This window comes from Silicimonas algicola, assembly GCF_003148765.1.
In the GTDB taxonomy this organism is placed as follows: domain Bacteria; phylum Pseudomonadota; class Alphaproteobacteria; order Rhodobacterales; family Rhodobacteraceae; genus Silicimonas; species Silicimonas algicola.
In genome coordinates this window covers 56,655-111,713 of sequence record NZ_QGGV01000002.1, presented here as the reverse complement: position 1 = coordinate 111,713, position 55,059 = coordinate 56,655, and the positions used below count along the sequence as shown (strand labels likewise).

The following is a 55,059-nucleotide window of genomic DNA, read 5'->3' as shown; positions in this document are numbered from 1 at the left end:
TGTTCGACCTTCGTGCACCTGGGCGTCGAGAAGCTGCGGATCACGGGCGGCGAGCCTCTGGTGCGGCGCGACATCATGACCTTCTTCCGCTCGATGACGCGGCACCTCGAGTCTGGCGCGCTGAAGGAGCTGACGCTGACGACGAATGGCAGCCAGCTCTCTCGCTTCGCCACCGACCTCTTCGACGCTGGCGTCCGCCGCATCAACGTCTCTCTCGACACGCTGGACGAGGACAAGTTCGCCCGCGTCACCCGCTGGGGCCGCCTGCCGCAGGTGCTGAAGGGCATCGATGCCGCGCAAGCCGCCGGCCTTCGGGTCAAGATCAACGCCGTCGCACTCAAGGGCTTCAACGAGGACGAGCTGTTCACGCTGGCCGAATGGTGCGCCTCGCGCGACATGGACCTGACCTGGATCGAGGTGATGCCCATGGGCGACCTTGGCGGCGAGGACCGCGTGGGGCAGTACTGGTCGCTGAAGGACGTGCGAAGTGCCCTGGCCGAACGCTATACGCTCACCGACCTCGCGCACCGCACGGGTGGCCCGGCCCGCTATGTCCGCCTCGAGGAGACGGGACAGCAGGTCGGCTTCATCACGCCCCTGACCCATAACTTCTGCGAGTCCTGCAACCGGGTTCGGCTGACCTGCACCGGCGAGCTTTACATGTGCCTCGGGCAGGAGGACATGGCCGACCTGCGCACGCCGCTGCGCGCCTCCGAGTCCGATGCGCCCCTCGAAGACGCGATCCGCGCCGCCATCGGGCGCAAGCCCAAGGGCCACGACTTCGACTATTCGCGCCAGAAGCCCGACGGCCAGGTCTCGCGCCACATGAGCCACACAGGCGGCTGAACCCGCCCAAGTTTCGCCTCAGACCTTCCCCCCTCGCGGCGCAATCGCCTGATCTTGTCCGCATCGTTCATGGCAACCCAGAGGGTGCGACGATGCGGAAATTCCTTGCGATACTGGCGCTGACAAGCCTAGCCGCCTGCGCGACGGCGACCGAGAAGGTCAATTCTGACGTCAGCGCTGCTGGCCTCAAGCGGTCGACGGCGACTTACTTCTCGACCGCGCCACGAAACGTGCAGGTCGGATCGCTGCGGCAGAGCATGTTGGGGACATCTTACAAGGCCAAGGTCTCGGGCCGGATGTACGACTGCAAATACTTCAGAACCTCGGTCACCTGCCAGCACGCGCGCTGACAGGTAGGCCCCGCGCCAGGATCTCTGCACTCACACTCGACGACCCTGCCTCAGAATCGCCACAATCCGGGCGCTTGATGGCGGAAGTAAGTTGTTGTTAACCGAGTATGAGTGTGTGACATGACCAAGCGTCAACGGCCTCTCGCCGCCCGGACGACCCCGTCCAAAATCCTCCGCGATCCCCAGGACCTTCAGCGCAGCATCGACGTCATGCGCGATTACCGCCGTCAGCGGTACACGACGCGCGTCATCGTCTCGCGTTCGCTTTCGGCCGTGGAGGCAGTGTGATGATCGAGTTTGTCAGCCTGTGCATCGCCCTGGGCTTCGGCGCTTTCACCGTCGGGGTCTGGGCCCTTCTCGACGTGTCCGAGACACTGGACGATGTCCTGTCGGTGGACGGAGAGAGCGCCGACCGCTCGCGCCGCTGAGGCCTCAAGCCCGGGGACGCGAATAGGTCAGCGTCGCCCGCGCGACGAGACCTGACACGCCCTCTGACGTTATCGCCACGTCCCCCACGGCGAGGCCGCGGCCAAGCTTCAGAAGGGTGACATCTGCCACCAGCGCCTTGCCCGCCGCGGGCTTGCGCATGAAATCGATGGACGCACCCGTCGTCACCGCCAACGCCTCGGGCCCGACATGGGCGATGATGGCGAGGTAGACGGCGCAATCGGCCAGCGAGAACATCGTCGGCCCCGAGATCGTGCCGCCCGGCCGCAGGTGGCGATGGTCCGGTTCCATCCGGATCGTCGCCGTCCCGGGCCCGATCGCGGCGACGGTGTAGTCGTCCGACACTTGCGGGAACTCGGCGCGCAGAAACGCCTCGACGCCGGCCACGTCCATCACGGGCGACAGCGCTGCCATCAGAGACCGTAGAGCCCGGAGAACTTCGCCTCGAGATAGTCGAGAAGCGGGCCTTCGTCCGGCTCTCCCCCCACCGCGCGCGCGATGACCTCGCGCGGACGGTAAAGCCCGCCGTGCCGGTGGATGCGCTCGCGCAGCCAATCCGTCGCGGGCGAGGTGTCGCCCTCGGCCAATGCCGCGTCGAGGTCAGGCACGTCACGGCGCAGCGCCGCGTTGAGGCACCCGGCATAGACGTTGCCGAGCGTATATGTCGGGAAATATCCGAACAGCCCCGCCGACCAGTGGACGTCCTGGAGGACGCCATTCGACGGCCGGTCGACGGCCACGCCGAAGTCCTTCTTGAACCGGGCGTTCCAGGCCTCCTGCAGATCCGCCACGGCGAGCCGCCCGTCGATCAGGTCGCGCTCGAGGTCGAAGCGCAGAAGGACGTGGAGGTTGTAGTGAACCTCGTCCGCCTCGGTGCGGATATACCCCGAAGAAACCCGGTTGACGGCAGCATAGAAGGCGTCGGCGTCCGTCACGCCGAAGTCCCCGAAGACCTCACGCATCCGCCCGTAAAGCCAGCCCGTGAAAGGCCGTCCCCGGCCAAGCTGGTTCTCGTAGATCCGGCTCTGGCTCTCGTGGACGCCCATGGACACCCCTTGGCCGATCGGCGTCAGAAGGTAGGCCCGGTCGATGCCCTGCTCGTAGCAGGCGTGCCCGGTCTCGTGGACGGTCGAGTAGAAGCAGTTGAACGGTTCGTGCGGGACCGTCCGGGTAGTGATCCGCACATCGAGACCCGAGCCCGACGAGAACGGATGCACCGCCTTGTCGATACGGCCGTGGTGGGTGTCGTAGCCGAAGGCGCGCGCAAGCTCGGCCGACAGGGCGAGTTGTCCCGCTTCGGAGAAGTCGCCCGACAGCGCGGGCGGCTGGCGTTCGGCGCCGAGGACGCGCTCGCGCAGGGCGACGAGGCGCGGGCGCAGCGCGCCGAACATCGATTCCAGCTCCACCGACGTCGCCCCGGGCTCGTAGTCGTCGAGAAGCGCGTCGTAGAGCGGGCCATTCCCGGCCAGCGCCTCGGCCCTCTCGCGGGTCAGCCGCAGCACCTCGTCGAGCATCGGCGCGAAGCCGGCGAAATCGTCCGCCGCGCGCGCCTTGGCCCAGGCCCGGTGCGCCCGCGACGTGGTCCCCGCCAGGGCCGCCGTCAGCGCCTCGGGCACGCGCGAAGTCTTCTCGAACCCGTGCCGGATCAGCTCGACCTGCCGCGCCTCGACCATGTCGGAGGGACTGGCCGCTGCCAGCCACTCTCCGATGCGCGGGTCGGTCTTGCGCCGGTGGAGAACGCCCGCCAGCGCGGCCATCTCCTCGGCCCGCTGCTCGCCCGCGCCTTCGGGCATCACCGTTTCCTGGTCCCAGCCGAGCCGGCCCATGACCTGGCCAAGCGCCTCGGTCTCGCGCTGGAAGGCGAAAAGCTCTGCGCAGGCGGTGTCGGTCATCGGCTGTCCCTTATCGAACGCACCATGGGATATTGCGCGAGGAACCGCGCGCGAAGAATCAGGACGAAGGCCAGCACCGCGCCAAGCTGGTGCAGGATCGCCAGCCACAGCGGCGCGATCCAGATCACCGTCATGATCCCGAGGATCATCTGGAGAACCAGCATCGCAAGAACGGCGGCAAAGGCGCCTCTCGTGTCGGAATGAGGCGACCGCCGCCCCTTGAGAAAGGCGACGATCCCGAAGGCGACCAGAAGATAGCCCGCCATCCGGTGGATGAACTGCACGAGACCCGGGTTCTCGAAGAAGTTGCGCCACGCGGGCTCGATATCGAAGGCGGCAGGCGGAAAGAACTGCCCTGCCATGTCCGGCCAGTCGTTGAAGGTCCGGCCGGCGTCGATCCCCGCCACAAGCGCTCCGATCAGGATCTGGAGGAAAGCGAAGTGCATCAGCCCGGTGCCGAGCGAAAACAGCTTCGGCTCGCGCGACCGCCGCGTCTGGATCAGCCCGCCCTCGGTTCGGCCGAGGAGAAGGATGAACCACGCCAGCACGCCGAGGATGACGAAGGCGAGGCCAAGGTGCGTGGCGAGGCGATAGGACGCCACGTCCAGCCGCTCGCCGCCAAGGCCGGAGGACACCATCCACCATCCGATGGCGCCCTGAAGGCCACCCAATGCACCGGGGATGACCAGGCGGCCCGTCCAGCCCGGCGGGATGCGCTTCGTCGCCCAGAAGAAGACAAAGCCAAGCGCCCAGACCAGTCCGACGGCGCGACCAAGCTGCCGGTGACCCCATTCCCACCAGTAGATCGTCTTGAACTCCTGCAACGTCATGCCGGTGTTCTGGACCTGGTATTCCGGAATTTCCTTGTACTTATCGAACTCCGAGGCCCAGTCGGCCTCATTCATCGGGGGAAGCGCCCCCGTGACGGGCCTCCACTCGGTGATCGACAACCCGCTGTCCGTCAGGCGGGTCAGCCCGCCCACCGCGATCATCGCGACGACCATCAGGAACAGCACCGCAAGCCAGGCCCGCACCGCGCCGCGCGCGCCCTTCCGCGAGGCGTCGATGACGCCGCCCGCGGGCGCCGCACGAGGGGCCGCGCCCTCGCCCACGTCCTCGAAGATGCTGCGCTTGGTGGTCATTCCGGGTCTCCCGCTTGCAGGCGGCAACTTAGGAGCGAGGCCGACCGCCGTCCAGACGCTCGCCGCGTTCCTTCCAGCGGACCATCTGACGCAGGACGCCGTGGAGCACCTGCACGTCCGCCCGCGTGAGCGGCATCCGGCTCCAGAGGTTGCGCAACGTCACCTTCATGCTGTCGGCCTTGGCCTCGGGGAAGAAGAACCCCGCCTCGACGAGACGGTCCTCGTAGTGCTCGGCCAGTTTCTCGACCTCGATCTGCGTCGCGGGCTCCGTCCCGGCATAATCGGTCACGGCCGCCTCGGCGTTCCCTGTCGCCCGCCGCCACTCGTACCCCAGAAGAAGGACGCACTGGGCGAGGTTCAGCGAGGGGAACTCCGGGTTCACCGGCACGCTGACGATGGCGTTCGCGCGGGCGACGTCCTCGTTTTCCAGACCCGTCCGCTCGGGCCCGAACAGCACCGCCACCCTCTGCCCCGCCGCGATCCGGTCCGCCGCATCGCGCATCGCCGCCTCGGGCGTCAGCACCAGCTTCGTCAGGTCGCGCGACCGCGCCGTGGTGGCATAGACGTAGGCTGCGTCGCCTACGGCCTCGGCTGTCGTGTCGAACAGCCGCGCCTTGTCCAGAAGCCGCCCCGCCCCGCTGGCCATCGCGTCGGCCTTCGGGTTCGGCCAACCGTCCCTCGGCGCCACGATGCGCATCCGGTCGAGACCGAAGTTCCACATCGCGCGCGCCGCCGCGCCGATGTTCTCTCCCATCTGGGGCCGCACGAGAACGACGTCGGGCTGGGTCATGCTAGGCTTCCTCTGCACCGGGCGGGTCATACGATTCGAGATGCCGAAGGACAAGGGAGGCGCGTCATGGCCTGGGACGAAGGGCTGGCGGATACGTTCCGCGAGGATCTGGCCGAGGTCGCCGACCGCCTCGAGGAACGCCGCATGTTCGGCGGCCTCTGCTTCATGCTGGACGGCCACATGCTGTGCGGCGTCCACAAGGGCGGCGCGATGGTCCGCGTCGGCAAGGACCGCCACGCGCAGGCGCTGGCGATGGACGGCGTGAGCGAGCTTGCCTTCACCGGGCGTCCCATGGGCGGCCTCGTCGACGTCTCGGCCTCCACGATGGCCGACGACGAGGCGCGCGCGGCTCTCCTGGCGCTGGCGATGGAGAACGTCCGCAGCCTTCCCCCGCGCTGAACCCCGCGCTATAGCCGGAACCAGACCACGAGGACGCGCATGGCCGACACCGACCGACCGCAGCTTTACCTGCTGACCCCGCCCGAGTTCGAGCTCTCGGCCTTTCCCGCGCGTCTTGCCGCCGTCCTCGACGCGCACGAGGCGGCCTGCGTGCGCCTGACGATGGCCACACGCGACGAGGACCGTCTGTCGCGCGCCGCCGATGCGGTGCGCGAGGTGGCTCACGCCCGCGACGTGGCCTGCGTGATCGAGGCCCACGTCGGCCTCGTCGAACGCCTCGGCCTCGACGGTGTCCACCTCACAGACGCCGCGCGTTCGGTCCGCAAGATCCGCGAGACGCTCGGGAAGGACGCCATCGTAGGGGCCTTTTGCGGCGCCTCGCGGCATGACGGCATCACGGCCGGAGAAGCAGGCGCGGACTATGTCGCTTTCGGACCGGTCGGCCAGTCGTCGCTAGGCGACGGAACGCTTGCGGATCGCGATCTCTTCGAGTGGTGGTCGCAGATGATCGAAGTGCCCGTGGTAGCCGAGGGCAACCTTGACGTGGGTCTCGTGACCGCCCTCGCTCCCGTCACCGATTTCTTGGCCGTGGGCGAGGAAATCTGGCGCGCCGAGGACCCGGCACGGGCGCTTGCGGACCTGCTGGCGCCCCTGGGCTAGCGGTTTCGCGCGTATGCTGCGTCTCTAGCTCAGAGCAGCGCCGTGCGCCTCCCTCACCCGCGCCTCGGTCGCCGCCGCCAGCGCCTTGCGTCCGGGATAGTCCGCCACCCGCACCGCGTCGTGCCAGTCGATCTCGACCCGGCCCTGGCGGCGCGCCGCCAGGATCTTCACAAGGTGCGGCCCGAAATCCATATCGCCCCACCAGCCGTAGAAGTCGGCGCTCTCGCCGTACGGCGGACGATAGACGACCGTGACCGGCTGCACCCACAGGTCATCCGGCGTATTGCCCGAATATAGCGCCGCGAAGAGCGTCGGCTTGAACGGCAGCACCTGCGTGCCGTCCGTCGAAGTGCCCTCGGGAAAGAACAGCAGACGGTGCCCCGCGCCCAGCCGCCGCTCGAACATGGTCTTCTGCACATGCGCCTCGCGCGGATCGCGGCGGACGAAGACGGTGCCCGTCGCGCGCGCCAGCCAGCCGATCCCCGGCCAGTCGGCGACCTCGGCCTTGGATACGAAATAGATCGGCCCGCCCGCGTTCAGCGTGAAGATGTCGAGCCAGGAGGTATGGTTCGCCACGATAGCGCCCGGATGCGGCATGGGCCGTCCCCGCGACACGCGGCCGAGGCCCAGTATGCGCAGCGCGCTGCGACAGACCCCCACGGTGATCCAGGGCGTCCAGGGTCGCGCCTCGCCGTGAAGCGGCCGCTCGACCAGCCGGACCACCAGCAAGGCGGCGAGCCCTCCGAAAACGACGAGCCCCAGCGGCAACCCCCGCAGCACCGCGCGCATCACACCTCCTGCTCCGATCCGCTGCGAGGCGGCGCGCGTGCCCTGGCGCCACGTCGTCACGCAGGCCCTCCGCCATAACGGGTCCGCGCCGCCTCGCTCAACCGCGCGGTATCCATCACGAGACAGACGTCGGTGGTGTTGAAGGGGCGGTCGATGAAAGCGCCGTCGCCGACGAAGCCGCCGAGCTTCAGGTAGGATTTGATGAGAGGCGGCACGGCCTTCATCGCGCGGACGCGGTCGATCCGGTCCGGCGGGATCAGGTCCATCGGCTGGCGGTGCGCCTCGACGGCCCGCACGCGCAGGTCGGGCGGCGCGAGGTGCGCGTGGTAGAGGTGCGACAGGGGTTCGGCCAGCGCGTCGATGTCGGTGCCATGAAGGCTGGCCACGCCGAAGAGGATCTCGAACCCGCCCGCTCGGACATAGTCGGCAAGACCGGCCAAGAGGAGCGGCAGAGCCATGCCGCCACGATACTCGCGCCTGATGCAGGACCGTCCCAGTTCAAGAAGCCTCCGCCCCGTGCGCCGAAGCGGCTCCAGATCGTATTCGTCCTCGGAGTAGAACCGCGGGCTCCGCCCGTCCGGCAGAAGGCGATAGACCCCCACGACGTGATCCAGCCCTTCCGCGTCCCGAGTTTCGTCCACGAGGACGAGGTGGTCGAAGACGGGATCGAAGAGATCCCTCTCGAATCTGCCCTCGTGATCGACGAGCGGTCCGTCGCCGCCCAGCTCCTCGATGAAGACGTCATAGCGCAGCCGCTCGGCGGCGCGCCGATCGACCTCGGTCACGGCCAGGCGCAGGGTCAGGTGATGGGTGTCCGCATTCATGCCTTTTGGTCCAGACCCGGAGTTCTAGGGACGCAGTCCTGGCTTGGCAACAAAACCGCTAACGAAACCATGTGACATTTGATACCCGTTATGGTTGTGTCAGGGACGAAGGCCGCTCACTCCCGGTCGAACACCGGAACCAGTTCAACGAGGTTACCATCGATGACCAGCTTCCCCTCGTCCGGAAAATTCACCGTGATCCGTCCTCCGATGTTGGACTGCACCTGCCCCACGCCCCATTCGGGCTTTGCGGGGTGGCGCACGAACATGCCGGGGGTCAGATGCGAGGTTGCGTGAGTCATGGCGTTCGCAGCTCATCGGAAGTCAGGGGGGAGACCGGTATGTACGGCGAAATGGACCTGGATGGACTGATAGGGTCGCGCATCTGCCACGACCTGATCTCGCCGCTCGGCGCAATCGGAAACGGCGTCGAGCTTCTCTCGATGGCAGGGCTGCCCGACATCCCCGAACTGACGCTGATCTCGGAATCCGTCGACAACGCCAACGCTCGCATCCGCTTCTTCCGGATCGCCTTCGGCGCGGCGCAGGAAGGATCGCGGATCGGCCATTCCGAACTCCGTTCGGTCCTTGCGGACCTGTACCGCGGCAATCGGCTGATCGTCGAATGGCGCGTCCAGCAGGATGTCGACAGGGCCGAAGCCAAGCTTGCCTTCCTGGCGCTCCAGTGCCTCGAAAGCGCGCTGCCCTGGGGAGGGCGCGTGAAGGTGACGCTGACCGACGACCGCTGGAACCTGTTCAGCACCGCCGACCGCCTGAAGGTCGATGTGCCCCTATGGGAGATGCTGACGAACCCGCGTTCGGTGGCGCCGGTGCAGCCCTCGAACGTCCATTTCGCGCTCATCCATCCCGCGGCCTCGAAGCTGGGGCGGCGGGTTGCGACAAGCATCGGGGACACCTCGGTCTCGATCAGCTTCTGACGGCGCCGGAGCCGGTCACCAGATACTTGAAGCTGGTGAGCTGCTCGGCGCCGACGGGGCCGCGCGCGTGCAGCTTGCCGGTGGCGATGCCGATCTCGGCGCCCATGCCGAACTCGCCGCCATCGGCGAACTGGGTCGAGGCGTTGCGCATCAGGATCGCGCTGTCGAGCTCGCGGAAGAACTTGTCGGCCGCCACATCGTCCTCGGTGATGATGGCGTCGGTGTGGTTGGACCCGTAGCGGCGGATATGCGCGATCGCCTCGTCCAGCCCGTCGACCAGCTTCGCCGCGCAGATCATGTCGAGGAATTCCTTACCGAAATCCTCCTCGACCGCCGGCACGACGCCTTTCAGCTTCGCCAGTTCCCCTGCACCGCGCACCTCGACCCCGGCAGCGACCAGTGCGTCGGTCAGGATCGGCCCGTGCTGCGTGTAGAAGCGCCAGTCGATCAGCAGGCATTCGAGCGCGCCGCAGATGCCGGTGCGCCGGGTCTTGGCGTTCAGAACCACCTCGACCGCCATCGCCGGATCGGCCGTGGCGCCAACATAGGTGTGGCAGATGCCCTCGAGATGCGCGAAGACCGGCACCCGCGCCTCGCGCTGGACAAGACCCACCAGCCCCTTGCCGCCGCGCGGCACGATCACGTCGATATGCTCGACCATTCCCAGCATCTCAGAAACGGCGGCCCGGTCGCGGGTCGGCACTCGCTGGATCGCCGCCTCGGGCAGGTGAGCCTGCCGCAATCCCTCGACGAGACACTCGTGCAGCGCGCCCGAGGTGTGGAAACTTTCCGATCCGCCGCGCAGGATCACGGCGTTCCCCGCCTTGAGGCACAGAGCGCCCGCATCCACGGTCACGTTCGGGCGGCTCTCGTAGATCACGCCGATGACGCCAAGGGGCGTGCGGACCCTCTGGATGTGAATGCCCGACGGCATGTCCCACTCGGCGATGACCTTGCCGACCGGGTCGGCCTGTTCGGCCACGGCTCGCAGCCCGTCCACGATGCCGCGCAATCGCCGGCCATCCAGCTCCAGGCGGTCGAGCATCGCGGGCGTCAGGCCCTTCTCCTCGGCCTCGACCATGTCGAGCGCGTTGCACGACAGGATCTCGTCCTCGCGCCGCTCGATCTCGGTCGCCGCGCCGACGAGGGCGGCATACTTGCGTTCCTGGCTCGCGAAGGCCAGCTCCGCCGCAGCCTTGCGCGCGGCTTGGCCCAAGCCGCGCATCATCTCGGATATGGTCTCGAGGTCCTTCATCGGGTGGCCCTTCGTGTGGTCCGTCCGTTCTACAGGAAGGCGGCGCGCGCCTCCATCTTCTTCTGTCCCGAAATACTCCGGGGGGCCGAGCGCCAGCGAGGCGGGGGCAGAGCCCCCTCTGGCCTCAGAACGCCATGTCGTCCCGGTGAACCAGCGCCGCGCGGCCGGGATAGCCCAGCAACGCCTCGATCCGGTCTGACCTTTGACCCCGGATCGCCGTCGCCTCGGCGGCCGTATAGCGCGACAACCCGACCGCCAGCCGTCGGCCGTCGGGACCGAGGATGGACACCGGGTCGCCGCGCCCGAAGCGGCCCTGCACCAGCGAGACGCCCGCCGGCAAGAGCGACTTTCCCGCCTGAAGTGCGCGCGCCGCACCTTCGTCGATATGGATTTCGCCCTTGGGCTTCATCGCTCCGATCCATCGCTTGCGGGCGATCTGCGGGTCCGTCTCGGCCTCGAACCAGGTGCAGGCGGCACCATTTTCAAGCGCCGTCAACGGGTTCAGGGTCGATCCCAAGGTGATCGCCATGGTCGCCCCGCCCGCCGTCGCTGTCTTGGCCGCCATCAGCTTTGTCTTCATGCCACCCTTCGACAGACCCGTGCCGGCATCGCCTGCCATCGCCTCGATCTCGGGAGTGATGCGCTCGATCTTTTCGAAGCGGCGGGCCGAGTCGTCGTCGCGCGGATTGGCGGTGTAGAAGCCGTCGACGTCCGAAAGAAGGACCAGCACGTCAGCGCCCACGGTGACGGCGATCTGCGCCGCAAGCCGGTCGTTGTCGCCATAGCGGATCTCGTCCGTCGCCACGGTGTCGTTTTCGTTAACGATCGGCACGACGCCGAGCGACAGAAGCTGCTCGAGCGTCGCGCGGCTGTTCAGGTATCTCCGCCGGTCGGTAGAATCTTCAAGCGTCACAAGAACTTGCGCGGTGACGATGCCGTGCGGCTCCAGCGCTTCCTCATAGGCGCGCGCAAGCCGGATCTGGCCCACGGCGGCCGCTGCCTGGCTCTGCTCCAGCGCCAGCGCGCCGAGGCCCAGCCCAAGCGCGCCACGGCCCAGTGCAATCGACCCCGACGAGACGAGGATGACGTCCTGCCCGCGCCCCCGGAACCGCGCCACGTCGGCGGCAAGCGAGGTGAGCCATGCCGACCGCAGCCGGCCTTCCTCGACCAGAAGCGACGAGCCGATCTTGACCACGACGCGGCGGGCAGAGGTCAGGGTGTCCAAGGTCCCGGCTCCTCGACCGCGTCGCGCTCGCCGCGACGATGCGCCTCGATCGCGCGCCGCATCGCGCGGAGAACGTCCAGAAGCCCCTCGCGCGACACGCCGGACATCATCATCACCGGGCCCGCGACCTCTTCCAAAGCCGCTTGGCGCTCGGCGCGTTCCTCCTCGTCGAGGGCGTCGATCTTGTTCAGGACGGTGATGCGAGGCTTCTCGGCCAATTCGCCGCCATAGGCCTCCAACTCGCCGATGATGGTCTCCCAGTCGGCCGCCACATCCTCGGAGGTGCCGTCGACGAGGTGCAGAAGCACCGCGCAGCGCTCGACGTGACCGAGGAAGCGGTCGCCGATTCCGCGCCCCTCGTGCGCGCCCTCGATCAGACCGGGGATGTCGGCCACCACGAATTCGGCCTCATCCACCCCGACGACTCCGAGGTTGGGATGCAGGGTGGTGAAGGGATAATCGGCGATCTTGGGCCGCGCATTCGACGTGGCGGCGAGAAACGTCGACTTGCCGGCGTTCGGCAGGCCCAGAAGGCCCGCATCCGCGATCAGCTTGAGCCGCAGCCAGATCTCGCGCTCGATGCCCGGCTGGCCCGGGTTGCCGCGGCGCGGCGCCTGGTTGGTGGAGGTCTTGAAGTGCAGGTTGCCGAAGCCGCCGTTGCCGCCGCGCGCCAGCAGGACACGCTCGCCCACCTGCGTCAGGTCGGCGATCACCGTCTCTTCGTCCTCGTCGAGGATCTCGGTGCCGACCGGCACGCGCAGGGTGATGTCGTCGCCGTCCTTGCCGGTGCGCTGGCGACCCATGCCGGGCTGGCCGTTCTTGGCGAAGAAGTGCTGCTGATACCGAAAGTCGATCAGCGTGTTCAAGCCATCGACAGCCTCGACCCAGACGTCTCCGCCATCGCCGCCGTCACCGCCGTCGGGGCCGCCGTATTCGACGAACTTGTCGCGGCGAAAGCTGACGCAGCCCCCGCCGCCCGATCCGGACCGGATGACGACGCGCGCAAGATCCAGGAATTTCATGCCGGCACCCTCAACCTGTTCCGGTTCAGGGCGTATGTGATCGCGGGCGCAGGCTCAAGCCTTCCAAGCGATGACTGCATCCGCCGGCCTGATGCCTGGAACCCGAACTTCGCGAGGATGGCCGAGGATCCGGGGTTGTCCTCGAACACCGCCGCCTCGATCTGAGACAGCGGAAACCGTGCGAAGACCTCGGGCAGGAAGGCCGAAAGCGCTTCGGTCGCAAGCCCCTGCCCCCAGAGGCCGGGCGTCAGCGCATAGACCACCGCGGGTGGATCGCCGACGCAGCCGATATAGCCGATCACCTCGCCCCCGCGCTCGATGGCGAGGCGAAAGTGGGGCCAGCCGGCCCAAGCGCTGCGGCGAATGAAGTCCGTCGCCTCCTCGACCGACCAGTCGGGCCGCACCTTGAAGAGGTTCCGCGCCACCTCGGGCCGGGCGAGCCGGACCATCGCCGCGGCGTCGCCCTCGGCGAGCGGTCGCAGCGTCAGGCGAGGGGTGTAGACGGTGAAGCCTCTGCGCCCCGCCCAATCCTCGCGGGTCAGGATCATCTGGTTCGACACCACGTCCTGCCGGAAGGCGCGCGCATGCCGCCGTTCCTGCCCGGTCAGCCGGAACCCGAGTGACGCGAGCACGCGGCCCGACCGCTCGTTGCCCTCGAAGTAGCCCGAGACCAGCGCGTCGTGCCCCTGCCCGAACCACCAGTCGGTCGCCGCGCGCGCGGCTTCGAACCCAAGTCCCTTGCCCCAGGCCGGACGGGCGAGCCAATAGCCGAGCTCGTCGGCAATCGACACGACGCCCACCACCGCGCCGCCCTGGACGAGAGCCCAGAACGGGTTGGCCTGCGCATGGACGCTCTCGATAAACTCGACCGCATGGCGATGTTCATAGGGATAGGGCACGACCGCCAGCCAGCGGCTGACGTCGTAGTTGCCGGCGCCCGCGACGAGCGCGCCGGCATCGTCCATGGCGAGAGGCCTCAGCGTCAGCCGCGGCGTCCCGAGGACCGGAAGCGCCGCGTACGACATGGGCTCAGGCGAGACGCTTCAGGTAGGTCCAGGTCGGGACCGTGCGGCCACGCGCGACGGCATAGGTCTCGGCGTCGCCGAGGTACTGGAAGCCTGCGTTGGTCAGCACCCGCGCCGAGGCCGGGTTGTCCTGGAAGACGCTGCCGAACATGGTCTTGTCGGCGTGCGGGTTCGCCTCGACCAGCGCACGCACCGCTTCGGACGCAAGACCCGTGTTCCAGAACGCGGGTCCGATCCAGTAGCCGATCTCGGACTGCTCGCGGTCCATCTGTTTGAGCGTGATGAGACCCAGAAGCTCGGACAGTCCAGAGACGGTTCCATCGAGAACCCAGACATCCTCGTCCCGGTCGTCGGACAGCGAGCGGTTTACATAGGCTTCGATGGCGCCTGGCGGCAGAGGATGCGGGATCGACTGCGTCATCGACGCAACGCGCGCATCCGAGCCGTAGAGTTCAAGCAGCCCGACGTCGGACCGCCGGAGCGGTCGCAGGATCAGTCGTTCGGTCTCGATGACCGGCTGATTCACTATGGCATCTAGCTTCACGGGGCACCTCCTTGCCTCGCGAGGACCGCGTCCCCCCTCCCGGTTCGCGTTCCACTACAAAATGTGTATGGCGGTCCTGTGGCGCAAGCAGGTCCAATAAATGTGAAGGGGCCGGTTTGTGCCGACCCCCTCGAACGATTGCTCTGTCAGGATCGTCTTACTCGGCGGCGTCCGCCATCGGCAGCACCGAAATGAAGGTGCGGCCCTTGAGACCCTTGTGGAACGTCACATGGCCGTCGGTCATTGCAAAGAGCGTATGGTCCTTGCCCATGCCGACACCCTCGCCCGGCCACCACTTGGTGCCGCGCTGGCGCACGATGATGTTGCCGGGGATGACGCTTTCGCCCCCGAACTTCTTCACGCCAAGGCGACGGCCGGCGCTGTCGCGACCGTTGCGGCTGGAGCCGCCTGCTTTCTTGTGTGCCATGTCTCGTTACTCCTTTTCGGCGGCGAAGGTCTTGGCCTGTTCGACCCAGCCCTCGCGCTCGATGCGGCCCTTGAAGGACAGCTTCTCGTCGAATTCGGCGATGTCGGCCTCGGACCAGGACGCGATCTGCTCGAAGCTGGTCACGCCGGCCTCGTGCAGATTCTTCTCGAGCGCGGGACCCACGCCGGACAGCTGCTTGAGGTCGTCGGACCCGGCATTCGCAGCGGTCTTCTTCGGTGCGGCCTTCTTCGGCTCTGCGTCGGCGGCCTTGTCAACCTTAGGCTCGGCTTTCTTCGCTTCGGTCTTCGCGTCCGACGCGTTCTTCGCCACGACGGCGCCCGCGACTGCGGCACCGGCCACAAGTGCTGCGGCGCCCACGGCGGCTTTCACGCCTGACTTGTCGGCACCCTTCTCGAGGAGGTCGGTCACGCGCAGAAGCGTGAGTTGCTGGCGGTGGCCCTTGGTGCGCTTCGACGAATGCTTCCGCCGGCGGCGCACGAAGTGAATGACCTTCTCGCCCTTTATCTGGTCGATGACCTCGGCCTGCACGGCCGCGCCTTCGATGAGCGGCGTACCGATGGTCTCGCCGATCATCAGAATCTCGTTGAACTGGATCTTGTCGCCAGCGTCAGCCGCGAGCTTCTCGACGCGGAGCACATCTCCCGCCTGAACCCGGTACTGCTTGCCGCCGGTCTTGAGGACCGCAAACATATGTTCTTCCTTCTCTTTCCGCGTTCGTCGGTCCCTGCGGATGCAGGCGTTTGCGGCTTGTGCCACCTGGAACAGCGCGCCCTCTCGGAGCGTCATTCAAACATCAAAGGCGGGCATTGCCCGCCAGAGGACCGGATTATCGTCCGATGGTCCCTTCAAGTCAAGCCCGGATCGTCAGAGGTCCTCGCCCACCATGAAGGTCGAGGCCGCCCGTCCGAGCCTGTAGCCCACGTCCTGAAAGATGCCGTGGAAGCCGGCGAAGAGTGCCGCGTTCAGGTCGCGCCCCTCTCGCGTGCCGGCCATGTCGACATAGGCGGCAAGTTCGTCATCCTCGAGCGCGTCGTAGGCCAGCGTCAGATAGGCATAGACCCAGGATTCTGTGTCGGCGCGGTACTCGGGTTCGCGCGACCAGACCTCGGACAGCATGTCCGACTCTCCCATCTCGAAGCCGCCCCCGTCGCCCAGCCCGCGATAGAAGGCGAGGCTCGAGTTCAGCGCCCCGGCCACGTTGCGCTCGATCAGGTCGTTGACCCCGACGAAGGCATCAAGCTGATCGGCCCGTGCGGTATCCTCCTCGAGCAGCTTGGCATAAGCGGTCTTGGCGGCCTCCTCGACCTCGTCCGAGATGATGGCGCGGCGCGCATCGGCCTCGAGACGGACGATCTTGCGCCCCGTCTCGTCGGCGTAGAAGTCGAGAAGCGGCGTCACGTCGGTCTCGGCGAGGGCGGCGTCGAATTCCTTGCGGAAGGCGGTCTCGAGCGGACCCGTCTCGTAGATGGCCGTCACCAGGGACGACCACCCGGCACCGCCCCGGTCGGGGAACATCTGCTCGCGCAGCTCTTCTCCCTGCCCCTCGCCCTCCTCGGCGACGATCTCGATCAGCTCCTCGATCCCGAGCGCGTCATAGAGCGTGTCGAGCTCCTCATCCGTCGCGGCGGCGGCAGTGAGCGGGCTGAGAGCGATGAGCACGGCGGAGACGAGTCGGCGGATCGGCATGGGCAAAACTCCTTGCGCCGAATACCTAGGCGCAGGCGCGCGCGAACGGAAGAGAGGCCGGCTGAAATCCGCGTGGAAAGGGCTTGCGCGGCCCATCCCGATCCACTATCCCGCCCCACGACCGCGGAGAGGTGCCGGAGCGGTCGAACGGGGCGGTCTCGAAAACCGTTGTGGGTGCAAGCCCACCCAGGGTTCGAATCCCTGTCTCTCCGCCAGTCAATATTCTGAATTTCGTCTCTTCCAAAGATGCGCCGAATAGCGCCCTCTTTCCGGGGGTTAGCGCGGTACCTTCATTCGAGAGACCGTCTTTTGGGCCGGACGGCGCCTGCAAATCGCCATCCGTCTCTGAGAGCGCCTTCCAAGGTAGACTGACGGGTGCCCGCGATGCTCAGAGTCGTACCCATCCTTGGTTACCTCGACCCGATAGGTCCGCCCGTTCCACTCCCGAATGAGATGGGCCCCCGGTCCGCCGGTCCGGGATGCTACCCCGCCCGGCGACCTGCCCGAGGCGATGGACCTGAGGCTCCGCTTGTCCCGAGCGGTAAGGCCGCCCAGTACCCGGCACTTCACCTCCTGAGCCAAGTGTCTCTGGAGCGTCTCGGCGCGGAGACGCTTCGGAGGCGCCGCATCGAAGATCTCCAGCCAGGCTGCGAGGGCGGTCAACATCCGTTCGCTGCGCGACGCACGAAGGTCTTGAAAGGGCGCTTAGCCGACCTTCGAATGTCTAAGGCGCTTCGTGAACGCCGAAGCTCAAGTGGGTCACAGCAGAGCGAAGGCGATACCTTGGCGTACTTCGCTCCGACACGAACGATCATTCATCTGAGCCGATCATGATCGGTTAAAGGACCATCGGAAGCCAGATCTTAGTGTACTTACGCGGCCGATTTTCCGAGGGTTGCTCAGTTCTCTCCCCTCTCGACCAGTCGCGTCAAGCGAAGCGTCCGCAAGGTGCTGCCATCGTCGAAGAAAGCGGAAATACCTCTCCGGCGAGCCGGCCGCCCCTTGTAACCAATTGCGGTTGCCGTCATCAATTCCAACTAACAGGATTCTGGGAGGAATTATGCGATGAAGAACCGTACTATAATCTGCGCCGCGACGCTGCCATTCATTCTTGCGACAGCAGGGGCCGCGTCGGCCGAAACCGTCCTGAAGTGGGCGCATGTCTACGAGGTCAGCGAACCCTATCACACCTGCGCGGTCGCCGCGTCGGACCTGCTGAAGACCGCCACGGACGGCCGTTATTCGATCGAGGTCTTCCCGGCATCTTCGCTCGGCAAGGAGGAAGACATCAACGAGGGCCTTGGGCTTGGCACCGTGGATGTGATCTATACCGGCCAGCTTTTTGCAGGCGGCAGCTATGGTCCGATCGCCATCGGTGGCGCGCCGTTCATGTTCCGTGATTTCGAGCACTGGGATGCATATCGCAACTCGGACCTCTTCAAGGAACTAAGCGACGGCTACGCCGACGCAAGCGGCAACCACGTCGTCGCGATGACCTACTACGGCAACCGCCACGTCACTTCGAACAAGCCGATCCTGACCCCCGACGACATGGCCGGTCTCAAGATCCGGGTGCCGAACGCGCCGCTCTACCAGATGATGCCGCTCGCCACCGGCGCCAACCCGACGCCGATCGCTTTTGCCGAGGTCTACCTGGCGCTGCAACAGGGCACGGTCGACGCGCAGGAGAACCCTCTGCCGACGATCCAGGCGAAGAAGTTCTATGAGGTGCAGTCGGACATCAACCTGACCGCGCACATCACCGACGCGCTGCTGACCATCGTCGGAGGCCCGGTCTGGGATTCGATGAGCCCCGAAGACCAGGCCGCGATCTCCGATGTGGCCCAGCAGACCGCGACCTGCGCCTCGGACCAGATCATCCAGAAGGAGCAGGAGCTGGTGCAGTGGTTCAAGGACCAGGGTGTCACTGTGAACGAGGTCGATCGTGGACCGTTCATCGAGGCGACCAAGAAACTCCACAACGGTGACATGGCGACCTGGGACCAGGCCACCTACGACCGCCTGCAAGGTCTCTGAGCTTCGACGGACCGCGGGGGCCTCTACGGGTTCCGCGGTCCGCCCGAGGCGAAACTCTCGCCAAAGATACATTACCGGAACCCGATATGGCTGTCGATGAACGCGAGCCGGCGAAGGGTCTCGACCTGCCGGTCTTCGAGGACGAAGAGATCGATCTGTCCGATCTCCGCTGGGAGGACAGTATCGTCTTCGCGGCTTTCTGGATACTCGCCGTCGTCGTGTTCCTGCAGTTCTTCACCAGGTACGTGCTCAACGACTCGCTGGGATGGACCGAGGAGATCGCCCGCTACCTGCTGATCGGCGTCACGTTCGCCGGCGCTGCGCTCGCCGTGCGCAAGCAGTCCCACATTGCCGTAGAATTCCTGTATCGTTGGGTTCCGCGGCGTGGCCGGGTAGTTGCGCAGGCGGTGATCGATGTGATCGCCATCATTTTCTACATCGCGCTGGCATGGTTCAGCGCCGGCATCGCGATGCGCACCAAGTCCGGGATGGTCTCGATCGATGTGCCGAAGTCGGTCATTTACTGGGGCGTCGCGGCCTGTTTCGTGGCAATGGCCGCCTACGCGGTGGTCGTCGCCTGGCGGCACTGGAAAACCCAAACGTCGCCGCTGATCGACCCCGAGGCGCATGCCGCCCATATCCTGGACTAGGAGCCCGCCTTGGATATCGTCCTTCTCTTTGTGATGCTGTTCGGGATGATTGCCTTCGGGGTGCCTGTGGCGATTGCCTTGACCGGCTCCTCCGCGATTTTCATCTTGGCAAATGGCACGCCGCCGCCGGTGGTTGTGGCGCACCGGATGATCAACGGCGTCGACTCGTTCCCGCTGTTGGCGGTGCCATTTTTCATTCTCGCGGGTAACTTGATGAACACCAGCGGCATTACCGCACGGATCTTCAGTTTTGCACTGGCACTGGTGGGCTGGATGCGCGGCGGGCTGGGGCACGTCAACATCGGCGCCTCGGTCATTTTTGCCGGCATGTCGGGGGCAGCTGTGGCCGATGCCGGCGGGCTCGGTGCCATCGAGATAAAAGCGATGCGCGATGCCAATTATCCGCCCGGCTTCGCCGTCGGCGTGACCGCGGCCTCTTCGACCATCGGACCAATCATACCACCATCGCTGCCGATGGTGATCTACGGCGTCGTCGCCGGAGCCTCGATCGGTCAGCTTTTCGCGGCAGGATTCGTGCCCGGACTGATGATGGCCGCAGCCCTGATGCTGATGGTCGCCTGGTATGCCCGGCGCGAAGGTTACCCCGCCGACCAGCCGTTCCACTTGCCCACGCTCTGGACAGCGTTTCGTCGAGCCTTCCTGTCGCTTCTGACCCCTGCGATCATCGTCGGTGGGATCCTGTCCGGGGCCTTCACTCCCACCGAAGCCGCCGTTGCAGCCTGCGCCTGGGCTCTTGTTCTTGGGCTCCTCGTCTACCGCACGCTCACGTGGAAACGGTTCGTCAGGGTGTCCTTCGACACCATCGAAACCACTGCAGTGGTTCTTTTCGTGGTCGGCGCCGCATCGATCTTTGCATGGCTCTTGACCTCGAACCGCGTGCCCGAGCATTTCGCCGCGACCCTTCTGTCGATCTCGGATCGACCCTGGGTGATCCTTCTGCTGATGAACCTGATCCTGCTGATCGTCGGCTGCTTCATGGAGACCATCGCAGCAATAACAATTCTGGTCCCTGTCCTGCTGCCGGTTGCAGTCACGCTTGGGATCGATCCTGTCCATTTCGGGGTCATCATGGTGCTGAACCTGATGATCGGCCTGCTGACGCCGCCGGTGGGCATGGTGCTCTATGTCCTCGCCCGGGTCGCGAAAATGCCTTTCGAAGAGTGCGTCGTCGCGACCGCGCCGTTCCTCATCCCGCTGGGCGTGGTGCTGCTGCTGATCACCTTCATTCCCGGCCTCACACTCTGGCTTCCCACACTGATCTATCGCTGAACCGGATCTTGCCGTTCAGCCGCCGACGAACGTCCGCGATGGGCCCAGACTGAAAGATACTGGCCCGCAGCGAAGGTCGGGAATGGGCGGAAAGCAGTCATTCGCTGTAGTAAGTACTGAGGTCCGTTCTGCGGACAAATCTGACTTTCATATTGCGGACGGACCCATACAGTAAGAGACTGAATTGCGCCGGATAGATTGCTCAACGTGGAAGCATCGAACTCATAGTGGATGAATATGAAGTCATCAGGGTCTCAAGGACCATCACAAGAATAGTGGGATGGTCACTGGTCTTCATAGGCGTCATCAGTGCTTTTCTTTTCTTTTTAGACAGTTCACCCCAGCTCATAGTTGGGGCACTCGTTCTAACACCCCTCGGCGTCCAGCAAATCCTTTCCGCCAGAAATGTCAAAGAGAGATCGCTGTGGGCAGAAATTCAATTAAATTTCTCCCCGTTGGCGCCGAGTTGCGTTTCTCGGAGATCGACCGGATGGTGGTTCCAAGTTGGGCGGACCGTTTCGATACGCCTCCCAGTGCATTGGCCACTTTAACTTTTGAAACAAACATCGACAAGACACGTTACGTGCCGGGAGCAATTCTGCAATGGAATCGCGGCTGTCGAATAAACTTCCATGGATGCGATGGAAACAAGATGCTCAAAGCCCTCCGAAGGCACGTTTCAGAGTGAGTATCCACGTTCGGTTTGGGCTCTTTCGAGCCGTTCGCCACGTCCGAGACGGACGTCCGCTCTGGCCGCTCTACGCTGGCCCTTGCTCCGCGACTCATCCCTGGACCGTCTCCAAGACGATCTTGGCTGCCTCCTTGGGGCGATCCCACTGCGGAAAGTGGCCGCACCGGTCGAACCAGTGCAGGTGTGCAGTCGGGAAAGCCTCCAGCGCGCGCTCCGCTTGCCGGGGCAGCAGGAGCCGATCCTGTCGGCCCCAACCGATCGTCACGCGGCCTGGCGGAGTCGCCGACCCCTCCTGCAACGGACCGCGCGCCAATTCGCGCAGCATCGCGTCGAAAACCTCTGTCTCGGCGATTGACGTCAACTCGTTTCGGACCAGCAGTGGGTCGAGGCGGCCAGGATGTGCTGACAACTGCGCCAGTAGCAACGTCCGCGCGGCCCGGTTCCGCGACAGCGCCGGGATGTGCCGCCGCAGGCGCCGCACAAGCCGGACCGAGGCGGCAAGGGTGGAGCGGAAGAAGACTGTCTCCCAGCCGCGCCAGAAACCGCCTGGATCATAGGCGACCGTGTGGCCGCCGACCCCGCGCCGTGCCAGTTCCAGCACCAGCCGAGCGCCGACGGAACTGCCGACGGTATCGACGCCCGCCAGATCGTTCTGGTCGATAAAATGTTCCAGCGCATCCGCATAGGCGGCAATCGTCTGACGCCCCGCAAGCGGCGGGGATTGCCCGTGTCCAGGCAGATCGATCACCACCATCTCGCGCGCGCGGCTGACCATCGGCACGATGCTGTCCCAGGACCGGACACTTCCGCCCAGTCCGTGAACCATAAGCAGGGGCCGTCCTGCACCTTGACGCTCGAAGTTCAATTCCATTTCCGTCAACGATCTGCAACGGATTTGGTTGCAGGTCCCGACGATGCCGCATCAAGTCCCGGCTGTGAGGGCGGGAAGCGGTCGTCCACTGCGGACGGTGCGAAGGTCTGGGATGGGCGGAAACCGGACGTTCGCAGCGCCGTGGGCGAACGGCAGCCAAACGCAGAATGCGGCATTCCCAACGAGGTTGGCCCGCTACTGTGCCGCATTGACTCGGGTCGTCTAAATCTGCTTCTGACGAACTTCGACATTGTCGAGCCAGATCTCAAGTGCGCCAATTTCCATCGCGATCCGGTCAGGATTCGGCGCGGCAGGTTCTCGTAATACATGCCACCTTTCTCAAAAGATCCTTGAGCAACTCAGCGAATAGGTGGTTACGCCGTCGTGTCATTTCCTTCTTCGAGTAACCCTTCGGGATCGAGCCTGCTACCCTAATTTGGTCGGCAATGCTCGATAGAGAGTGCGCTAGACGTGGACGCCGCTGCTCGTCCCCCACGCTCGGATGCATTGCCGCCACTTCGTGAGGTTCGCAATCCTCACACTAACTCGTGCTCTGTCAGGTCGGCTCTTAGCCTGCAATTTTCTGTCTTCATTGCGACAGGCTGAATTATGAACTGTCTCCAGACAAGCCTCCGCCAGCCGCGATAGCTTACCAGACACACACTAACTCTCACTTTGCAATCTCGCGGTTTGCTGTGGTGAAAGCGGGCCTCCGCGGTCCGATAATGAAGCGTGCCATAGTCATTGATAGCTGGGCCATTGGCGTCCCGGGTCATCGGGCACCTTGGCCGCCAGGAACCCTCGGTATCGAACGAGCGGCCGCTTCGTCACGGGCGCCAAGATTCCGACGTCGAAATGGAACTTTCCATCAGCAACAAACTCACGCGCAATGGACGCTGGGAGCATCCAGTGCGGAAGGGGGATCGGCCCGAGATGCCCGGACGTAACCGGATAATGAAGCTCGCCTTGCCGAACCTCCAAGCCGATCGAGAACGTAAGTGGGCCAAACCTTTCCCGCATGCCCTTGGGGCCGGCGGAGAGATGGGAGCGAAACGTGTTCCGGCCGAAGCGCCGGAGCCAGGTTTCCCCACGTGGCGTGACTGTCTTCGTCACCTCGACCTCGATTTGCGGCGACGCGGGAGGAAAGCGAAAGATCGCGCAGAGCAAACGGGGCCAGACGCCTGTGCCCCGCTGGACCTCGCATCGCCCGGCCCACCGTGAGGTGCCGAGCGTCCAGTGGGTCTCCTTGATTTCATCGGGAAGCGCGTGGAAATCCTGCCCCAGCACGCGCGGGAAGATGGGTGAAGTTGGCGCGACGCTGCGCTCCGTGACCACACGGAGATCCGCCATCGCGGCCTCTGCCTCGGCCAGCGTGATCGCCTCGATCGCTGGGCCGGCCCCTGCGGGCAGAGTGGTGCGGCGCAGTAGAGCGCGTGCCGCCACTGCCGGGATGAAGGGTCCGTCGCCATCCTCGGCCAGGAGGCGCCAGCTTCGGTGTTCATGGCGCGTGGTGACCGAGACAGACATGCCTCCGCGGTCGCTGCCGAGAGGGGCAAGGAGATCGGCGAGCGCCTTAAACACGCGGACAACCGGCCAGGTCACCGGCATCGGCACAAACCGACGCATGCCGGCGAACAGGGCAAGCCCGTAACGCATGACGGCCAGCTCCAGCCCCGCCCGAAAGCGAACAGTTTCCGCGCCGAAATGTGCGGGAAACAGGAGTTGGTCCGGTACCTCGATCTGCCAGGCCTGTCTGACCAAGCCACCCGGCAGGGTGTATTGCGCGGGCTTCGACCAGCCGACGGCCCATTCCCACCGGTTGCCGTTCCAGATCGGCATGGGACGCCCAGCCTGGGACAGGATCGAATGCATGACCGAGAGGCCGCGAGGCGCGCGGTTCCCCGGGAGGATTGCGGTGTCGATCACCGCCGGCACGTCATCGCCTGCAAGGGCGCGCACGGCGGCAGAGGACAGGGCCGGAACGGAAGTGAGACCGGACAGCACGCAAATCCCCGCGCCCCGCGCCTCGGCATCCAATGCCGATATGCCCGCGCAGAAGTCCGCGTTGTCCGAGAGGTCGAGGTAATGGACGCCGGCTGCGACTGCCGCGCGCGCAAGGCGGTAAGGGTCATCGCCATAGGCGTGGAACGGTCCTGCCGCGTCCACAACGACCTCGTGTCCAGCCAGCGCGTCGAGGCTGCCCGCGCGGTCAATCATGATCGCCCGGCACCCCAAGTCCTTCGCGCAGGACCGGGCCTCTTCCAGGTTCCGACCAGCGATGCAGACATCGTGTCCGTCGGCAATCAGAAGTCTCGCGAGTCGTGCGCCGAAAACGCCGTACCCTCCCAGCACCAAGATTTTCAACGGAGCAGACGCCTTTGAAAAGCGGGGTTCGGGAGTGCGCACATGTCAGCCCGTCCAAATATGGCGTATCGGTTCCGTGCAAGGCGCTGGTAAAGCCAGTCCCGCACCGGTCGCGGCAGGATCAGCAGGACAGTGGCCAGTCGTCCCCATCCGCCGAACGATCGCGCGGCGTAAACGACTGCCTCGAAATCCTGATGTGCAATACCTTCGTCGATGAACAGCCAGCTGGAGGGATCGGTCGGCTGGAGTCCGTAATGTCGCATCAAGGCGGCTCCGAGCGGCGTCTGGATCGGGCAGATGCGCACCGCCCCGCTCCGGTCCAGGCGATGGATCATGCGCGCACCCCAGCTGCATATCGCACATTCTGCATCCATCACGGCCAGAGGTGCCGTGGCGTCGAAATGCGGAACCTGCGGATCTTGTCGAAAGGAGAACGGTTTGAGCATGTTACATCGACTATCTTGAAGCAACCAACCTTGCAGCCACCCCAACACGCTTTGCAGAGAGATCCAATTTGATTTGGGCCGAGCTGTGCCTTGAAGGCACGCGGTATCAAGGCGTTGAACAGCAAGCTTTACTGCATCGCTTCTGAATGCCCGATGGTCCCTAGAACTGGCCGGCAACTGCGAAAAAGCCTCCGCGTTTACAGCAATCTTCAAGTCCACGGCGTTCAGCATTCATTCTGCCAGAATGCACGGGCAGTACAGTATCTTAGGCCAGCGTGGCGACTTCCCAACGTCAGAATGGCCGGCGCCTAAGGTACGGCGAGTTTTTCCGAGAGCTTAGGTGCTTGGCAACCTTTTCGTTGTGGGGCGATGAGTTCCGGTCGGCGCTCAGCTTCGCAACTCGGACCAACTCAGACCAAAGCGTGCCAGGTACTTCCTCAATCGGTCAGCATCGTTGCGTGTCGACCGGCTCTCGCGTGAGACTGCGAACAAACGCCGCCCGGCATCACTGATGGTTGCGGAAGATCGACACACTCGGATGACGTTGGCGAGTTGAGGGACGTCGAACGGGTCGATCAAATCTTGCGTCACCTCGGCAATCAACCGTGCATCAAGGTCCCGTTCCGAGGTGCGCCAGCGCCGTTTCAGCGTTTCGGTCTCGTTATCAACCTGAGCGCGCGTGATCCTTCCGCGCGGCGCCAATGTACAAAGCCGCAAGATCGCACCGCTGAAATCGCGGAAGTTTCCCGGCCAGGGCGTGTCGGCTGCGCGAGCGAAGCGCAGCCACGCTTCGGCTGCATCCGCGTTGAAGCCCACGCGAGTGCCGAGTGTCCTTTCGGCTCGCGCAAGTTCGTACTTCAGGTTGGCCTCCATATCCTCGGGCCGCTCTCGCAAGGCCGGCAAGGTAAACGTCCAGAGGTTCAGTCGCGACAGGAGGTCGGGGCGAAACGCTCCCTCGCCGGCCAGCATGGCCAGATCGCCCGTCGCACCTGCAATGACCTGAAACCGGCTCGTCACTTCCGAATCCGAGCCCAGCGGATAGTAACGGCCTGTCTCGAGTGCGTGGAGAAGCATGGCCTGTTCGTCGAGGCCAAGACGGTCGACTTCGTCCAGGAACAGGACGCCGCCATCCGCCTCCCTCAGAAGACCGGCCCTCTCCGTGCCGGGCTGCCCGGTGTGGCTGCGGCGCTGACCGAAGAGTGTGGGAATCGCCGACGTCCCCTTGAGCGTCGCGCAATTGACTGAAACCAATCGCCCTTTCACTCGGCGCTTTTGCAGCTTCAGTTCGTATATGCGCTCGGCGAGCTCGGATTTGCCTGTCCCGGATTCGCCTTGCAGAAGGATCGGGGCGTCAGAAATCCCGGCGACCTGCTCGATCCGCTCTATGAGGTCGTTGTAAGTCCGGTTCCGCGTCTCGATACCGCCTTTCAGGAGATTGCCGTATTCGCGGGTTTGCTGATCGAACCTCTGCTGGAGCGCGTCGTACCGGCTGAGATCCAGATCGATCAGGTCGAACGTTCCGGTGCTGTCTTCGCCGCGGGGGGGCCCAGTCTGGATGAGTGCCGCCGGAATGTGCCGCGACTCGGACAGCAGAAACCAGCAGATCTGACCCACATGCGTCCCGGTCGTCAGATGGATGTGATACCGCTCGCGATCTTCGTCGAAGCCATAGGTTCGAGCGAAATCATAGAGCTTGGTATAGACCTCCTCGAAATCCCAGGGATCTTCCATGTTCATTTCGCGCAGCAGCACTTCGGTGTCGGGTGAAATTCCTGCGATGTCCCGCCTGACGGTGTGAGCGAGGCGGGAGAATTTCACGTCGTACAGGAGCTCCAGCCGGTCGACGGGAAAACCATCGACCTGACAGAGGGCGACCGTGGGTCGCCAGCCGTGCCGTCTTCCCATGTCGAGCTGCGATCCCAGGAATCCAATGACGACATTTCTCAAGGGTGCGCTCCATTTGGATAACCTGCTATATTTCCATATCGTATTCTCGTGACCAGATAAACTAGAATCTGAAAATTTCCCCCTGACATCAAAGCATTATCCGTACGAACAGTTTTCCTCGGCGGGTCCGCCGATCCCTGACACACAGAAGACACCAGAGAAGAGAGAAGAGACGACGGATGAATCCGCATCCGAAGACCGCGGCGGACCGGGCCCATTCCCGGTTCGCCGCACCGTATCGTCACCCCGCGAGGGGGCATTGACTGAAGGACACGATGATGGACGACATGACGATTTCGCCTGTGACCGGCACGGACCTCAAGAACTGGGGGCACGCTCCCGGTCCGAGGTTTCCAGATCTCCTCGACAAGGCCAACGAGATGCTGGCTTCAGGTGAAAGCCGCGACGCCATCCGCCATGCGCTCGCGATGCAGCTTCCCCCGCCGCCCAAACAGTATGCACTGCACGCCGCGGGAGCGGTGACGTTTCACGAAAACCTCACGCCCGCGGATGCGGATGAAGCGACTAACCTTGAGAAGGTGCGCGAGACGATGCGCGTCGTTATGCGGACACCGACTGTCATCGGAGGCGCGATCATGCCGGACGCCTGTCCTGCCGGCCCGGTCGGAACCATTCCGGTCGGCGGCGTCGTGGCGGCCAGGAATGCGATACACCCCGGCATGCACTCTGCCGACATCTGCTGTTCGCTGATGATGAGTGACCTAGGCGGCGCCGATCCGGCGGCCGTTCTCGAAGCAGCGGCTTCCGTGACCCATTTCGGCCCGGGCGGGCGTCCGCAGGGAAACCGCTTCACCGTCTCGCTCGACCTCCTGGACGCCTTCCGCGCGAATCCGTTCCTGAAGAGTGCAAAGACGATCCAGTCGGCACAGGAGCATATGGGCACACAGGGAGACGGGAACCATTTCCTGTTTGTCGGACGCTCGCGCGCTACTGGACGCACCGCTCTCATCACTCATCACGGATCGCGGGGTCCGGGGGCCAAGCTCTACAAAGCGGGCATCGAAGTCGTCGAAGGCTACCGCAAGCGTCACTCGCCTGAGACACTCAAACAGAACGCCTGGATCCCGGCGGACTGCGAGGACGGCCAGGCCTACTGGGAGGCTTTGCAACTCATCAGGAAATGGACGAAGACGAACCACAACTCGATCCACCAGGCGACCCTGGAAAAGGCGCGCGCAAGTGCATCCGATCGGTTCTGGAACGAGCACAACTTCGTCTTCCGGCGGGGCGACATCTACCTTCACGGCAAGGGCGCGACGCCAGCTTGGGGAGACTTCGCAGCCGACGCCGATGCTGCCGGACGAACGATCATCCCGCTCAACATGGCGTCGCCGGTCCTGATCGTGCGCGGTACGGACGCAACCCACGCCTGGGGCTTCAGCCCGCACGGGGCAGGACGAAACTGGTCGCGAACGGAACACATGCGGCGGCTGGGAACGAAGACCCCGGAACAGGCGCTGGTCGAGGAAACCCAGGGCATCGACGTACGTTTCCACGCCGGCAAGGTCGATGCGTCAGAGCTGCCTTCGAGCTACAAGCCCGCGACGGCGGTTACGGCACAGATCGAGACCTTCGGACTGGCCGACATCGTCGATCAGATCGAACCCTACGGCTGCATCATGGCCGGGGAATTGCCGCGGTTTCAAAAGATCCGCCAAAGCCGGCGCTGACCTGAAGCCGATCCCGCTTTATGCGGGGTCGGCCAAGCGATCTTCCCACGAGATTTGGGAAGAGGGCGAGTTGCCGATGAAGCGGCGACAGACCTTTTCGAAGGCATGGGCAAGGCGTCTGCCGAAGACCGGACAATGCTCCAGACGATCCACCACCGCTCGATGACCGCAATGGACGGCAATGCGGAAGCGCCGGCGGATGGGGCATTGCAGTGCCTGCGCCTGCGAACAAAGCACCCCTGGTGAAAAATTGAACTGCGGAGGATACGAAAGCCGCTTCGGCGCCGCGCCCATTGGGCCTCGCGCCTAATTGGTATGCCCAAGCCCCGCATCGGGGACGGGCATCGAAACTCTGTCGAGGCCGAGATTCAGTTGCCCTGCGAGCTTGCGCCGAAGGTAAGATCCAGCAGCGTCAGCCAGTTCTCGTGGCACAGTTTGCGGACCAGCGCGTCGCCGTAGCCATGCGCGCGCATCGCTTCGACCAGCCCCTGCAGCCCGGCGACGTCGCCCATGACCTCCGGAATCTCCGCACCGTCGAAGTCCGAGCCCAGCCCGACGTGATCCTCGCCCAGCCGGTCGATCAGGTGATCGAGGTGGCGCAGGCAGGCCGTCCAGCCGCGGGTCGCATCCTTCCGTCCATCCTCGTTGAGAAAGCCCACGGCATAGTTCAGTCCGACCATGCCGCCGCTGTCGCGGATCGCGTCGAGCTGCCGGTCGGTCAGGTTGCGCGACGATTGACACAGGGCGTGGGCGTTGGAGTGTGTGGCCACCAACGGGGCATCGGACAGCCGGGCCACGTCGTTAAAACCAGCCTCGTTCAGGTGGCTGAGGTCGATCATGATCTTCAGCCGGTTGCATTCACGCACGAGCCGCTTGCCCGCCTCGGTCAGGCCTGGCCCGGTGTCCGGCGAGACGGGAAAGGCGAAGGGAACGCCGTGGCCGAAGATGGTGGGCCGGCTCCAGACCGGACCCAGGGACCGCAGGCCCATGGCGTGGAAGGCATGGAGGTTATCGAGGTCCTCGTCGATCGCCTCGGCGCCTTCCATGTGCATGATCCCGGCGATCACGCCCTCGGCCATCGCGGCGCGGATCTGGGCGGCGTCGCGGCAGATGCGGAAGGCGCCCTCCGACGACCGCTCCATCCACAGCATCAGCCGCGCGGCCGCGAAGGCGGGGGCGAGCGCCTCCTCCGCCGTCATCAGCTTCGGCAGCGGCAGGGCATAGGGCGGGTTCTCCATAGCCGCCTGGTATCCCGGATCGTCATGGGCCACCGGTGACGGAAGGTAGATGGCGAAGAATCCGCCGGCGAAACCGCCCGCGCGCATCCGCGGCAGGTCGAGGTGGCCCGTACCCTCGCCGGTCAGCCAGATCGCCTCGCGGTTCTCGGGCGCCTGTAGGAGGCGCAGAAGCAGGTCGTTGTGGCCGTCGAAAACGGGGATCATCCTTGCAGTCCCTGCTCCATGAAGCGGTCGGCTGACGCCTCGAAAAGGCTGCGCGCATACTCCGTCTTCATCCGTGCGGCGGCAAGATCCTCGCGCGACAGCTCTTCGACAGCGGCACCGTTCTGCATGACGAGGATCCGGTCGCACATGTGGTCGATGACGGCGAGGTCGTGGCTGACCATGAGGAAGGTCAGCCCATGTTCGTCGCGCAGGCTCGTCAGCAGGTTCAGCACTTCGGCCTGCACGCTCGCGTCCAGCGCGCTCGTCGGCTCGTCCAGCAGCATGATCTTCGGCTTCAGCATCAGCGCGCGGGCGATGGCGACGCGCTGGCGCTGCCCGCCCGACAACTGGTGCGGATAGCGGAAGCGGAAATTCGCGGGCAGGCCCACGTCCTTCAGCGCGCGGATGACCCGGTCGTCCGAGCCCCGGAGGCCGTGGATCGCGAGCGGCTCGGACAATGTCCGGTCAATGGTGTGCCGGGGATGCAGGCTGGCGTAGGGATCCTGGAAGACCATCTGGACCTGGGCCGAGAACGCCCTGCCGCGCGGCGTCGGGACGGGCACGCCGCCGATCCGGATCGCACCACCCGACATGGGAGCAAGGCCGCAGATCGCGCGCAGGATCGTGGACTTGCCCGAGCCGCTTTCGCCGACGAGGCCATAGCTTTCCCGCTCCCGCACCTTCAGGCTGACGTTCCGCACGGCCTGAACCTCGCGGCCCTGCCCGGTGAAGGTCACAGACAGGTCGTCGATCTCGAGAAACTCAGGCACGGGCCCACTCCCCGCTGCGGTCGAGGCCGGGGAGAAGTCCGCGCGGACCGCCGATGCGCGGAAGGCAGTTCAGAAGGCCTTTCGTGTAGGGATGCTTCGCCGCCAACAGGTCCTTCGCGGCCAGTTCCTCGACGATCCGGCCGCGGTACATGACCAGCACCCTGTCGCAGAAACGGGCGACGAGGCGCAGGTCGTGGCTGATGAAGATCAGGCCCATGCCGCGCTGGCGCACGAGGTCGTCGAGGATCGACAGCACCTCGGCCTGGACGGTCACGTCGAGCGCGCTGGTCGGTTCGTCCGCGATCAGAAGGTCGGGGCCGGGGATCAGCATCATCGCGATCATCACCCGTTGGCCCATGCCGCCCGACAACTCGTGCGGATAGGCCTCCATCACGCGGTCGGGGTCGCGGATCTGCACCGCCTCGAGTGCGGCCACCGCCTTGGTGCGCGCCTCGGCCCGACCGAGACGGTCGCGGCGCCGCAAACCTTCGGTCATCTGGGCGCCGACTTTCATCACGGGGTTCAGCGAGTACTTCGGATCCTGCATCACCATCGCGATGCGCGGACCGCGAAGCGCACGCATCTTTCGTTCGCTGGCGCGGATCAGGTCGATGCCGTCGAACTCCATCCGGTCCGCCTCGATCCGCCCCGGCGGACGGATCAGCCGCAGCACGGCGCGCCCGGTCATGGTCTTGCCAGAGCCGCTTTCGCCAACGATCCCAAGGCGCTCGCGCCCGAGGCTGAAGCTCGCGCCGCGCACGGCTTCGACCGGGCCGGTCTCGGTCATGAAGGTGACGCGGAGGTTTTCGACCGCAAGCAGGCTCATCGCGACTCGCTCCGCGGGTCGAGCACGTCGCGCAGGCCGTCGCCCAGAAGGTTGAACCCCAGCGAGACCGTGAAGATGGCGAGGCCCGGCATGGTTGCCACCCACCATTGCTCGAACAGGAATTTCCGTCCGGACGCGATCATCAGCCCCCACTCCGGCAGGGGCGGCTGGACTCCGAGGCCCAGGAACCCAAGCCCCGCCGCGATCAGGATGACGCCGGCCATGTCGAGCGTGACGCGGATGATGACGGACGGAAGGCACATCGGCACGACATGGCCCCAGATGATGCGCCCTGCCCCGGCCCCCTGCAGACGGACGGCGGCGATGTAGTCCGACGTGCGCACCGTCAGCGTCTCGGCCCGCGCGACGCGGGCATAGGGCGGCCAGGCCGTCAGCGCGATGGCGAGGACGGCATTGATGATCCCCGGCCCCAGCACGGCGACGAGGGCAAGGGCCAGGATCAGACGGGGAAAGGCGAGGAAGATGTCGGTGAGGCGCATCAGCACCAGGTCCACCCAGCCGCCGAAGTAGCCCGCGATGGTCCCGATCAGCAGGCCGAGGACGGGGGCCGTCACGACGACCAGCGTCACGATGTAAAGCGTGATGCGCGCGCCATAGACGATGCGGCTCCAGATGTCGCGCCCGAAGTCGTCGGTGCCGAGCCAGTGGCCCGGAGTGCCGGGCGGCAGAAGCCGCTGCGACAGGTTCTGAACGAAGGGGTCGTGTGTGGCGAAGAGCGGCGCGAAGGCCGCCAAAGCCAGAAGAACCAGCACGATCAGCGCCCCCGACACCGCCGGCGGGTTGCGGCGCAGGCGAAGCCAGGCGAGCCAGGCCTGCCCCAGCCGCGCCTGCCGACGGGATTTCGGGTTGGGATCGGTCAGCCAGGCGGTCAGCGTCGTCATCGGCGCGCCCGCGGGTCGACGACGCGGTAAAGGATGTCCGACAGCATGTTGAGCGTCACGAAGACCGCGCCGACCACGACGGTGCCGCCGAGGACGGCGGGCATGTCGGCGGTGAAGAGCGCGTCGGTGATATAGCTGCCGAGGCCGGGCCAGGCGAAGATCGTCTCGGTCAGCACCGCGCCTTCCAGGAGATAGGCATAGGAGAGCGCGATGACCGTGATCAGCGGCACAAGGACGTTGCGCATGGCATGAACCCAGATCACGCGCCGCTCGGGCATCCCCTTGATGCGGGCTGTGGTGATGTACTCCTGACCCAGCTCGTTCATCATGAAGCTGCGGGTCATCCGGCTGATGTAGGCCATCGAGATGTAGCCGAGGATCCCCGCAGGAAGAATGATGTGCGATACCGCGTTGGCGAAGGCGTCCCAGGCCCCGTTCAGCGCCGTGTCGATGAGGACCGCGCCGGTGTACTGCGTCAGCGTGAACTGCATCATCATGTCGTAGACCGGGTCGAGCCGTCCCGGCCCGCCCACCCATCCGAGATGGCCGTAGAACACCAGAAGGCCGATCAGCCCCAGCCAGAACACCGGCATCGAGTATCCCATGAGTCCGACGAGGCGCACCACCTGGTCCGCGATGCTGCCGGGCCGCGTCGCGGCAAGGACGCCGGCGGGCACACCAACCAGCACGCCGATCAGGGTTCCGAGGGTCGCAAGCTCCAGCGTCGCGGGAAAATAGCGCGCGATTTCCTCGGCGATCGGGGCGCGGGTGCGGATCGACACGCCGAGGTCGCCCTGGATCGCATCGCCGACATAGATCAGGAATTGCCGCCACAAAGGCTCGTCGAGGCCCAGCGCCAGCCGCGCGGCCTCGTACTGCGCGGCGGTGGCCCGCTCGCCGACGATGGAAAGCACCGGGTCGATCGGCACCACGCGGCCGATGAAGAAGGTCACGACGAGAAGACCCAGAAGGGTGATCGCAAGCGTGACAAGTCCGCCCGCGATCTGGCGCAGAACGGAGAGAAGGCGCGAGGGGGGCGACGTCTCGGTAAGGGAGGCCATTCCGGATACGGAATGCCGCCGCGCCCCAGGGTCGGGCGCGGCGGCAGGCCCTTACTTCGTCACCAACCAGTACACGACCGAGTCGGTCGCGCCGCCGGTGTAGAAGTTCTCGACGTTCGAGCGGAGGCCCGTCTGGCTCTGCTGCTGGAACATCAGCACGAAGGCCGAGTCGTCGCGGTGCTGGCGCTGGATGTCCTCGTACATGGCCTTGCGCTTTTCACCGTCCTTCTCGGCCACGGCCGCTTCGGTCATCGGGCCAAGCTCGGCCGGATCCCAGGCGGTCCGCCAGGCGAGGTAGCCGGTGGCGTTGGCCTCGTCCGAGTTGTCCGGGTTCATCGCGAAGGTCGATGCGTTCGTGTGCGGGTCGGGATAGTCCGGCCCCCAGGTCTGGATCGTCATCTCGTGCTGCCGGGCGCGGTATTTCCCGAGAACGGTAGCGCCGTCACCGACGTCCAGCGTGACGTTGATCCCAGCCTGGCCCAAGGTGTTCTGGATCGACTGGGCGATGTCCATCCGCTCCTGGTCGTTGCGCACGGTCAGCGAAAGCTCGAGCGGCAGCGTGACGCCCGACGAGGCGAGAAGCTCCTTGGCCTTCTCGACGTCGAGGCTGTAGGGCGTTTCGTCCAGTGCGCCGAGGAAGCCTTCAGGCAGGAACGCCTGGTGGACGCCCCACTGCCCCTTCAGGATCGTGTCCGTCATGCCCTGATAGTCGATCGCCCAGCGAATCGCGTCCAGCACATCGGGATTGGCCAGCTCCTCTTTCTTCTGGTTCATGGCGAGGTAATAAATCTGCCCGCCCACGTCTTCCTGGATCTTGACGTCCGGGTTGCCTTCCAGACCTGCGACGTCGGTCGGGGTCAGGGTGCGCGCGACGTCGATGTCGCCGTTCTCCAGAAGCAGGCGCTGCGTGGCGGGTTCGGGGATGTGGCGCATGAAGACGTTCTTCAAGTTGGCATCGCCGCGCCAATGTCCCTCCCGGGCCTCGAGGACATAGCCTTCATTGGGCTTGTAGGACCGCAGGACGTAGGCGCCGGTTCCGGCCGAGTTGGACTTGAGCCATTCGTTGCCCTAGTCGCCGTTGGCCTCATGCTCCATGACCGTATTCACGTCGACGATGTTGGCCACGCCCGCCGTCAGGCAGTTGTAGACGAAGGTGGGCGCATAGACCTTGTCCGTCTTCATGACCACGGTGTCGCCTTCGGCGGTGATCATGCTGTCCACGTTCTCGGGCGTGAAGCCGAACTGGGTCAGGATGAACGCCGGCGTCTTGTTCAGCTTGACGACCCGGCGCAGCGAGTCTGCCGCGGCCTCGGCCGTGACAGGGTTGCCGGAGGAGAAGGTGATGCCGGGCTTGATCTTGAGGCGATAGGTCACGCCGTCGTCGTCGACCGACCAGCTCTCGGCCAGTCCCGGGATGAGCTCGCCCTCCTTGGTCGGATCGAGCTCGATCAGCGTGTCGTAGAGGTTGTTGTTCAGGTCGACGCCCGAAAACTCGAAGGCTTCGTGAGGGTCGATGGAAACGATGTCGTCGATGGCGTCGGCAACCACCAGCGTGTCGGCAGGCGTCTCGGCAAACAACGCCACGGGGGCGCTGCATGCCATCAGGGCCGCCAGGGCCAGACGCCGGGTCGAGAATGTCGCAATCATGTCGTGAACTCCCATTATTGGACTCGCAAGGTCTCCCCGCACGGTATTCCAAATGGAGAGATTGAGAAGGCGCAATCGTCCGGATGTCCTCACGTCAGGTCCGAACGGAGCGAGACCGAGAGTATGGCAGGTCTGTATTGACGTATCCGGACCAGACGATTCACGTCTCGCCTGACCCGTCGGCTGGGTCCGGAAAAGTGCCGCGCGCTAACTCAGACCGCGGACCGCGATGTCGCGGGCCAGAGCCGAGATGACGCGCGTCCGTGCTGCCGCGATGGCTATGAACCCACCGGCGGGGTCGAAAGGCTCGGTGATGCGAAAGGACAGGGCCTTCTCCGTGCGCGCCTCGTCGTTGTGCGCGACGTAGTAGCGCCCCTGCGCCACGAACTGGCCTCCGGCTTCGGCCACGAATTCCTCGACCCGCACCTCGACCATCGTCTCGGGCTCGTCCCGGAACGGCCAGGGCTCGGAGGCGACCAGCCGTCCGGTCAGGTCCGCCAGCGCGTTCGTCAGGCGCAGCGTCACCGCGCGGGTGGGATCGTCGGCCCAGATGCTGTTCGGCCCCGTGGTGATCGCGCCCGCCCCGTTCGACACGGCGATCCCCTCCTCCGAGGCGTAGGCCGGCAGCGAGACCTCGCGCAGCGACACCGACGCCATCGGGATCGACACCCGGGAGGTCTGGACCGGCTCGGACGCCGAATAGCGCACCGGTCCCCCGTCGTCGCCGCAACCGGCGAGGGCGAGAGCGGCGGTCACGGCAAGGCATTTCAGGGTCATCGTCATGTCACTCACCGTCCAAGAATGATCGAGTTGGGATTTCGTTCCAAGGTGCGCGCCAACCGCTCGACGGCGCGCGCCGCGTCCTGAAGGTCGCCAAGCGCGGTCCGTGCGCTGCGGTTCAGCTCCGAGTCCTCGTCGAAACCCGCGAGGGTCGCCGAAGCCTGCGCGGCAAGCTGGTTGATCCGTTCGACGATGCCGGGCAGTTCCGCCGCCGCCTCCTCGACCGCCTTGCTGGCCGAGCTTGCGGACTCCAGCGTCTCGTTGAGATTGCTGACCGCGCCGCCGGTCCGAAGCTCCTCCAGCGCCGCCTCGAGCTCGGCCAGAGACGCGCCGAGGCGCTCGGGCAGCGCCCTGGTGCTGTCGTCGTCGAGGATGGCGCGCGCCGATGCGACGGTGCCCGAGACCTCGTCGACCAGCTGCTGCAGTTCAAGCTGTTCGGCCTTTTCGGCCACGGCGGTCAGGCGCGCGACGAGTTCCGGCACACCTTCGACGCTGTCGCCCACGTCGGCCGCCGCCTCGGCCGCCGCATCGACGGCTGCGGTGACGCGCTCGACCGTCCCGGCGTCCTCGATGCTCTCGGCGATCGACCGCAGGTTCTCGGCCACGGCCTGGAGGTCGGCAAGGAGCGCGGACGCCTGAGCGGGCAGAGCCTGGATCTCGTCGCCGGAGGTGACGGACCGCACGTCCGCCACGAGGCCCCGAACGTCGCCCGGGATGGCCTTCAGGTCTTCGCTCTCGGCGATCTCGGTCGCCGAGGTCAGGAACGCCGTCGCGGCCTCGAGCAATTCCTCGATCGGCAGGTTGTTGATCCGCTCCATCACGCCCTCGGCGGTGGCCGAGACGTCCGAGATGTCGCTCTCGGCGACCGGGATGACCGGGAAGGGTTCGGCCTCGACGTTCAGCGTCGCCGGCGGCACATCCGGCACGTCGACGAGATCGACCCTCAGACCGCCGGTCAGAATGCTGGCCGACACGAGTCGCGCCCGCAGCCCCTCTGCCACGCGCTCTCTCAGGAACGCCAGCGCCGCCTCGGACGTTGCCTCGGCCAGACCCATCTTCGAAGTGCGCAGTTCCATCGAGGTCGAAAGACGGACGTTGGTGTCGCCGAAGCGGTCCTCGTCGACGATCCCGTTCAGGTTGACGACCTCGCCGATGTTCACGCCGTCGAGCAGGACCGGCGCGCCGACGGTCAGACCGCTGAAGTTCTCGTCGAAGATCGCGGTCAGGGTCAGGACCGGGCCGCTGTCGTTCTGGAACAGGCTCGCCCGCGCGGCCGCCTCGTCGGCGAAAAGGGTGAAGTCTGCGCCGTCGCTGACCGGCGTGCCGCCCGACACCACGGTGTCGAAGGCCACCCCGCCCGAAATCAGCGTGGCCAGCGACGAGAAGTCCAGCTCGGCCCCGGTCGCGCCCAGCGAGAAGCTGAAGCCCGAGATGTCCCAGAAGCGCGTGTTCGACGACACGAGCCGGTCATAGGGCGAGAGGATCACCGCCTCGGCCCGCGCGACGGTGCCGTCGGCGGCAAGCTCGGGTTCGCCGATCCGGCCGACCTCGACGCCCTTGTGCAGGATCGGCGTGCCCTCGACGAGCTGCACGTCCGCGCCCGCCGAGATCTCGATCGTCAGCCCCTCCTGCCCTGCGCGAAACAGGGGCGGCCTCGAAAGCCCCTGGTGCTCGAAGACCAGGCCGTCGGCCTCGGTGTCCCAGGACGCCTCGATGTAGACGCCGGACAGGACCGTGCTCAGCCCGCTCACGCCCTGAGCCGTCACCTCGGGCTGGATGATCCAGAAGATGGCGTCGCCGTCGACGAAGGGGGCGATCGACTGGTCCAGACGCACGCTGACCCGAACCCTCTCGAGCGTGCCCGAAAAGCCCACGTCTTCGACCCGTCCGACGGTCACGTCGCGGTACCGCAGCTCGGTCTCGCCCTCGGTAATGCCGGTGGCCTGTTCGAAGAGGATGTGGATGACCGGCCCGCGCGTGGCATAGGATTGCCAGGCGACCCACAGGCTGACCGCAACCGCCGCCAACGGCACCAGCCAGACGATCGAGATCCGCTCCAGGATCGGGCGTCGCCGTCCGGACGCGGGCAGGTCGGGGGCTCCGTCGGTCATCGCGCGGGCACCGATCCGTCGATGCTGTCCCAGAGCCGTCGGGAATCGAAGCTCTGCGCCGAGAGCATCGTGCAGATCACCGAAAGGGCGAAGGCGAGGCTCGCCGGTCCGGCCGTCACCGTTGCAACGGCGCTGAACTGCACCAGCGAGGACATGATCGCCACGACGAAGACGTCGATCATCGACCAGCGCCCGATGTATTCGACCACGTCATAGATCCGGTGACGCGTGCCCGGCGAAGTGGCCGAGCGGTGCCGGACCGAGAGCGCGAGAAACGCGATGCAGAAGAACTTGGCCACGGGAATTCCGACGCTGGCGATCAGGATGATGAGGGCGATACCGGGGTTTCCGTACTCGAACAACTCGATCGCACCGCCCACGATGGTGGACGACTCGTTCTGGAACAGCGTCTTGGTGATCAGCATCGGCTCGGTGTTGGCCGGGATGTAGCAGATGATCCCGGCAAGCCACCACGCCCAGACCTTCTGAAGACTTGTCTCGTCGCGCGACGACAGGCGCGAGCCGCAGCGGCCGCAGATCTCGGTTCCCATGGGCCAGGCCTCGGCGCAGTGCTGACAGCCGACCATGCCCGAGGCGCGGGCGGTCACGAGGTGTGCGTTCGGGTCAGATCGTTCCATACCGACCAACTACACAGGAATCTGTCCTGGGTGACAACAAGCGCCACCAGCGCGGTGAACATCCAGAACGCCTGGCCCAGCGAGACCTGCGCGAGGTCGGTGATCTTCACCAGCGAGACGGCGCAACCGATGGCAAAGACCTCGGCCATGGACCAGGGCTTCAGATCCTGCGCCAGCCGGAACGCCGGGATGGCCAGCGGGCGCGGCGCGCGGTCGAACACGAGGGGTGCGAGGACATAGGTCAGAAGTGCTGCACGCGCCGCCGGGATCGCCAGGACGAAGGCCAGCATCAGAAGGATGAGCACGCGCAGGCTGCCGTCCGAGAAGCTGAAGGCGATGTCGAGAAGCGAGGCGCTGCTGCGAAAGCCCTGGATCTCGAGCGTCAGGAACGGAAAGAACACCGCCGCCACGATCAGGACCAGCGTCGCCACCGCGAGCGAGATGATGAGCATTCCCGCCTTGCGGCGCGGCGCGGCAAGAACGGTGTGGCAGCGGACACAGACCGACAGCTCGCCCTTCTCGACATCGCGCGCCCGATAGAGCGCGTCGCACTTCGTGCAGACGACATGCCGCGCAGACGCCGCTGCGGCAGGAGGATGGGATACGTCGGCGTCTGGCAAGGTCAGTATCCCGTCGAGATGGCCGGGCGTCCCGCGGCGAAGGATGAACGTTCCCTTTAAACTACATCCGATCGAGAGGTTGCCAAGGGCGGCACGGGTCGCATCCGGTCTCGCACCGTCGCCCTTGGCCGCAGTCACACAATTACGCGACGGAACAACAATCGAATTGCCATCGGATGAAGCCGTCCTAGAATGGCGGTACCCCGGGACGCGCCCCCAACGTGCGCAGACCCCGCCATCATCCGGGAGGTAAACCCCTTGAGCATTTCCCTTACCCTGAACGGTGAGTCCGTCGCCATCGACGCGTCTCCCGACATGCCCCTGCTGTGGGCGATCCGAGACGTTCGCAAGCTGACCGGCACCAAGTTCGGCTGTGGCGTCGCCTCCTGCGGCGCCTGCACCGTTCATGTCGACGGAGTGGCCGTCCGCTCGTGCCAGACCTTTCTCGGCGATGTCGAGGGGGCCGAGGTGACCACCATCGAGGGCCTGTCAGGTCCGGTCGCCACTGCGGTGCAGGGCGCCTGGAAGGACCTCGACGTCGTCCAGTGCGGCTACTGCCAGTCGGGCCAGATCATGCAGGCGATCGACCTCTTGACCACGACGCCCAAACCCACGGACGACGACATCGACACGGCGATGGACGGAAACGTCTGCCGCTGCGCGACCTATGTCCGCATCCGCGCCGCGATCCACGAAGCATCCCGCCGGTTGGAGGCCTGAGCCATGAACGTCACTCTCTCGCGCAGAAGCTTCCTCGCCACCGGCAGCGCCGGCGTCCTCGTGGGCCTCACCGCCCGCGGGTCATGGGCCGCGGCCCACATGGGCGGCACCGTGGTGAACCCCTTCGTCCGCATCGACCCCGACGGGACGGTCGTGGTCATCCTCAAGCACTTCGAAATGGGCCAAGGCACCTCGACCGGGTTGTCCACGCTCGTGGCCGAGGAGCTTGATGCCGACTGGGACAAGGTCGCCATCGAGTTCGCTCCGGCCAACACCGAGATCTACATCAACACGCTTTTCGGCGTGCAGGGCACCGGCGGGTCGACCGCCATCGCGAACAGTTACGAGCAGTACCGCAAGGCCGGCGCCGCCGCCCGCGCGATGATGGTGGCCGCCGCCGCGCGCCTGTGGGGCGTCGAAGCCTCCACGGTCAGCGTCGCGAACGGCACGGTGACCAGCGGCAGCAACACGGCGACCTTCGACGACCTGATCGGCGGGGCCGACGCCGCCGACATCCCTGCGGAGCCGACCCTCAAGGACCCTTCCGCCTTCACCCTGATCGGGCGGGATAAACTTGCCCGCAAGGACAGCGCCGACAAGACCACCGGCAAGGCGATCTTCGCGATGGACGTGATGCCCGAGGGCGTCGTCTATGCGGTGCTGCTGCGCTCGCCCAAGTTCGGCGGCAAGCTCGCGTCCTTCGATGCGACAACGGCCTCCGCGATGCCGGGCGTGGTCGCGGTCAAGGAAACGCCTGCGGGCGTCGCGGTCTTTGCCGACAACACCTGGAACGCGATGCAGGCCCGTGACGCCGTCGAGGCGGAATGGGATTTCACCGAGGCCGAAACGCGGTCGACCGACGCGATGGAGGCGGACTATGCCGCCGCTCTCGAGGAAGAGGGCATGATCGCCCAGAACGACGGCGGCACGGATGAAGCGCTTGCGGCGGCGGCGAAGACAATCGAGGCTGAGTTCCGTTTCCCCTTCCTCGCGCATGCTCCGATGGAGCCGTTGAACTGCGTCGTGCAGATCAAAGACGGCAAGGTGAAGATCTGGGACGGCACGCAATTCCATACCGTCACCCAGGGGGCCGTGGGCGCCGTCTCGGGCGTCGGACCCGAGAACGTCTCGATCGAGACCGTCTATGCGGGCGGATCCTTCGGCCGTCGCGCCAACTTCAACTCGGACTACGAGGTTGAGGCGACCTTCGCCGCGATGGCGCTCGGGACCGGACAGCCGGTGAAGCTCGTGTGGACACGCGAGGATGACATCCGAGGCGGGTACTACCGCCCGATGTGCTGGCACCGTGTCCGCGCCGGAGTCGACGCCAACGGCAAGGCCACGGCCTGGCATTCTTCGCTGGCGAACAAGTCGATCTTCTCGGGCACGCCTATGGCCGCGATGGCGGTTCACGACGGCGTCGACGACTTCTCGGTCGAGGGCGTCAAGGACACCGCCTATGCCCTGCCGGGCCTGCGCGTCGACCTCCGCAACATGGAGTCGGCCATTCCCGTCCTCTGGTGGCGGTCCGTCGGACACAGCCATTCCGCCTATGCGATGGAGGTGGCGATGGACATGCTCGCCGAGGCGGCGGGCGCCGATCCGGTCGAGTTCCGGCGGGGCCTTCTCGCCGAAAAGCCCCGGCACCTGGGCGTCCTGAACCTCGCCGCCGAAAAGGCCGGCTGGGGCGGCGACCTGCCCGAGGGCTGGGGGCGCGGCATCGCCGTCCACCAGTCGTTCAACAGCTACGTCGCCGAAGTCGCCGAGGTGTCGAGCCAGGACGGCAGGATCAAGCTCGAGCGCATCGTGGCGGCCGTCGACGTCGGCACGGCGGTCAATCCCGACGTCATCCGAGCGCAGGTGGAAGGCGCCATCGGCTATGGCCTCAGCCACGCGATGCGGCAGAAGATCACCTTCACCGACGGCGAGGTCGACCAGTCGAACTTCCCCGACTACCCGCCGCTCAGGATCGGCGACATGCCGAAAATCGAGGTCCACATCGTCTCGTCGACCGAGCCGCCCACGGGTATCGGCGAGCCCGGCCTGCCTCCCGCTGGCCCAGCCGTCGCCAACGCGATCTACCAGGCCATCGGCCGCCGCGTGATGCGCCTGCCGATGGAAGACGACGGCATCGAGTTCGCCTGACCGCAGATCACCCCGCCGCCGGGACCGACCGGCGGCGGACTCTAGGACCGGTCGAACGCAATCTGCGCCTTCATCGTCCGGCCGCGGTCGGTGGCGAGGCGGAAGCCCTCCTCGGCGTCGGGCAGCGACACCGTGTGGGTGATGAGCGGCTTCACGTCGATCAGGCCCTTCCGCATCAATTCGACGCCTATGGCGAACTCCTCGTGGAAGCGGAACGACCCTCTGAGTTGAAGCTCTTTCTGCGTCAGCGCCTGGACCGGGAGTTGCATGTCGCCGCCGAGACCGAGCTGGACGATGACCGCGCCGGGTCGCAGGGCGGCGATGCCCGCCGCGACGGCGGCGGGAGATCCGGCGCACTCCATCTGGACGTCGAAATATCCTTTCTCCGCCGAATAGGCAGCCAGGCCCTCCGGCTCGCTCGCCATGTTGACCACCCGGTCGGCGCCATTGGCCTTCGCCATGCCAAGCGTGAAGTCGGTCAGGTCCGTCGCCACGATCTCGGCCGCTCCGGCGCGGCGGGCGGCGAGGATGCACAGAAGCCCGATCGGGCCGCAGCCGGTGACGAGAACGCGCTTGCCCAAGAGATCGCCCGCCCGCCGCGTCGCATGAAGGCAGACCGCCAGAGGCTCGGCCATCGCCGCTTCGCCGCTCGCCAGCCCGGTCGCGTCGGCGCATTGCGACACCTCGGCGATCAGCCATTCGCTGAAAGCCCCCTGGATATGGGGAAACGGCATTGCCGAGCCATAGAACCGCATGTTGAGGCAATGGTTCGGCTTTCCCTCGAAGCAGAACTTGCACGCCCGGCAGGGACGCGACGGCGAAACGGCGACAAGCTGGCCGGTCGCCAGGTCGGTGACACCCTCGCCCAGCGCCTCGACATGCCCCGACACCTCGTGCCCGAGGATCATCGGCTCCTTCAGCCGCACCGCGCCGAAGCCGCCGTGATGATAATAGTGCAGGTCGGTGCCGCAGATGCCGCCCGTGGCGACACGGACCAGCACCTGCCCCTGTCCGGGTGACGGGACCTCATGGTCCTCGATCCTCAGATCCTTGGGCGCATGGATGACGATGGATTTCATGGGATCACCGGGTGGGACAGGTTGCGCGTCATGGTGGCCGAGGCCCGTCGCAGCCGCAACGGGAAGTTCTGCATTTGCATCCTCTCCCGCGCCCCGCTACCCCGGCGACAACGGAGGAGACGTCATGCCCGAAAGACCCATCGCCCTTCTGCCCGGTGACGGCATCGGGCCCGAGATCGCGGAAGCGACGCGTCTCGTCCTCGAGACCGCCTCGACGACCTTCGGCCTCGGCCTGTCGTTCCGCACCATCGAGGTCGGCTTTCCCGCGCTGAAGGCCGCCGGCAGCACCTTCCCCGACAGCGCCTTCGAGGCGATATGCGCCTGCGACGGCATCGTCCTCGGCCCGGTGTCGCACAACGCCTATCCGCCGCGCGCCGAAGGCGGGCTGAACCCGTCCGGCGAACTGCGCAAGCGGCTCGACCTCTTCGCCAACATCCGCCCGGCGCGCAGCCGCGCCGGCATCCCGCCGCGCGCAGGCGTGCCGCTCGACCTCGTCATCGTGCGCGAGAACACCGAGGGCTTCTACGCCGACCGCAACCTTCACACCGGACCGCGCGAGATCATGGTGACCGCCGACGTCTCGCTCGCCTTCCGCCGCATCACGCGCCACGCCTCGATGCGGATCGCGCGCGAGGCCTTCGCGCTGGCAGAGACGCGCGGAAAGCACGTCACCGCCGTCCACAAGGCCAACGTCATGCGGATCAGCGACGGGCTGTTCCTCGAATGCTGCCGCACGATCGCCGCCGAGCATCCCGAGGTGCGCTACGACGAGGAACTTGTCGACGCGATGTGCGCCCACCTCGTCCGCGCGCCCGACCGCTTCGACGTGATCGTCACGACCAACATGTTCGGCGACATCCTGTCCGACCTGGCGTCGGAACTGGCGGGCAGCCTCGGCCTCGCCGCGTCACTGAACGCGGGCGAGACGGCCGCGATGGCCCAGGCGCAGCACGGCTCGGCGCCGGATATCGCGGGCAAGGATGTGGCGAACCCCGCCTCCCTCATTGCCTCGGCGGCGATGCTGCTAGCCTGGATGGGTCAGCGCGAGGGCGACGCCGCCCTCCTTGATGCCGCCCGCGCCATCGACGCGAGCCTCGAGGCCGCGCTTTCGACTCCGGCCCTGCGCACCCGCGACATTGGCGGCACCTCCGGCACGCGGGCCTTTGCCGAGGCGGTCGCGTCGGGCGTCACGGCCTGAAGGCGCACCCGCGAAAACCCGTCGCGCGCCGACCCGCCGGGCGCTACACATCACGAAGACCGCGGAGGGGGCGCCATGCACTTCGGATTGACCGGCGAGCAGGAGATGATCGTCTCCACCGTCCGCAGCTTCGTCGAGACCGAGATCCAGCCCCATGAGGCCGAGGTCGAGCGTCTGGGGCACGTCCCGCAGGAGCTTGGCGACGAGATCAGGCGGAAGTGCATCGCGCTCGGATTCTACGCCTGCAACTTCCCCGAGGAGGTCGGCGGGGCGGGACTGTCGCATCTCGACTTCACGCTGGTCGAGCGCGAACTGGGCCGAGGCTCGATGGCGCTCGTTCACTTCTTCGGTCGTCCGCAGAACATACTCATGGCCTGCGAGGGCGCGCAGCGCGAGAAGTACCTCCTGCCCGCTGTCAGGGGCGAGAAGCTGGACGCCCTCGCCATGACCGAACCCGATGCGGGCTCGGATGTGCGCGGCATGAAATGCACCGCTGTCCGGCAGGGTGGCGACTGGGTCCTGAACGGCACGAAGCACTTCATCTCCGGTGCGGAACACGCTGATTTCGTGACCGTCTTTGCCGCGACAGGCGTGGACGAGACAGCCAAAGGCCCGAAGAAGCGTCTGACCGCTTTCCTCGTCGACCGAGGCACGCCCGGTTTTGCCATCCGGCCGGGCTATGCCTCCGTCAGTCACCGCGGCTACCCGAATTCGATCCTGACCTTCGACGACTGCCGCCTGCCTGACGCGCAGGTTCTGGGCGTGGTCGACGGCGGCTTCGACGTGATGAACGACTGGCTGCACGGCACGCGCCTGACCGTCGCCGCCTTCTGCGTCGGACGTGCGCGGCGCTGCTTCGACCTGGCGCTGAAGTATGCCGCCGAACGCCATCAGTTCGGCCAGCCCATCGGCCGCTTCCAGGGCGTGGGCTTCCCGCTCGCCGACATGGTCACCGAGATCGACGCCGCCGACTGGCTGACCCTTTCGGCTGCCTGGCGCGTGGACGAGGGACTGCCCTCGAACCGCGAGATCTCCAGCGCCAAGCTCTACGCCTCCGAGATGCTGGCGCGGGTGACGGATGCGAGCCTGCAGATCTTCGGCGGCATGGGGCTGATGGACGACCTGCCGATGGAACGCTTCTGGCGCGACGCCCGCGTTGAGCGGATCTGGGACGGCACCTCCGAGATCCAGCGCCACATCATCTCGCGCGACCTGCTCCGGCCGCTCGGCGCGTGATGGCCGGTCTCGACCGCCTTCTGCGCCCACGCTCCATCGCCGTGATCGGCGGCGGGGCATGGTGTGCGAACGTGATCGACCAGTGCCGCCGGATCGGGTTCTCGGGGGAGATCTGGCCCGTCCATCCGACGAAACCCGAGGTCTGCGGGCTGCCAACCGTCCCCGCCATCGACCTTCTGCCGGGCATCCCCGACGCCGCCTTTGTCGGCATCAACCGCCAGGACACGGTCGTAGCCGTGCGCGCGCTTGCGGCCTTGGGCGCGGGCGGCGCTGTCTGCTTCGCCTCGGGCTTCCGCGAGGCGGAGGCCGAGACCGGAGACGGAGCCACGCTGCAGGACGAACTCCTCGCGGCGGCCGGCGACATGACGATCCTCGGGCCGAACTGCTACGGCTTCCTCAACTACCTCGACGGCGCGGCGCTCTGGCCGGACCAGCACGGCGGCGTGCGCGTCGAGAGCGGCGTGGCGCTGGTCACCCAGTCGTCGAACATCGCCATCAACCTGACGATGCAGGACCGGGGCCTGCCGCTGGCCTACGTCGTGACCGCCGGAAACCAGGCCCAGACCGGCGTTTCCTCCATCGCCCGCGCCCTGATCCGCGACGAACGGGTTACGGCGCTCGGCCTGCATGTCGAAGGCTTCGACGACCTGCGCGGCGTCGAGGCGCTGGCCGGCGAGGCGCGCGACCTCGGCAAGCCGGTCGTCGTCCTCAAGGTCGGGCGCTCTGACCAGGCGCGGGCCGCGACCGTCTCGCACACCGCCTCGCTCGCCGGCAGCGACGCGGGCGCCGAGGCGCTTCTCGCCCGGCTCGGGTTCGGACGGGCGCGGTCCCTGCCCGTCCTGCTCGAAACGCTGAAGCTTCTCCATGTCGCGGGGCCCCTGCCCTCGAACCGCATCGCGTCGATGTCGTGCTCGGGCGGCGAGGCGAGCCTCGTTGCGGACACGGCCCAAGGCACAGGCCTCGCGTTTCCGCCCCTCGACGCCACGCAGGCGGCCGGCCTGAGAACGGCCCTCGGACCGAAGGTCGCGCTGGCGAACCCGCTCGACTATCACACCTACATCTGGGGCGACGAGGCGGCGCTGAGCGCCTGCTTTACCGCGATGATGCAGGGCGATCTGGGGATGGGCATGGTCGTCCTCGACTTCCCCCGCCTCGAGCGCTGCGACGCCTCGGCCTGGGAGCCGGTAATCGCCGCCGTGGCGCGCGCCAAGACCACGACAGGCAAGCCCATGGCCATCGTCGCATCGCTGAAGGAGACGATGCCCGAGGCTTATGCGATCCGGCTCATGGCGTCGGGCATCGTTCCCTTCTGCGGTCTCGACGAGGCCATCGCCGCCATGTCCATCGCCGCAACGCTCGGCCAGACGCGCGGCGATGCGGTTCCTCTCCTCATGCCGCCGCCTGCCGCGCCGGGCGTCGTGCTGGACGAGGTCGAGGCGAAGGCGCGCCTTGCGAAACACGGTCTGCATGTGCCCGCCTCCGACCTGGCCGACACAGCGGAGGCCGCCGCCGAAGCCGCCACACGTCTCGGCTTTCCGGTCGTGCTGAAGGGACGCGGCATCGCCCACAAGACCGAAGCGGGCGCGGTGGCCGTTGCCCTGACGGATGCAAAGGCCGTCCTCGATGCCGCGACCGCCATGCCCGCCTCGGGCTTCCTCGTCGAGCGGATGGTGACGGACGGCGTGGCCGAGCTTCTCGTCGGCGTCGTCTCGGACCCGGCGCATGGCTACGTCCTGACGCTCGCCGCAGGCGGTACCCTGGCCGAGTTGATCGACGACCGCACGTCGCTCCTTGTCCCCGCAAGCCGCGCGTCGGTGTGCGCGGCGCTCGACCGCTTGCGCATGGCCCCCCTCCTGCACGGTTTCCGAGGCCGTCCCGCTGCCGACATCGACGCCGTCCTCGACGCGGTCATGGCGGTGCAGTCCTACGTCGAGGCCGCGCGCCCGCAGGAAGTCGAAATCAACCCGCTGATCTGCGGCCCCTCGTGCGCCGTCGCGGCGGACGCCCTGATCCGTACGGAGGACTGAGATGACCGACACGCCCGTCAAGACCGAACGCCGGGGCACTATCCTCGAGGTCACGCTCGACCGGCCGCCCGCGAACGCCATCGACCTCGCCACGAGCCGGATCATGGGCGATACCTTCACCGGCTTCCGCGACGACCCCGACCTGCGCGTGGCGATCCTGACCGGGTCGGGCGCGAAGTTCTTCTGCCCCGGCTGGGACCTGAAGGCGGCGGCTTCGGGCGATGCGGTCGATGGCGACTACGGCAAGGGCGGTTTCGGCGGGCTGCAGGAGTTGCGCGGCCTCAACAAGCCCGTCATCGCCGCCGTGAACGGCATCTGCTGCGGCGGCGGTCTGGAGCTGGCGTTGTCGGCCGACCTGATCCTCGCCGCCGAACACGCGACCTTCGCCCTCCCGGAAATCCGTTCGGGCACCGTCGCGGACGCAGCCTCGGTCAAGCTGCCGAAGCGCATCCCCTATCACATCGCGATGGAGATGCTGCTGACCGGCCGCTGGCTCGACGCCGAGGAGGCGGCGCGGTGGGGGCTTGTCAACCGCATCCTTCCCGCCGCCGACCTGATGGCCGAGGCCCGCGCGCTGGCCGACCAGCTTGCAGCCGGCCCGCCCCTCGTCCAGGCCGCGATCAAGGAGATCGTGCGCGAGGCCGAGGCGATGACGTTCCAGGACGCCATGAACCGGATTACCAAGAGCCAGTTCGCCACGGTCGAGAGGCTGTACCGTTCGGACGACCAGAAGGAAGGCGCCCGCGCCTTTGCCGAGAAACGCGACCCCGTCTGGAAAGGACGATGACATGCCGCTGACCATGAACCGCAAGGTCTTCATCACCTGCGCCGTGACCGGCTCGGGGGGCACGCAGGACCGTAGCCCGCACGTCCCCCGCAGCCCCGAACAGATCGCCGCCTCGGCCATCGACGCGGCGCGTGCAGGGGCCGCCATCGTCCACTGCCATGTCCGGGACCCCGACACGGGCAGGCCCTCCCGCAGGGTCGAGTTGTACCGCGAGGTGACGGACCGCATCCGCGACGCCGAGGTCGACGTGATCCTGAACCTGACGGCGGGCATGGGCGGCGACATGGTGTTCGGCCCGCCCGAGGCTCCCTTTCCGCTGAACGAGGCCGCGACGGACATGGGCGGGGCCGCCGACCGCATGGCGCATGTCGCAGACTGCCTGCCCGAGATCTGCACCCTCGACTGCGGCACGATGAACTTCGCCGAGGCCGACTACGTGATGACCAACACGCCCGGGATGCTGCGCGCCATGGGACGGATGATGACCGACCTCGGCGTCAAGCCCGAGATCGAGGCGTTCGACACCGGCCACCTCTGGTTCGCCAAGGAACTGGTACGCGAGGGCACCCTTGCTTCGCCCGCGCTCGTCCAGCTTTGCATGGGTGTGCCCTGGGGCGCGCCAAGCGACCTCAACACCTTCCTCGCAATGGTGAACGCGATCCCCGAGGACTGGGCCTGGTCGGCCTTCAGCCTGGGCCGGGACCAGATGCCCTACGTCGCGGCGGCAGTGCTGGCGGGCGGCAACGTGCGCGTGGGGCTGGAGGACAACCTCTTCCTCGACAAGGGCGTCCTGGCGACCAACGCGCAACTGGTCGAGCGCGCGGTGACGATCGTCGAGAACATGGGCGCCCGCGTCATCGGACCCACCGAGGTCCGCCAGACGCTCGGCCTCACCAAGCGCTCGCCCGTGTCGCGGTAACCGGGGGAAAACCGCCGTCTTGCCGGGAAGGTTATCCTCGGTCATTGTTGACCCGGTAAACGACCGCCACGAGTCGCTCATTCAGGGAGGACACCCATGTCCACGCGCACCATCGCGGCGATTGCCGCAACCCTTTGCATTACCGGCACGGCCCAGGCCCAGGAGGTGACGCTTCGCCTCTCGCACTGGCTTCCGCCGACGCACCCCGTCCACACCCTTGGCATCGAGCCCTGGATCCAGTCCCTTAGCGAGGCCTCGGATGGCCGGATCGCCGTGCAGGTCTTCCCCGCGCAGCAACTCGGCGCGGCGCCCGACCATTACGACATGGCGCGCGACGGCATCGCCGACATCACCTACACCAACCCCGGCTACCAGGCCGGGCGCTTCCCGATCTACAGCCTCGTCGAGATCCCGTTCCACGCCAACAACGCCGTCGGCGGCGCTCAGGCGATGCACGAATGGTATGCGCCGATCGCCGAGACCGAGATGTCGGACGTCAAGTTCTGCATCGCGAACCCGCATGATCCGGGCACCTTCCATTCCAAGAACCCGATCAAGGTCCCTGCGGACGTCAGCGGCCTGAACGTGCGCCCTGCCCACGCCACCATGGCCCGCTTCATCAGCGGACTTGGCGGCGGACCGGTCCAGGTGCCCGCCCCCGAAGCCCGCGAGGCCATCGCCAACGGCACGGCGGACGCCATCACCTTCCCGTGGAACTCGATCTACATCTTCGGGATCGACAGCGAGACGAAGTATCATCTCGACATGCCGTTCTACATCTCTGCGCAGCTCCTTCTCATCAACAAGGACACCTACAACGGGATGCCCGAGGATCTGCGCGCGATCCTCGACGACCATTGCACGCCGGAATGGTCGCGCAAGTTCTCGGAAGGCTGGGCCGAGAACGAAGCTTCGGGCCGCCAGAAGATGATCGACTCGGGCGAACACACGCTCTACGAGCCGACCGAGGAAGAGGTGCAGATGTGGCGCGACGCCGCGCAGCCGCTGATCGACCAGTGGAAGACCGATGTGGGTGCCGACGCCGAAACGCTCTACCAGGGCTACGTCGAGGCGCTCGAGCGTCACGACAGCCGCTTCTGACCAGGACGGGCGGCGGACGCCGCCGCCCTCCCCGACACCCATGCAGCGTCTTGCCAGCCTCCTCGAACGGATCGCACACGCCATCGAGGCGGTGGCGGGTATCATCATGGGCCTCGTCACGCTTCTCGTCGTGGCCTCGGCCATCGGGCGTTACCTCTTCGCCTATCCCCTGCCCGACGCCTTCGACCTTTCGCGCCTGCTGCTCGGGGCCGCGATCATGTGGGGCTTCGCCTCGGTCGGGTATCGCGGGTCGCACATCAAGGTCGATCTCCTGGCCGAATGGGTCCGGCCCGGCACGCGCCGCTGGATCGACACCTTCGCCTGGACGGTCCTGCTGATCTTCGCGGCACTTCTGACCTGGAAGATGTTCGGGCGGGTGTCCTCGGCGGCGGGCAGCGGCGAGTCGACGATGGACCTGAGGATGCCCGCCTGGCCTATGATGGCGCTGATCTGGCTCGGCGTCGCCGTAAGCCTGCCCGCCATCCTCGCGCGTCTCATCCTGATCGTCACGGGGCGCGGCACGCTGGACCATTTCGAGAGCATCGAGACCGGAGAGCCCGACGCATGAGCGGCGACATGATCGCCGTCGCGGGCTTCGTGGCGCTGTTCGCCATGATGATTCTGCGCGTTCCGATCGGCGTCGCCATGGGCCTCGTCGGCGTCGGCGGCTTCGCGGCGGTGACCGGGCCGAAACCCGCGCTGAACCTGCTGGCGCAGTCGCCGATCCGCACCGTCACGGACTTCAACCTGACGCTCATCCCGTTCTTCGTGCTGATGGGCGTCCTCGCAACCAACTCGGGCATGTCCCGCGAGCTGTTCCGCGCCGGGCGGCACTGGTTCGGCTTCATGCGGGGCGGGATGGCGATGTCGACCATCGGCGCCTGCGCCGGCTTCGCCGCGATCTGCGGCTCGTCGGTCGCCACCGCCGCCACGATGACCAAGATCGCGCTGCCCGAGATGAAGCGCGCGGGCTACCCTGACGACGTCTCGACCGGCGTCATCGCCGCGGGCGGGACGCTCGGCATCCTGATCCCGCCCTCCGTGGTGCTGGCAGTCTATGGCTACATCACGGAACAAGACGTGGGCCGCCTGTTCGTGGCGGGGATCGTGCCGGGCTTCATCGCGATCCTGATGTACATGGCCGCCGTCCGCATCGCCCACGGCCGCAGACTGCCCGCGGGCGAAGCCTTCGATCTCGGCGAGGCCGTCCGGTCACTGGCGGGCGTCTGGGCCGTACTCGTCCTCTTCATCGCGATCATCGGCAGCATCTACTTCGGTTTCTCCACCGCAACCGAGGCGGCGGCGGTGGGATCGGTGCTGACGGCGCTCATCGGCATCCTGCGCGGGCGGCTGACAGCGCGGCTGCTGCTCGACAGCCTGATCGAGGCGCTGCGCACCTCGGTCGCGATCTACACCATCCTGATCGGCGCCATCCTCTTCGGCTACTTCCTCGCCGTGACGCAGAGCCCGCAGAAGATCACCGCCTGGCTCGTGTCGCTGGAGCTTGGCGCCTACGGGACGCTTGCCCTGATCCTGGTCTTCTTCGTCATCATGGGCTGCATCCTCGACGCGATGGCGATGATCATCCTTCTGGTTCCCATCGTCTTTCCCGTCGTGACCCAGATGGGGTTCGACCCGATCTGGTTCGGCGTCATCATCGTGATGACGGTCGAGCTTGGCCTCATCACGCCGCCGGTCGGGATGAACGTCTTCGTCATCAACTCCATAGCGCGGGACATCTCGCTGCCGACGATCTTCAAGGGCGTCCTGCCCTTCGTCGCGGCGGACATTCTGCGGCTCGCACTCCTCGTCGCCGTACCCTCGCTGGTGCTCTGGCTGCCCCGCACCATGGGCTGAGACGTCACTCCAGCGCGAAGAGCGACACGACCACCTTCCCCGCCAGACGCGCACCGTTGCCGACGAAGAGCGTGCCGTTGACCCAAGCGTAGCGCGTGTCCCCTGTCTCGAGCCGCGCATGGGTGCGCATGTAGTAGGTCGAGGGATCGACCTCCTCGCCCCGCGCGATCGCGGCGATGACTTCGGGCGGGCCGTGGCGAAGTCCGTAGTTGCGGATCTCGATCAGGGCGCCGTCGTCGGTCTCGATGGCATAGCGCGTGTCGAGTTCGGCCATGCCATCTGCGAAGACCGTCTGCCAGTCCGCGCCGAGGTTCAGGATGCGTCCGTTCAAGCGAGGGCCTTCGACCCGTCCGCCGATGATCGGCACGATGCGCCGATGCCCCGCGCGGCCGGTTCCCATCTCCAAGATCGGGTCGAGGTCCACTTCGAGATCGCAGACATGAGACAGGATCGGGGGCGGCAGTCGGGACATGGGCGGTCTCCTTCAGGCGGACGGGTTCAAGGCTGGCACATCGCCATAGGCGCGGTCCTCGCCATACCAGAGCGGCCCCGGGGCGGGATAGCTGACGGGGCCGTTCGGCGTGCCCACCGTGATGCGGCGCAGGTGCGGATGCGCCGACAGTCCCGCCATGTCGTTGACCGCCGCGAGTGCGACATCCGCCTCCAGAAGCGCAGCCGTCGCCTCGTCCTCCGTCATGCGGGCAAACCCCTCGGCCACCGCGCCGTCCGTCTCGTCTCTGTGCGCGACGCGGGCGACATTGGTGGCGAAGCGGGGGTCGAGGCCCAGTTCGGGCTTGCCGAGGAACGTGGCGCAAAGGGCGCGCCATTCGCGGTCGCTCTGGACCGAGATCAGGATCTGCGCGCCGTCCTTCGCCGTGAAGATCCCGTAGGGCGCGATGGAGGGATGCGCCATCCCGACGCGCTGCGGCGTCCGTCCGCCCTCGTGGTTCAGAAGCGGCACGGTCAGCCAGTCGGCCATCACGTCGAACATCGAGACCGAGATCGCCGCCCCCTCGCCCGTCACGCCGCGCCGGATCAGCGCCTCGAGGATCGCCGCGTGCGCGGTCGCCCCGGTCGCGATGTCGACGAGAGAGACGCCGACACGGGCCGGCTCGCCCGGGCCGCCGGTGATCGAGCAGAGGCCGGATTCCGCCTGGATCAGCAGGTCGTAGGCCTTGCGGTCGGCGAAGGGACCCTCCTCCCCGTAGCCCGTGATCGAGCAGGTGATAAGGCGCGGGTTCGCCGTCCGCAGCGCGAAGGGATCGAAGCCCAGCCGGGCCAGCGCGCCGCGCTTCAGGTTCTGGACGAGGACGTCCGCGCCTGCGATCAGATCGGAGAGCCGCGCCTTCCCCGCCTCCGACCCCAGGTCCAGCGTCACGCTGGTCTTGCCCCGGTTCAGCCAGACGAAATAGCTCGACTGCCCCGCCGCGACCGCATCGTAGCCGCGCGCGAAATCGCCCTCGGGCCGTTCGATCTTGATGACTTCGGCGCCTGCATCCGCCAGGCGCGCGGTGCAGAAGGGCGCGGCGACGGCCTGTTCGACGGCGACGACCGTGAGGCCCTGCAGAGGCAGCATCAGAACGACCTCGGCAGGCCGAGGACATGCTCGGCCACGTAGGAGAGGATCAGGTTCGTCGAGATCGGCGCCACCTGGTAGAGCCGCGTCTCGCGGAACTTGCGCTCGACGTCGTATTCGCAGGCGAAGCCGAAGCCGCCGTGGAACTGGAGACAGGCGTTGGCCGCCTCCCAGGACGCCTTGGCGGCCAGGTACTTCGCCATGTTCGCCTCGGCTCCGCAGGGCTTGCCTTCATCGTAGAGCCGGCAGGCCTTCCAGCGCATCAGGTTCGCCGCCTCGACCTCGATGAAGGCTTCAGCGATCGGGAACTGCACGCCCTGGTTCTGGCCGATCGGACGGCCGAAGACGTGGCGCTCCGAGACGTATTTCGTCACCCGGTCGGTGAACCAGTAGCCGTCGCCGATGCACTCGGCCGCGATCAGCGTGCGTTCCGCGTTAAGGCCGGTCAGGATGTATTTGAATCCCTTGCCTTCCTCTCCGATCAGGTTGTCTGCCGGGATTTCCAGGTCGTCGAAGAACAGCTCGTTGGTCTCGTGGTTGACCATGTTGGCGATCGGCTTGACCTCCATCCCCTTCGCCATCGCCTCCTTCACGTCGACGAGGAAGATCGAGAGACCGTCCGACTTCTTCGAGACCTCGGACAGGGGTGTGGTGCGCGCAAGAAGGATCATCAGGTCCGAATGCTGCACCCGGCTGATCCAGACCTTCTGCCCGTTGACGACATAGCGGTCGCCCTTCCGGACGGCGGTCGTCTTGAGCTGCGTCGTGTCGGTGCCGGTCGTGGGCTCGGTCACGCCCATGCTCTGGAGCCGCAGTTCTCCACTGGCGAGTTTCGGCAGGATGCGGCGCTTCTGCTCCTCGGACCCGTGCCGGACGAGGGTGTTCATGTTGTACATCTGGCCATGACAGGCGCCCGAGTTGCCGCCCTGCCGGTTGATCTCCTCCATGATGACGCTGGCCTCGGTGAGGCCAAGGCCCGAGCCGCCGTACTCCTCGGGGATCAGCGCGGCCATCCAGCCTTCGCGGGTCAACGCCTCGACGAAGGCCTCCGGATAGCCGCGCTCGGCATCGATCTTTCGGTGGTACTCATCGGGAAACTGGGCGCAGAGCGCGCGGATGCCGTCGCGGATGTCCTGGAAGTCGTCGTGCATGGATCGCCTCTGCGCTCGCGTCCCGGGCAGATTGCACCCGCTTCGCCCGAGGCACAAACAGATCGCCGGGACCGCGTCAGCCTGACTGAAGCCGGTCGACGTCGATGGTTCTGTCGAGGTTGGAAAGCGCCGTGATGACGGCGCCCCGGCTCATCAGGCCGATGTTCTCGGGATAGCCGTAGAACAGCGCCCCCTCG

Annotated in this window: 56 protein-coding genes, 1 tRNA gene and 1 pseudogene (2 of these 58 running past the window's edge); 23 read left to right on the top strand and 35 right to left on the bottom strand. The window is 66.3% G+C overall.

Annotated features, from left to right (window positions below):
• From moaA to C8D95_RS21925, 4 genes are all read left to right on the top strand, one after another.
• Positions 1 to 846, top strand: partial view of a GTP 3',8-cyclase MoaA gene (moaA, locus tag C8D95_RS04990; RefSeq protein ID WP_109758076.1) — the 3' portion only. The gene continues 162 nt to the left of window position 1, outside the view; only the last 846 of its 1,008 coding nucleotides appear in the window; the start codon falls outside the window, past its left edge; it ends in the stop codon at positions 844 to 846.
• Between the two features lie 92 nt (positions 847 to 938).
• A complete protein-coding gene (locus C8D95_RS04985; RefSeq protein ID WP_109758075.1) occupies positions 939 to 1,196 on the top strand; it encodes a hypothetical protein in 258 nt (85 codons plus the stop codon).
• Positions 1,197 to 1,316: 120 nt separating this feature from the next.
• Complete coding sequence (locus C8D95_RS21930) at positions 1,317 to 1,484, top strand: hypothetical protein (RefSeq protein WP_164721694.1); 168 nt, start codon at positions 1,317 to 1,319, stop codon at positions 1,482 to 1,484.
• Positions 1,484 to 1,624, top strand: a complete 141-nt coding sequence (locus C8D95_RS21925; RefSeq protein ID WP_164721695.1) for a hypothetical protein — start codon at positions 1,484 to 1,486, stop codon at positions 1,622 to 1,624. Before C8D95_RS21930 ends, C8D95_RS21925 begins: the two co-directional genes overlap by 1 nt.
• A gap of 4 nt (positions 1,625 to 1,628) precedes the next feature.
• On the opposite strand, the gene C8D95_RS04980 is transcribed toward C8D95_RS21925, so the two are convergent.
• From C8D95_RS04980 to C8D95_RS04965, 4 genes are read right to left on the bottom strand one after another with little or no spacing between them, the layout of a single operon-like run.
• Positions 1,629 to 2,057, bottom strand: a complete 429-nt coding sequence (locus C8D95_RS04980) for a PaaI family thioesterase (RefSeq protein ID WP_109758074.1) — start codon at positions 2,055 to 2,057, stop codon at positions 1,629 to 1,631.
• The gene (locus tag C8D95_RS04975) at positions 2,057 to 3,535 is read right to left on the bottom strand and encodes a carboxypeptidase M32 (protein WP_109758073.1); all 1,479 of its coding nucleotides are present in this window, start codon (positions 3,533 to 3,535) and stop codon (positions 2,057 to 2,059) included. Before C8D95_RS04975 ends, C8D95_RS04980 begins: the two co-directional genes overlap by 1 nt.
• Complete coding sequence (gene ctaA / locus C8D95_RS04970) at positions 3,532 to 4,677, bottom strand: heme A synthase (protein ID WP_109758072.1); 1,146 nt, start codon at positions 4,675 to 4,677, stop codon at positions 3,532 to 3,534. The genes C8D95_RS04975 and ctaA overlap by 4 nt, the downstream gene beginning before the upstream one ends.
• Before the next feature lie 28 nt (positions 4,678 to 4,705).
• A complete protein-coding gene (locus C8D95_RS04965) occupies positions 4,706 to 5,467 on the bottom strand; it encodes an RNA methyltransferase (RefSeq protein WP_109758071.1) in 762 nt (253 codons plus the stop codon).
• Between the two features lie 66 nt (positions 5,468 to 5,533).
• Here C8D95_RS04965 and C8D95_RS04960 point away from each other — a divergent pair, with 66 nt between their 5' ends.
• Together C8D95_RS04960 and C8D95_RS04955 are read left to right on the top strand one after the other, a co-directional pair.
• The gene (locus C8D95_RS04960; RefSeq protein ID WP_109758070.1) at positions 5,534 to 5,866 is read left to right on the top strand and encodes a TfoX/Sxy family protein; all 333 of its coding nucleotides are present in this window, start codon (positions 5,534 to 5,536) and stop codon (positions 5,864 to 5,866) included.
• 39 nt (positions 5,867 to 5,905) lie between these two features.
• Positions 5,906 to 6,526: a thiamine phosphate synthase gene (locus C8D95_RS04955; protein WP_109758069.1), complete on the top strand. Its 621-nt coding sequence runs from the start codon at positions 5,906 to 5,908 to the stop codon at positions 6,524 to 6,526.
• Positions 6,527 to 6,550: 24 nt separating this feature from the next.
• On the opposite strand, the gene olsA is transcribed toward C8D95_RS04955, so the two are convergent.
• The 3 genes from olsA to C8D95_RS04940 form a co-directional block, all read right to left on the bottom strand.
• Entirely contained in the window at positions 6,551 to 7,375 is an 825-nt protein-coding gene (olsA, locus tag C8D95_RS04950) for a lyso-ornithine lipid O-acyltransferase (RefSeq protein ID WP_241239671.1), read from the bottom strand.
• The gene (gene olsB / locus C8D95_RS04945; protein ID WP_109758068.1) at positions 7,372 to 8,139 is read right to left on the bottom strand and encodes an L-ornithine N(alpha)-acyltransferase; all 768 of its coding nucleotides are present in this window, start codon (positions 8,137 to 8,139) and stop codon (positions 7,372 to 7,374) included. The genes olsA and olsB overlap by 4 nt, the downstream gene beginning before the upstream one ends.
• Before the next feature lie 116 nt (positions 8,140 to 8,255).
• Positions 8,256 to 8,441, bottom strand: coding sequence for a DUF3553 domain-containing protein (locus C8D95_RS04940; protein ID WP_109758067.1), 186 nt, complete (start codon positions 8,439 to 8,441; stop codon positions 8,256 to 8,258).
• Between the two features lie 39 nt (positions 8,442 to 8,480).
• Here C8D95_RS04940 and C8D95_RS04935 point away from each other — a divergent pair, with 39 nt between their 5' ends.
• On the top strand, positions 8,481 to 9,077 hold the full coding sequence (locus tag C8D95_RS04935) for a histidine phosphotransferase family protein (RefSeq protein ID WP_109758066.1): 597 nt from the start codon (positions 8,481 to 8,483) through the stop codon (positions 9,075 to 9,077).
• Here the strand turns inward: C8D95_RS04935 and C8D95_RS04930 are convergent.
• From C8D95_RS04930 to C8D95_RS04895, 8 genes are all read right to left on the bottom strand, one after another.
• Positions 9,067 to 10,332: a glutamate-5-semialdehyde dehydrogenase gene (locus C8D95_RS04930; RefSeq protein WP_109758065.1), complete on the bottom strand. Its 1,266-nt coding sequence runs from the start codon at positions 10,330 to 10,332 to the stop codon at positions 9,067 to 9,069. The genes C8D95_RS04935 and C8D95_RS04930 overlap by 11 nt on opposite strands.
• 124 nt (positions 10,333 to 10,456) lie before the next feature.
• The gene (gene proB / locus C8D95_RS04925; protein ID WP_109758064.1) at positions 10,457 to 11,557 is read right to left on the bottom strand and encodes a glutamate 5-kinase; all 1,101 of its coding nucleotides are present in this window, start codon (positions 11,555 to 11,557) and stop codon (positions 10,457 to 10,459) included.
• On the bottom strand, positions 11,545 to 12,579 hold the full coding sequence (obgE, locus tag C8D95_RS04920) for a GTPase ObgE (RefSeq protein ID WP_109758063.1): 1,035 nt from the start codon (positions 12,577 to 12,579) through the stop codon (positions 11,545 to 11,547). Before obgE ends, proB begins: the two co-directional genes overlap by 13 nt.
• The gene (locus C8D95_RS04915) at positions 12,576 to 13,604 is read right to left on the bottom strand and encodes a GNAT family N-acetyltransferase (protein WP_109758062.1); all 1,029 of its coding nucleotides are present in this window, start codon (positions 13,602 to 13,604) and stop codon (positions 12,576 to 12,578) included. The genes obgE and C8D95_RS04915 overlap by 4 nt, the downstream gene beginning before the upstream one ends.
• A gap of 4 nt (positions 13,605 to 13,608) precedes the next feature.
• Positions 13,609 to 14,148, bottom strand: a complete 540-nt coding sequence (locus C8D95_RS04910; protein WP_109758061.1) for a GNAT family N-acetyltransferase — start codon at positions 14,146 to 14,148, stop codon at positions 13,609 to 13,611.
• A 157-nt stretch (positions 14,149 to 14,305) separates the two neighbouring features.
• Positions 14,306 to 14,575, bottom strand: coding sequence for a 50S ribosomal protein L27 (gene rpmA / locus C8D95_RS04905; protein ID WP_109758060.1), 270 nt, complete (start codon positions 14,573 to 14,575; stop codon positions 14,306 to 14,308).
• A 6-nt stretch (positions 14,576 to 14,581) separates the two neighbouring features.
• Positions 14,582 to 15,286, bottom strand: a complete 705-nt coding sequence (locus C8D95_RS04900) for a 50S ribosomal protein L21 (protein WP_109758059.1) — start codon at positions 15,284 to 15,286, stop codon at positions 14,582 to 14,584.
• Positions 15,287 to 15,460: 174 nt separating this feature from the next.
• Positions 15,461 to 16,282 carry a DUF2059 domain-containing protein gene (locus C8D95_RS04895; RefSeq protein WP_164721696.1) on the bottom strand — a complete coding sequence of 274 codons (822 nt, stop codon included), beginning with the start codon at positions 16,280 to 16,282 and terminating at the stop codon, positions 15,461 to 15,463.
• Positions 16,283 to 16,407: 125 nt separating this feature from the next.
• On the opposite strand from C8D95_RS04895, the gene C8D95_RS04890 reads away from it, so the two are divergent.
• Positions 16,408 to 16,497: transfer RNA gene (locus C8D95_RS04890), tRNA-Ser, on the top strand.
• Positions 16,498 to 16,558: 61 nt separating this feature from the next.
• On the opposite strand, the gene C8D95_RS22910 is transcribed toward C8D95_RS04890, so the two are convergent.
• Positions 16,559 to 16,948 carry a DUF2924 domain-containing protein gene (locus C8D95_RS22910; protein ID WP_109758057.1) on the bottom strand — a complete coding sequence of 130 codons (390 nt, stop codon included), beginning with the start codon at positions 16,946 to 16,948 and terminating at the stop codon, positions 16,559 to 16,561.
• Positions 16,949 to 17,347: 399 nt separating this feature from the next.
• On the opposite strand from C8D95_RS22910, the gene C8D95_RS04880 reads away from it, so the two are divergent.
• The 3 genes from C8D95_RS04880 (at position 17,348) to C8D95_RS04870 (ending at position 20,259) form a co-directional block, all read left to right on the top strand.
• The gene (locus C8D95_RS04880) at positions 17,348 to 18,319 is read left to right on the top strand and encodes a sialic acid TRAP transporter substrate-binding protein SiaP (RefSeq protein WP_109758056.1); all 972 of its coding nucleotides are present in this window, start codon (positions 17,348 to 17,350) and stop codon (positions 18,317 to 18,319) included.
• Between the two features lie 86 nt (positions 18,320 to 18,405).
• Positions 18,406 to 18,969, top strand: coding sequence for a TRAP transporter small permease (locus C8D95_RS04875; RefSeq protein ID WP_109758055.1), 564 nt, complete (start codon positions 18,406 to 18,408; stop codon positions 18,967 to 18,969).
• Positions 18,970 to 18,978: 9 nt separating this feature from the next.
• Entirely contained in the window at positions 18,979 to 20,259 is a 1,281-nt protein-coding gene (locus tag C8D95_RS04870; RefSeq protein WP_109758054.1) for a TRAP transporter large permease, read from the top strand.
• Between the two features lie 782 nt (positions 20,260 to 21,041).
• Here C8D95_RS04870 and C8D95_RS04865 read toward each other — a convergent pair.
• The 4 genes from C8D95_RS04865 to C8D95_RS04850 form a co-directional block, all read right to left on the bottom strand.
• Positions 21,042 to 21,776 carry an alpha/beta fold hydrolase gene (locus C8D95_RS04865; RefSeq protein ID WP_206508312.1) on the bottom strand — a complete coding sequence of 245 codons (735 nt, stop codon included), beginning with the start codon at positions 21,774 to 21,776 and terminating at the stop codon, positions 21,042 to 21,044.
• A gap of 786 nt (positions 21,777 to 22,562) precedes the next feature.
• Positions 22,563 to 24,173, bottom strand: coding sequence for a saccharopine dehydrogenase family protein (locus C8D95_RS04860; protein ID WP_249033314.1), 1,611 nt, complete (start codon positions 24,171 to 24,173; stop codon positions 22,563 to 22,565).
• An 8-nt stretch (positions 24,174 to 24,181) separates the two neighbouring features.
• On the bottom strand, positions 24,182 to 24,862 hold the full coding sequence (locus C8D95_RS04855) for a thiol-disulfide oxidoreductase DCC family protein (RefSeq protein WP_338143032.1): 681 nt from the start codon (positions 24,860 to 24,862) through the stop codon (positions 24,182 to 24,184).
• A 156-nt stretch (positions 24,863 to 25,018) separates the two neighbouring features.
• Entirely contained in the window at positions 25,019 to 26,536 is a 1,518-nt protein-coding gene (locus tag C8D95_RS04850) for an RNA repair transcriptional activator RtcR family protein (RefSeq protein WP_249033309.1), read from the bottom strand.
• Between the two features lie 329 nt (positions 26,537 to 26,865).
• On the opposite strand from C8D95_RS04850, the gene C8D95_RS04845 reads away from it, so the two are divergent.
• Positions 26,866 to 28,269 (top strand): RtcB family protein, encoded by a 1,404-nt coding sequence (locus tag C8D95_RS04845; protein WP_249033308.1) that lies wholly within the window; start codon positions 26,866 to 26,868, stop codon positions 28,267 to 28,269.
• Between the two features lie 105 nt (positions 28,270 to 28,374).
• A complete protein-coding gene (locus C8D95_RS22235; protein WP_211312604.1) occupies positions 28,375 to 28,515 on the top strand; it encodes a hypothetical protein in 141 nt (46 codons plus the stop codon).
• Positions 28,516 to 28,637: 122 nt separating this feature from the next.
• On the opposite strand, the gene C8D95_RS04840 is transcribed toward C8D95_RS22235, so the two are convergent.
• From C8D95_RS04840 to C8D95_RS04795, 10 genes and pseudogenes are all read right to left on the bottom strand, one after another.
• The gene (locus tag C8D95_RS04840; protein WP_109758048.1) at positions 28,638 to 29,711 is read right to left on the bottom strand and encodes a dipeptidase; all 1,074 of its coding nucleotides are present in this window, start codon (positions 29,709 to 29,711) and stop codon (positions 28,638 to 28,640) included.
• Positions 29,708 to 30,481 carry an ABC transporter ATP-binding protein gene (locus C8D95_RS04835; RefSeq protein ID WP_109758047.1) on the bottom strand — a complete coding sequence of 258 codons (774 nt, stop codon included), beginning with the start codon at positions 30,479 to 30,481 and terminating at the stop codon, positions 29,708 to 29,710. Before C8D95_RS04835 ends, C8D95_RS04840 begins: the two co-directional genes overlap by 4 nt.
• The gene (locus tag C8D95_RS04830) at positions 30,474 to 31,307 is read right to left on the bottom strand and encodes an ABC transporter ATP-binding protein (protein ID WP_109758046.1); all 834 of its coding nucleotides are present in this window, start codon (positions 31,305 to 31,307) and stop codon (positions 30,474 to 30,476) included. The genes C8D95_RS04835 and C8D95_RS04830 overlap by 8 nt, the downstream gene beginning before the upstream one ends.
• The gene (locus C8D95_RS04825) at positions 31,304 to 32,209 is read right to left on the bottom strand and encodes an ABC transporter permease (RefSeq protein WP_109758045.1); all 906 of its coding nucleotides are present in this window, start codon (positions 32,207 to 32,209) and stop codon (positions 31,304 to 31,306) included. The genes C8D95_RS04830 and C8D95_RS04825 overlap by 4 nt, the downstream gene beginning before the upstream one ends.
• A complete protein-coding gene (locus C8D95_RS04820) occupies positions 32,206 to 33,270 on the bottom strand; it encodes an ABC transporter permease (protein WP_109758044.1) in 1,065 nt (354 codons plus the stop codon). The genes C8D95_RS04825 and C8D95_RS04820 overlap by 4 nt, the downstream gene beginning before the upstream one ends.
• A 51-nt stretch (positions 33,271 to 33,321) precedes the next feature.
• Positions 33,322 to 34,872: pseudogene (locus tag C8D95_RS04815) on the bottom strand (ABC transporter substrate-binding protein).
• A gap of 252 nt (positions 34,873 to 35,124) precedes the next feature.
• Positions 35,125 to 35,700: a PqiC family protein gene (locus C8D95_RS04810; RefSeq protein ID WP_109758043.1), complete on the bottom strand. Its 576-nt coding sequence runs from the start codon at positions 35,698 to 35,700 to the stop codon at positions 35,125 to 35,127.
• 5 nt (positions 35,701 to 35,705) lie between these two features.
• The gene (locus tag C8D95_RS04805; protein ID WP_241239674.1) at positions 35,706 to 37,808 is read right to left on the bottom strand and encodes an MlaD family protein; all 2,103 of its coding nucleotides are present in this window, start codon (positions 37,806 to 37,808) and stop codon (positions 35,706 to 35,708) included.
• Positions 37,805 to 38,446, bottom strand: coding sequence for a paraquat-inducible protein A (locus tag C8D95_RS04800; RefSeq protein WP_109758042.1), 642 nt, complete (start codon positions 38,444 to 38,446; stop codon positions 37,805 to 37,807). The genes C8D95_RS04805 and C8D95_RS04800 overlap by 4 nt, the downstream gene beginning before the upstream one ends.
• A complete protein-coding gene (locus C8D95_RS04795) occupies positions 38,413 to 39,204 on the bottom strand; it encodes a paraquat-inducible protein A (RefSeq protein WP_338143033.1) in 792 nt (263 codons plus the stop codon). The genes C8D95_RS04800 and C8D95_RS04795 overlap by 34 nt, the downstream gene beginning before the upstream one ends.
• Before the next feature lie 120 nt (positions 39,205 to 39,324).
• On the opposite strand from C8D95_RS04795, the gene C8D95_RS04790 reads away from it, so the two are divergent.
• Together C8D95_RS04790 and C8D95_RS04785 are read left to right on the top strand one after the other, a co-directional pair.
• Positions 39,325 to 39,786 (top strand): (2Fe-2S)-binding protein, encoded by a 462-nt coding sequence (locus C8D95_RS04790; protein WP_277601022.1) that lies wholly within the window; start codon positions 39,325 to 39,327, stop codon positions 39,784 to 39,786.
• Positions 39,787 to 39,789: 3 nt separating this feature from the next.
• Entirely contained in the window at positions 39,790 to 41,931 is a 2,142-nt protein-coding gene (locus C8D95_RS04785; RefSeq protein WP_109758039.1) for a xanthine dehydrogenase family protein molybdopterin-binding subunit, read from the top strand.
• 41 nt (positions 41,932 to 41,972) lie between these two features.
• On the opposite strand, the gene C8D95_RS04780 is transcribed toward C8D95_RS04785, so the two are convergent.
• On the bottom strand, positions 41,973 to 43,010 hold the full coding sequence (locus C8D95_RS04780; protein ID WP_109758038.1) for an L-idonate 5-dehydrogenase: 1,038 nt from the start codon (positions 43,008 to 43,010) through the stop codon (positions 41,973 to 41,975).
• A gap of 124 nt (positions 43,011 to 43,134) precedes the next feature.
• Here C8D95_RS04780 and C8D95_RS04775 point away from each other — a divergent pair, with 124 nt between their 5' ends.
• The 8 genes from C8D95_RS04775 (at position 43,135) to C8D95_RS04740 (ending at position 52,135) form a co-directional block, all read left to right on the top strand.
• Positions 43,135 to 44,208, top strand: a complete 1,074-nt coding sequence (locus C8D95_RS04775) for an isocitrate/isopropylmalate dehydrogenase family protein (protein WP_109758037.1) — start codon at positions 43,135 to 43,137, stop codon at positions 44,206 to 44,208.
• Between the two features lie 75 nt (positions 44,209 to 44,283).
• Entirely contained in the window at positions 44,284 to 45,444 is a 1,161-nt protein-coding gene (locus tag C8D95_RS04770; protein WP_109758036.1) for an acyl-CoA dehydrogenase family protein, read from the top strand.
• Positions 45,444 to 47,471, top strand: coding sequence for an acetate--CoA ligase family protein (locus C8D95_RS04765; protein WP_206508313.1), 2,028 nt, complete (start codon positions 45,444 to 45,446; stop codon positions 47,469 to 47,471). The genes C8D95_RS04770 and C8D95_RS04765 overlap by 1 nt, the downstream gene beginning before the upstream one ends.
• Before the next feature lies 1 nt (position 47,472).
• Positions 47,473 to 48,258 carry a carnitinyl-CoA dehydratase gene (locus C8D95_RS04760; RefSeq protein WP_109758034.1) on the top strand — a complete coding sequence of 262 codons (786 nt, stop codon included), beginning with the start codon at positions 47,473 to 47,475 and terminating at the stop codon, positions 48,256 to 48,258.
• A 1-nt stretch (position 48,259) separates the two neighbouring features.
• Complete coding sequence (gene bcoG, locus C8D95_RS04755; RefSeq protein WP_109758033.1) at positions 48,260 to 49,177, top strand: 3-dehydrocarnitine:acetyl-CoA trimethylamine transferase BcoG; 918 nt, start codon at positions 48,260 to 48,262, stop codon at positions 49,175 to 49,177.
• Between the two features lie 96 nt (positions 49,178 to 49,273).
• Positions 49,274 to 50,278, top strand: coding sequence for a TRAP transporter substrate-binding protein (locus C8D95_RS04750; protein WP_109758032.1), 1,005 nt, complete (start codon positions 49,274 to 49,276; stop codon positions 50,276 to 50,278).
• A 40-nt stretch (positions 50,279 to 50,318) separates the two neighbouring features.
• Entirely contained in the window at positions 50,319 to 50,846 is a 528-nt protein-coding gene (locus tag C8D95_RS04745; protein WP_109758031.1) for a TRAP transporter small permease, read from the top strand.
• Entirely contained in the window at positions 50,843 to 52,135 is a 1,293-nt protein-coding gene (locus C8D95_RS04740) for a TRAP transporter large permease (protein WP_109758030.1), read from the top strand. Before C8D95_RS04745 ends, C8D95_RS04740 begins: the two co-directional genes overlap by 4 nt.
• Positions 52,136 to 52,139: 4 nt before the next feature.
• Here the strand turns inward: C8D95_RS04740 and C8D95_RS04735 are convergent, their stop codons facing one another.
• The 4 genes from C8D95_RS04735 to C8D95_RS04720 form a co-directional block, all read right to left on the bottom strand.
• Entirely contained in the window at positions 52,140 to 52,607 is a 468-nt protein-coding gene (locus C8D95_RS04735; RefSeq protein WP_109758029.1) for a DUF3237 domain-containing protein, read from the bottom strand.
• 12 nt (positions 52,608 to 52,619) lie between these two features.
• Positions 52,620 to 53,711, bottom strand: coding sequence for a CaiB/BaiF CoA transferase family protein (locus C8D95_RS04730; RefSeq protein ID WP_109758028.1), 1,092 nt, complete (start codon positions 53,709 to 53,711; stop codon positions 52,620 to 52,622).
• On the bottom strand, positions 53,711 to 54,862 hold the full coding sequence (locus C8D95_RS04725; RefSeq protein WP_109758027.1) for an acyl-CoA dehydrogenase family protein: 1,152 nt from the start codon (positions 54,860 to 54,862) through the stop codon (positions 53,711 to 53,713). The genes C8D95_RS04730 and C8D95_RS04725 overlap by 1 nt, the downstream gene beginning before the upstream one ends.
• Before the next feature lie 76 nt (positions 54,863 to 54,938).
• Positions 54,939 to 55,059 carry the end of an ROK family transcriptional regulator gene (locus C8D95_RS04720; RefSeq protein WP_126918580.1) on the bottom strand. It continues 1,136 nt past the right edge of the window, so only the last 121 of its 1,257 coding nucleotides appear in the window; the start codon falls outside the window, past its right edge — the gene reads right to left on this strand; the stop codon is at positions 54,939 to 54,941.

Excerpts from the sequence above, each read along its gene's own strand:
- C8D95_RS04820 (WP_109758044.1), bottom strand. The coding sequence starts at position 33,270 with ATGGCCTCCCTTACCGAGACGTCGCCCCCCTCGCGCCTTCTCTCCGTT.
- C8D95_RS21930 (WP_164721694.1), top strand. The coding sequence starts at position 1,317 with ATGACCAAGCGTCAACGGCCTCTCGCCGCCCGGACGACCCCGTCCAAA.
- C8D95_RS04985 (WP_109758075.1), top strand. The coding sequence starts at position 939 with ATGCGGAAATTCCTTGCGATACTGGCGCTGACAAGCCTAGCCGCCTGC.
- C8D95_RS04830 (WP_109758046.1), bottom strand. The coding sequence starts at position 31,307 with ATGAGCCTGCTTGCGGTCGAAAACCTCCGCGTCACCTTCATGACCGAG.
- C8D95_RS04780 (WP_109758038.1), bottom strand. The coding sequence starts at position 43,010 with ATGAAATCCATCGTCATCCATGCGCCCAAGGATCTGAGGATCGAGGAC.
- C8D95_RS04875 (WP_109758055.1), top strand. The coding sequence starts at position 18,406 with ATGGCTGTCGATGAACGCGAGCCGGCGAAGGGTCTCGACCTGCCGGTC.
- C8D95_RS04805 (WP_241239674.1), bottom strand. The coding sequence starts at position 37,808 with ATGACCGACGGAGCCCCCGACCTGCCCGCGTCCGGACGGCGACGCCCG.
- C8D95_RS04740 (WP_109758030.1), top strand. The coding sequence starts at position 50,843 with ATGAGCGGCGACATGATCGCCGTCGCGGGCTTCGTGGCGCTGTTCGCC.
- C8D95_RS04895 (WP_164721696.1), bottom strand. The coding sequence starts at position 16,282 with ATGCCGATCCGCCGACTCGTCTCCGCCGTGCTCATCGCTCTCAGCCCG.
- C8D95_RS04725 (WP_109758027.1), bottom strand. The coding sequence starts at position 54,862 with ATGCACGACGACTTCCAGGACATCCGCGACGGCATCCGCGCGCTCTGC.
- C8D95_RS04855 (WP_338143032.1), bottom strand. The coding sequence starts at position 24,862 with ATGCTGAACGCCGTGGACTTGAAGATTGCTGTAAACGCGGAGGCTTTT.
- C8D95_RS04940 (WP_109758067.1), bottom strand. The coding sequence starts at position 8,441 with ATGACTCACGCAACCTCGCATCTGACCCCCGGCATGTTCGTGCGCCAC.
- obgE (WP_109758063.1), bottom strand. The coding sequence starts at position 12,579 with ATGAAATTCCTGGATCTTGCGCGCGTCGTCATCCGGTCCGGATCGGGC.
- rpmA (WP_109758060.1), bottom strand. The coding sequence starts at position 14,575 with ATGGCACACAAGAAAGCAGGCGGCTCCAGCCGCAACGGTCGCGACAGC.
- C8D95_RS04735 (WP_109758029.1), bottom strand. The coding sequence starts at position 52,607 with ATGTCCCGACTGCCGCCCCCGATCCTGTCTCATGTCTGCGATCTCGAA.
- C8D95_RS04960 (WP_109758070.1), top strand. The coding sequence starts at position 5,534 with ATGGCCTGGGACGAAGGGCTGGCGGATACGTTCCGCGAGGATCTGGCC.
- C8D95_RS04730 (WP_109758028.1), bottom strand. The coding sequence starts at position 53,711 with ATGCTGCCTCTGCAGGGCCTCACGGTCGTCGCCGTCGAACAGGCCGTC.
- C8D95_RS04800 (WP_109758042.1), bottom strand. The coding sequence starts at position 38,446 with ATGGAACGATCTGACCCGAACGCACACCTCGTGACCGCCCGCGCCTCG.
- C8D95_RS04760 (WP_109758034.1), top strand. The coding sequence starts at position 47,473 with ATGACCGACACGCCCGTCAAGACCGAACGCCGGGGCACTATCCTCGAG.
- C8D95_RS04840 (WP_109758048.1), bottom strand. The coding sequence starts at position 29,711 with ATGATCCCCGTTTTCGACGGCCACAACGACCTGCTTCTGCGCCTCCTA.
- C8D95_RS04915 (WP_109758062.1), bottom strand. The coding sequence starts at position 13,604 with ATGTCGTACGCGGCGCTTCCGGTCCTCGGGACGCCGCGGCTGACGCTG.
- C8D95_RS22235 (WP_211312604.1), top strand. The coding sequence starts at position 28,375 with ATGGGCAAGGCGTCTGCCGAAGACCGGACAATGCTCCAGACGATCCAC.
- C8D95_RS04930 (WP_109758065.1), bottom strand. The coding sequence starts at position 10,332 with ATGAAGGACCTCGAGACCATATCCGAGATGATGCGCGGCTTGGGCCAA.
- C8D95_RS04825 (WP_109758045.1), bottom strand. The coding sequence starts at position 32,209 with ATGACGACGCTGACCGCCTGGCTGACCGATCCCAACCCGAAATCCCGT.
- C8D95_RS04850 (WP_249033309.1), bottom strand. The coding sequence starts at position 26,536 with ATGGGAAGACGGCACGGCTGGCGACCCACGGTCGCCCTCTGTCAGGTC.
- C8D95_RS04880 (WP_109758056.1), top strand. The coding sequence starts at position 17,348 with ATGAAGAACCGTACTATAATCTGCGCCGCGACGCTGCCATTCATTCTT.
- C8D95_RS04845 (WP_249033308.1), top strand. The coding sequence starts at position 26,866 with ATGACGATTTCGCCTGTGACCGGCACGGACCTCAAGAACTGGGGGCAC.
- C8D95_RS04975 (WP_109758073.1), bottom strand. The coding sequence starts at position 3,535 with ATGACCGACACCGCCTGCGCAGAGCTTTTCGCCTTCCAGCGCGAGACC.
- C8D95_RS04935 (WP_109758066.1), top strand. The coding sequence starts at position 8,481 with ATGTACGGCGAAATGGACCTGGATGGACTGATAGGGTCGCGCATCTGC.
- C8D95_RS04750 (WP_109758032.1), top strand. The coding sequence starts at position 49,274 with ATGTCCACGCGCACCATCGCGGCGATTGCCGCAACCCTTTGCATTACC.
- C8D95_RS04965 (WP_109758071.1), bottom strand. The coding sequence starts at position 5,467 with ATGACCCAGCCCGACGTCGTTCTCGTGCGGCCCCAGATGGGAGAGAAC.
- C8D95_RS04785 (WP_109758039.1), top strand. The coding sequence starts at position 39,790 with ATGAACGTCACTCTCTCGCGCAGAAGCTTCCTCGCCACCGGCAGCGCC.
- C8D95_RS04900 (WP_109758059.1), bottom strand. The coding sequence starts at position 15,286 with ATGTTTGCGGTCCTCAAGACCGGCGGCAAGCAGTACCGGGTTCAGGCG.
- C8D95_RS04770 (WP_109758036.1), top strand. The coding sequence starts at position 44,284 with ATGCACTTCGGATTGACCGGCGAGCAGGAGATGATCGTCTCCACCGTC.
- C8D95_RS04745 (WP_109758031.1), top strand. The coding sequence starts at position 50,319 with ATGCAGCGTCTTGCCAGCCTCCTCGAACGGATCGCACACGCCATCGAG.
- C8D95_RS04980 (WP_109758074.1), bottom strand. The coding sequence starts at position 2,057 with ATGGCAGCGCTGTCGCCCGTGATGGACGTGGCCGGCGTCGAGGCGTTT.
- C8D95_RS04775 (WP_109758037.1), top strand. The coding sequence starts at position 43,135 with ATGCCCGAAAGACCCATCGCCCTTCTGCCCGGTGACGGCATCGGGCCC.
- C8D95_RS04810 (WP_109758043.1), bottom strand. The coding sequence starts at position 35,700 with ATGACGATGACCCTGAAATGCCTTGCCGTGACCGCCGCTCTCGCCCTC.
- C8D95_RS04955 (WP_109758069.1), top strand. The coding sequence starts at position 5,906 with ATGGCCGACACCGACCGACCGCAGCTTTACCTGCTGACCCCGCCCGAG.
- C8D95_RS22910 (WP_109758057.1), bottom strand. The coding sequence starts at position 16,948 with ATGTTGACCGCCCTCGCAGCCTGGCTGGAGATCTTCGATGCGGCGCCT.
- ctaA (WP_109758072.1), bottom strand. The coding sequence starts at position 4,677 with ATGACCACCAAGCGCAGCATCTTCGAGGACGTGGGCGAGGGCGCGGCC.
- C8D95_RS04765 (WP_206508313.1), top strand. The coding sequence starts at position 45,444 with ATGGCCGGTCTCGACCGCCTTCTGCGCCCACGCTCCATCGCCGTGATC.
- olsB (WP_109758068.1), bottom strand. The coding sequence starts at position 8,139 with ATGAATGCGGACACCCATCACCTGACCCTGCGCCTGGCCGTGACCGAG.
- C8D95_RS21925 (WP_164721695.1), top strand. The coding sequence starts at position 1,484 with ATGATCGAGTTTGTCAGCCTGTGCATCGCCCTGGGCTTCGGCGCTTTC.
- C8D95_RS04865 (WP_206508312.1), bottom strand. The coding sequence starts at position 21,776 with ATGGTTCACGGACTGGGCGGAAGTGTCCGGTCCTGGGACAGCATCGTG.
- bcoG (WP_109758033.1), top strand. The coding sequence starts at position 48,260 with ATGCCGCTGACCATGAACCGCAAGGTCTTCATCACCTGCGCCGTGACC.